This window comes from Ruegeria sp. CH8 (assembly GCF_056536985.1).
Genome location: NZ_JBQFQR010000007.1, coordinates 168,981 through 226,651 on the forward strand (window position 1 = coordinate 168,981; position 57,671 = coordinate 226,651).

Below are 57,671 nucleotides of genomic sequence, written 5' to 3' on the forward strand. Positions count from 1 at the left end.
ACCACAACCAATGGGACATCCGTTAGCCGCCGAATCAAGCACTAGGAACCAGAGTCGCGGGGAAATTCCCGGTGCTGGACGCCGCGGCCCGCTTGTCAAAATCGTTGCCTCTCTGTAACCCAAACGGCACAAATCGCGCGAAACCACACGAGGGGCTCATGACCGCACGTTTCCAAGGCACCGCAGAGTATGTTGCCACTGATGACCTGACCATTGCGGTGAACGCTGCCGTGACCCTGGAACGACCCCTTTTGGTCAAAGGCGAACCGGGCACCGGTAAGACCGAACTGGCCAAACAGGTGGCCGGCGCGCTGGGTCTTACGATGATCGAGTGGAATGTAAAATCCACCACCCGTGCCCAACAGGGCCTGTATGAATATGACGCGGTCAGCCGCTTGCGCGACAGCCAACTGGGCGACGAGCGCGTGCATGACGTTTCGAACTACATCCGAAAGGGCAAGCTCTGGCAGGCATTTGATGCCGACGAGAAAGTCGTTCTGCTGATCGACGAAATCGACAAGGCCGATATCGAGTTTCCCAATGACCTGTTGCAGGAACTCGATAAGATGGAGTTTCACGTCTACGAAACAGGTGAAACGATCCGCGCCAAGCACCGCCCTATCGTGATCATAACATCAAACAACGAAAAGGAACTGCCCGACGCCTTCCTGCGCCGCTGTTTCTTCCACTATATCCGTTTCCCGGACGAGGCGACCATGCGCCGGATCGTCGAGGTGCACCATCCCGGCATCAAGGATGCACTGCTGACCACTGCGCTGACCCAGTTCTATGAAATCCGCGAAACGCAGGGGCTGAAGAAGAAACCTTCAACCTCGGAAGTGCTGGACTGGCTGAAACTTCTGCTGGCTGAGGACCTGACATCCGAGGACCTGAAGCGGGATGGAGCCAATGCCCTGCCCAAACTGCACGGGGCGCTGCTGAAGAACGAGCAGGATGTGCATTTGTTCGAACGTCTAGCGTTCATGGCGCGGGCCAAACGTTGATCCTGTTGAACCTCCGGTGATCGCCGCTTGCCTTGGGCTGGCCGGGCTGTCAGCATTGCAGGTGGCGGTCCGGTGCATCCGGGCTATCTGAGGCCGGACAAGACGGGGAAATTTGATTGGCTGATACTCTGACCATCCGCGCATTGCGGCACGAAGACCGTACTGAATGGTCCGACATGTGGCGAGACTATCTGGCTTTCTATGAAACGACGGTTCCGGATGAAATTTATGGCACCACCTTTGCCCGCCTGCTGGGCGATGATCCACATGATTTCTCGTGCTTTGTTGCCGAAAAAGACGGGCAACTGGTTGGGTTGACCCATTACCTGTTTCACCGGCATGCCTGGAAGGTTGAGAACGTTTGCTACCTGCAGGACCTTTTCGCCCGGCCTGAGGAGCGCGGCACCGGGGTCGGACGCGCTCTGATTCAAGCCGTTTATGACGAAGCTGACCGGCAAGGTGCCCCATCTGTCTATTGGTTGACGCAGGATTTTAACCACACCGCCCGCAAGCTGTATGACCGTATCGGCAAGAAGACGCCGTTCATCCGGTATCAGCGCCCATGATGCAATGGGCCGTGATCCTTGCGGGCTTGGCGCTGACAGGCTGCGCGACTGTTGAGACAAGCGAAGTCCCGACCCGCGTGCATGTCATCGAAGAAAAACTGCCACCAACCAAGTCATTCTCTCGTTCTTCCCCCACACCTGCCAGCCGGTCGAATGCCAATATCGCGGATGATTTCGTGTCTTTGCATTTCGCGCTGGAGGGCGGTGCGCAATTGCCGGTGTTCACGCGGTTCGAAACTCCGATCACTGTGCGCCTGACCGGCGCGCCCACGCCTTCGATGCAGCGGGACCTGACCCGTTTGCTGAACCGTTTTCGCAACGAGGCCGGGATCAACATCAGCCAGATTTCGGAAGGTTCGGCAAACATCACCATAGAGGCGGTCAGTCAGGAACAGATCCACGAAGTCCTGCCACAGGCGGCCTGTTTCGTTGTTCCCAATTCTTCCAGTTTTGAAGAATACCGCCGCGACCGGCGCAAACAGAAAAGCAGTTGGTCCCGGCTACACAGCCGCGAACGTCTTGGGATCTTTATCCCTTACGACGTCAGCCCGCAAGAAAAGCGCGACTGCCTGCACGAAGAGATCGCACAAGCGCTTGGGCCGTTGAACGACCTCTATCATCTGCCGGATTCGGTGTTCAACGATGACAACATTCACACCGTTCTGACCGGTTTCGACATGCTGATCCTGCGCACGGCCTATTCTCCCGAACTGCGCAGCGGCATGACCCGTGAGCAGGTCGAAGCCGCCCTGCCCGGCATTCTCAGCCGCCTGAACCCTCGCGGAGACACCTTGCCCGCGCAGCAGGTATCTGAAACACCTCGTGAATGGATTAACGCAATTCAAAGATCTTTGCGCCCAACTCGTGGGACGCAGAGACGTCAGAGAGACGCCCAACTGGCCGCGCGTATCGGAAAGGAACAAGGCTGGACTGATCACCGCCGCGCCTATCCCTACTACGTGATGGGCCGGATGGGCCAGTTTGACAATCCGCAGGAGGCTTTCCGCAACTACCAAATCGCACTGCAGTACCTGCGCGCCACCCCGGGCACCGAGGTCCATCAGGCCTATATTACCACGCAAACCGCCGCCTTTGCGCTGGCTCAGGGTAAGGGGCCCGAAGTTCTGCCAGAACTGAACAAGGCCATCGACGTGATGACGCGGGCCGAAAATGCCTCACAACTCGCCACGTTGCTGCTGCTCAAATCCGAGGCTCTCAATCAAGCGGGCCAGACTGCACAGGCACGTTCCGTCAGGCTGGACAGTCTGGCATGGGCGCGTTACGGCTTCGGCTCGGAAACGGTGGTCCGGTCGCTGATGCAGGACGTTGCGGAAGGACCCCCCAACAATAACAGGGGCGGATAACGCATGGTCGTGGTTTTGGGAATGGCGATACTGGGGGCAATCCTAGGGGCCCTGGCGGCACGCAAACGAAATGGCAGCGGTGCCGACATGGCGCAATACGCCGCCGGGTACGGCATCGCCTTTGCGCTGGTCGGACTGATACTGTCCCTGATCCTTGTAAGATTTGTGGTATAAGCAATGTTCCTGCCCTTTTTTGAAAACCTCCGCAAAGCTGGCATTCCCGTTTCCTTGCGCGAATACCTGACCTTTCTGGAGGGTATGAAAAAGGGTCTGGCCACCTATGATGTCGAGGCGTTCTACTACCTCGCTCGTGTCTCGATGGTGAAAGACGAACGCAATATCGACAAGTTCGACCGCGCCTTTGCCGCCAGTTTCGAGGGTTTGAACGAGATCAGCTTTGATCAGGTACTTGAGGCTGTCGATATCCCTGCCGACTGGCTGGCCAAAATGGCCGAAAAACACCTTTCCGAAGAAGAAAAGGCCGAGATCGAAGCCCTTGGCGGCTTTGACAAGCTGATGGAAACGCTGCGCGAGCGTTTGAAAGAACAGCAAGGTCGCCATCAGGGCGGCAACAAATGGATCGGTACTGCAGGGACATCTCCGTTCGGAGCTTATGGGTATAATCCCGAGGGCGTGCGGATCGGTCAGAAGGAAAGCCGCCATCAACGCGCCGTCAAGGTCTGGGACAAGCGTGAATTCAAGAACTTGGACGACACAGTTGAACTAGGCACCCGCAACATCAAGGTTGCGCTGAAACGCCTGCGCCGCTGGGCACGTGAGGGGGCTGCCGAGGAACTGGATCTGGACGGCACCATCCGCGCCACCGCCGAGCATGGCTATCTGGATGTCAAAACGCGCCCCGAACGTCACAACGCGGTCAAGGTGCTGTTGTTTCTGGACGTGGGTGGCTCGATGGACCCGCATATCAAGGTGGTGGAAGAGCTGTTCTCGGCCGCCCGGACCGAATTCAAGCATCTGGAATACTACTACTTCCACAACTGCCTTTATGAAGGCGTCTGGCGCGATAACCGCCGCCGTTGGGACCAGCAAACGCCCACGCATGAGGTGCTGCGGACCTATGGTTCGGACTACAAATGTATCTTCGTCGGCGACGCCTCGATGAGCCCCTACGAGATCGCCTATCCCGGCGGTGCCAATGAACACTGGAACCAAGAGGCCGGTCAGGTCTGGTTACAGCGCGCACGAGACCAGTGGCAGTCAAACCTGTGGATCAACCCGGTGCCCGAGAAATACTGGGGCTACACCCACTCAATCGGCATGATTCAGGAGATATTCGAGGACCGCATGGTCCCGATGACGCTGGCCGGGCTTGAACAGGGGATGCGGGAGCTGACGCGTTAGTTTTCCTTCGCTCGATCAATGAGCAGGTAATTGCAGTGCAGTGCGAAAGCCAAAATACTAAAAACCTTTTATTTCCAACTCGCTGACCCGTCATCCGGCAGCAAGTGACCAGATTTCTCAACCACATCCCATTTTTGTGATATGTTCGGCAAAGGTTGAGTGCTGGGGGGCTAAAATGACCAGGTTCAAACTTCGCGCATTTCTTATTTCGACTTTGGCATCGGTATCGCTGGTTTTTGCTTCCGTAACGGTTGCCACAATTGTTCTGACGCCTGACTCTGCGTTTGCTAAAGGTGACAAGGGCAAGGGTGGTGGTAATGGCAAAGGTGGCGGAAAAGGCAAAGGTGGTGGAAAAGGCAAAGGTGGCGACAAAGGCAAAGATGGCGGAAAAGGCAAAGGTGGCGGACATGGAAAGGGGGACGGAAAGGGCAAAGGGAACGGCAAGGGCGGCAATGACAAGGCTGGAAAAGGGGCCGACGCCGGGAAATCCAAGTCCCGAATTGGGAAAACTCGCAAAGAGCACAAGTTCACTCAAAAAAACAAAACGTTACGGAACTCAAAAACGAACAAGGGCAATAAAGAAAAGCTTCAGAGAACATCGTTGGCCGACTTTGGACGCGAGTTCAAACGAGATGTTGAAGAATTGTTTGGCAAACGTTCAGGGACCAATCGTTCAGGAACAAAGTCAAAGCGAAATTCGGTCAAGACAACTCAAAGGACCTACAGGAAAATTACGAGCGCGCCGATCGAAGAATCCCTTCGTCCAGTTACCCGCAGAGACAAACGCCACTCTTCCTATGACGGAAAGAAACCGGGCAAGCGGTACTACCGCGACCCACTTGTAGAAGCTATCACTGATCCCTACGGGTCGGACAAACTGCGCAATCTGAATGCCTCAAACGCAGCTGCTTCGGCGTTCAGGAATGCTTCGGCCAACAGTAATGTTGGAAAAATCGCAACATATCAGGCAGCCGCAGACAATTATTACGATCTACAGTCAGAGCTGTATGACACCCGACGCGACTTGCGGGACCTGAATAAAAGCTACGACGGACGCAGCAGTCACGAGATTGCCGACGATATTGCTGATCTCGATCCAAATGATCCAAACTATGATGACAATCTGGACTCGCTGGAGAATGAACTCCGGGATGCAGAAAGATACGAAGAAACCCGTGATGATCTGCGCGGAGATATCAAGGATCTAAGGGCTGAAACCGGTGATGCCTTGCACGACGCAGAAGCCGCTTTTTTTGATGCATCCAAAGGGCGCACTTTGACACGCAGTACCCTTGGCGACTTCCATTCGAACTTGAATTTGCCACAACCAAAAGATCGCTACCGGTACGACGCGGAAATACAGCCCGAACCCTATGGCATAGACGATCCCCGCTATTCCAAAGAACGTGAGTATCAGCCTGATGAAACCGATTACCAACTTGGTCACGATCAAGCCCACTATGGCGATCATAAACGGGAAAAACACCGCTACCGCGATCCTCTAGCGACGGCAATTAGCGATCCCTATGGCTCGGATAAACTGCGCAATCTAAATGCTTCGAACGCAGCTGCTCCGGCTTTCAGGAATGCTGCTCCCAACAGCAATGTAGGAAAAATCGCAACTTATCAGCAGGCAGCGGCCGACTATTATGACTTGCGCTCGGACCTGTACGATGCCCGGCGCGAACTTCGGGACCTGAACAACCGCTATGACGGTCGCAGCAGCGATGAAATTGCAGATGACATCGCTGATCTCGATCCAGGTGATCCAGATTATGATGACAATCTCGACACGTTGGAAAAGGAACTACGCGTGGCGGAGGCCTACGAAGAAACCCGTGATGATCTTCGTTCTGAGGTAAAAGACTTACGCGTCGATACGACGGTCGCGCAAAAACAAGCTGAGCGCGCCTTTTTTGATGCGTCAAAAGGCTCGACGTTGACCCCGGATACACTTACCGAACTACACGGGAATTTGGATCTGCCGACAACAACCGATCGATAGCAACGGACCAAACCCCGCCTTCACGGGCAGCAAATCGGCAAGCCTTTAGGTTTACGGCTTGCCTCACCTCTCTGCGTTGCCCATATCTAAGCTATGCTTCGCCTAACCCCGATCCTTCTGGCCATTGCCTATGCCATTGTCATGTACCGGATATCCGTATGGCGTACGCACAGGGAACTGGACGCGAAATCGACCGAATTGGCCGATCCGGCGCTGAAACGTATGACCGACCGGCTGGCGGCAGCGTTGGAGATCGACCGGGTGCCCGTCTATATCTATGAGATCGACCCGGTGAACGGGCTGGCCGCACCTGATGGCCGGATATTCATCACTCGCGGGTTTTATCGCAAATTTCGGAACGGAGAGGTCTCGGCCGAGGAAATGGCCAGCGTTATCGCGCATGAGTTGGGGCATGTGGCGCTGGGGCACGCACGGCGGCGGATGATCGATTTCTCCGGTCAGAACGCGTTGCGGGCCGCGTTGATGATGCTGTTTGCCCGGTTTATTCCGTTCATCGGCGCGTGGATTGCCAATATGCTGACGCACCTGCTGGCCTCACGCCTGTCGCGCGGGGATGAGTATGAGGCAGATGAATACGCCGCTGCTTTGCTGACCAAGGCCGGGATTGGGATCGGGCCGCAGAAATCCCTGTTTCACAAGCTGGAAGGCCTGACCCAGCAACGCGCCGGGGTTGTGCCCGCATGGCTGATGAGTCACCCCAACACGGATGAGCGTATTGCAGCGTTGGAAGCGCTTGAGCAGCGTTGGGGCGCTAGCAAATAGGTTCGGACGCGTAGGGCCAGCTCTACAAGCCCTCCCAGGTTTTTTACCAGTTGAAGATGGACCAGCTTTAGGCAGTGAGGGCTTTGCCCAAACGCGGCAGACGAGCTTTTTTCATGAGCGCCCGCAGGGTCCATTGGTCGCCGGACAGGCGATTGGCCTCGGCCAGAACGCGGTTGGCTGTGTCAGCCATGCCATCAGGGTCAGTTTGCCAGAAACCTTGCAGCAGACTATCAGGGTCGCGGCGCTCAAGCCCTTCTTCCGACAGGATATTTCTTGGGAAGTCCTTGGCGTTGACGGTGACTATGACGTCTGCCGAGGCTGTGACAGCCGTGGCAAGAACGTGAATATCGGCGCTGTCAGGCAACCAGAGCCGCTGTTCAACACTCGGCCGGGCCGCGCGTTCTGCGTCTGGCCAAAACGTCTTTGTCAGGGCGATTTCGGCGCGGGCCTGTGCCTCGCCATCCGGGCCTAGTTTTCGGGCGGCGCGGGCCCATTCTTCGAGGATGCGGGCCGACCAAATGGGTTGAAAGTGGCCACGCTTGGCCGCGCCCAGCAGCATCTCTCGCATCACGGTGGGGTAGATGACGCAGGTATCCAGAACCGCCTTCACAGCCGGTAGAACACGGCTTTGAGGTAGCCGCTTTCAGCCAGTTGTGGCAGTTGCGGGTGGTCAGGTCCGGCAAAGCCAGTGTGGATCAGTTGGGCCTGCCGTCCGGCCCGGCCAATGCCGCGCGACGAAGCATCGCGGAAACGGCCCAGATCGGCAGCGTGGGAACAGGAGCACAGGCCAAGGTAACCGCCGGATTTCACCAGTGGGGCCGCCAGCCGTGCGATACGTTCATAGGCGCGAAGCCCCGCATCCAGCGCCTGTTTCGAAGGCGCAAAGGCGGGCGGGTCGCAAATGACCACGTCGAATTGCGCACCTTCCTCGCCCAGTTGCGTCAGTACGTCAAAGGCATCGCCCTGCCGGGTTTGGAAGCGGTCAGCGCAGCCTGAAGCGTTCGCGCCCTGTGCGGCCAGTTCAAGCGCTGTAGCTGAGCCGTCAACGCACAACGCCTGAGCGGCTCCTCCGGCCAGCATCGCCAGACCGAACCCGCCCACATGGCTGAATATGTCCAGCACCTGCGCGCCCGGTTGGACTAGTCGCGCGGCGAAGGCATGGTTGGGCCGTTGGTCGTAGAACAGGCCGGTTTTCTGACCGCCGGTCAGGTCTGCCATATAGGTGGCCCCATTCATCGGCACCGGCAGCGGTGCATCGGGCGCGGTGCCGCGTAATGTTTGGTTCTCGTCATCCAGCCCCTCCAACCTCCGTGTGCGGCCCGAGGCGTTTTTCAACACCGTCGTCACCCCGGTGACACGGACCAGAGCATCGGTCAGCGTGTCCAGATGCGCCTCGGCCCAGGCCGCGTTGGGCTGTATGACACAGGCGTCTCCGAACCGGTCAATGATCACGCCGGGAAATCCGTCCGCTTCGGCGTGGATCAGGCGGTAATACGGCGCGTCGAACAGGCGTTCGCGCATGTCCAGTGCGCGGCGCAGGCGGGTTTCGAACCACTCGGCGTTCAGTTCGGCGCCCAGATCGCGATCCAGAACACGGCACATAATCTTGGACTCGGGATTCACCGCGACCAAAGCGATGGGCGCGCGTTTCTCGTCCTCGAGCACGGCCAGCGCTCCAGCTGAAATTTTGCGGGTCCGGCGGTCGGTGACGATGTCATTGGCGTAGACCCACGGGAAGCCATGGCGCAGGCCGCGCGCATTGGCTTTGGGTTTCAGGCGGATACGGGGGCGGTCAGTGGCTTGGGTCATGACGCCCTATTAGAGGCGAACGCGCCGGGGGGAAAGCCCTAGCGGGGCCGGGATCGCCAGCCACCGCGCCGTTTCGGCGCCTGCGCGGATTGCAGCCCTTCAGCCAGAACTTGCGTCATCGGGTGATCGGCCTCTTGCGCGGCGTAGACGGCGTGCAACTCGGTCAGGGCCTGTTTTTGGTCGCGTTCCGCCGGCAGGCTCAGCGCCCAGTCCAGAAAAATGCTACGGCATTCGGGCAGAGTGATGCCGTCGATGCGATAGGCCTCGCGGATCAGGCCCTTGTGATCATTCGGATCGTCATTGCGCGGCATCTTTCCCCTCCTCGATCACGCTGCCGATAATCCCGGCGGCGGTGGTATAGCTGTCCTGCAAGGCGGCCTGAAGCTGTTCGACCTGTTCGAACCCGGTAGCACGGCACAGAAAGGCCGCGCCGCCCTCGCCGATCTTGTCGGCCTCGATCACCTTGCCCGACAGCAACCGGGCCGCGCATTGCACCAACCAGCATAGATCGTAGCAGTCCTTGAGCGTCTGCGCCTGAGCGACGTCCAGCAATTCGGCAGCGACAGCGCCGTCCAGCCCGGACTGCACGTCGCGATGCACAACGCCTGACAAGAGCGCCCCGGTTTCGGCCACCAATTCGATGTCCATCATCCGACCGGCACCGTTCTTGGCGTCCCAGATGCCCGCAGGGGATTTGGCCGCCGCCAAACGAACGCGCATCTCGGCTACTTCGCGCAGGACTTTTTCCCGGTCTTCGGGCTGTTTCAGGAAATCAGCACGGAAGCTTTCGATGTCCTTTGCCAGCCCAGCGTCGCCCGCCACCACGCGGGCGCGGGTCAGGGCCAGGTGCTCCCACACCCAGGCCTCGTTCTGCTGATAGTTGGTGAAGCTGGCCCAACTGGTCGCCACCGGCCCCTGATTGCCTGAGGGGCGCAGACGCATATCGACCTCGTATAGCCTCCCCTGTGACATTGGTGCTGACAGCGCGGTGATCAGCGCCTGCGTGAACCGGGCGTAATAGGTGCGCGTTGCCAGGGGGCGCGGACCGTCCGACATATCCTGATCCTGCGGGTCATAGATCACGATCATATCCAAATCGGATTGCGAGTTGATCCGCCCTGCCCCGATCGACCCCATGCCCAGCACCGCCGCGCCGCGCCCCGGCGCGGGCCCGTGTTTCTTGGCGAATTGTTCGACTACACAAGGCAGGATCGCGGCGATCACCGCACTGGCCAGTTCAGCGTATTGCTGTCCGGCCTGTGCCCCGTCGATCAACCCTCGCAGGTGATGGACACCTATGCGGAAGTGCCATTCCTTGCACCAGCGGCGAGCGTAATCCAGCTGCGTTTCATAGTCCGCCTCCTGCTCCAGCGCCTGTGAAAGCTCGGCCTGCAACACCGCCTGCCCCGGCCAGTCGTCAAAGAAACTACCACCGATCACGGCGTCAAATACGGCGGCATTGCGTGACAGATGCCCGGCCAACGCGTGTGAGGTCCCCACGATATCCACCAGCAGATCGATCAGATGCGGGTTGGCTTCGAACAGAGAAAACAGCTGCACCCCAGCAGGCAGGCCAGACAGGAATCCGTCCAGCGCTAGCAGCGCCTCATCCGGCTTTGCGGTTTTTGACAGGCGTGAGAGCAGTTCGGGCTTGAGCCGCTCGAAAATCCGCGCGCCCCGCTGCGAGCGCAACGCCGGATAGGTAGGCCAACGCGCCAGAACGCTTTGATCGAACTCAGCCTCTTTGACCGGTGCTGAAGTTGAGGAGCCGGGGGCAAAGAACCCTTCGGTCAGCTCATGCACCTCGGTCAGGCGGCGGGTCAGGTCGGCGGTCAGTTCCGCGCTGTCGATACCCATCAGACAGGCCACGCGCTCGATGCCGTCCTGCGATTGCGGCACCTTGTGGGTTTGCGAGTCGTGAACCATCTGGATGCGGTGTTCGACCTCACGATGGGCGCGGTAATGGTCGGTCAGCTTGTCGGCAACCCCCTGCGGCACCCAGCCTTTTTCAGCCAACGCAGCCAGACCGGGCACCGTGCCCCGCACTCGTAAATCGGGGTCGCGGCCCCCGGCAATCAACTGGCGGGTCTGGGTAAAGAACTCGATCTCGCGAATGCCACCCTGCCCCAGCTTCATGTCATGGCCCGGAATAGCCAGCGTACCGCCGGTGCCCTTATTCTCTCGAATACGCAGACGCATGTCGTGGGCGTCCTGAATGGCGGCAAAATCCAGATGCCGTCGCCAGACGAAGGGACGCATCGTATCAAGGAAACGCTGCCCCGCAGCAAGATCACCAGCGCAAGGCCGCGCCTTGATATAGGCCGCGCGTTCCCACGTACGGCCGAGGCTTTCGTAATAACGCTCAGCCGCCTCAGCCGCCATGCAGACCGGCGTCACGGCAGGATCGGGGCGCAGGCGCAAGTCGGTTCGGAACACATAACCATCCGCAGTCTTATCGCTGAGCGTAGCGCAGAAGTTGCGGGTTGCCCGCACCATGCCGTGCCGTGCGTCGTAGAAATCGTCAGGGTCAAAACGTGTTTCATCGAACAGCACGATCAGGTCGATATCCGAGCTGTAGTTTAGCTCATGCGCACCCATCTTGCCCATCGCCAGAATGATCATCCCGGCGGCGGTTTCGACGTCATCAGGCCCCATTCCGGGCAGTTTTCCGCGCCGGATCAACGCCGCGATCTCGGCCTTGGCCGCCACATCCGCCGCCAGCGCGCCGAAATCGGTCAGCGCCGCCGTCACCTTCTCTAGCGGCCACGCACCGGCCAGATCGGCCAGCGCGGTTAGCAGCGCCAACTGTCGTTTCGCCCGTCGCAGGCCCGGCTTCAACTGATCGGATGGCAAAGATTTGGCCGCGTCCATGACCTCGGACAGCGCCTGATCCGGCTGCTGCAGAGCCTGCGGCAACCAATCACGTTCATACTCGATCAGGCCTTTAAGATAAGGGCTGGACCCTGCCGCCCCCGCAATCAGTTCGCCCTGTTCGGGCGTGACGTCGGGCACCAAATTCAGCGCCTCACCGCCCAAAGAGGCATCAAAGGCGCGCGGGACTCGGTGGATGGTCAGCGGTCCGGTCATTGCACCTCCAACGGGGTGTCTTGGTTGAAACTGTTGACCCAGACGTCCAGGCGGCGCTCCCACAGGGAGGAGATCAACATCGCCTCCCACGACTCGGCTTCGGGGCGCTGATAGCCCGCACGGTAGGTCAGCAACACGATGTCCGGGGTTAATACACGCAGTTTTGTCTCGCTCAATTCATACCGTGCCATGGTCGGCGCATCGGCAAACTGCCCGACATGATCGTCGCGATTGGCAAAACCGGTGGGATACACACCCAAGAAATCTGCGCTCAGAAGCGCCCGATCAGCCGAGGCATTGCCATCAACCAGCGCAGCCCAGACCTGCTTTTCCAAAGTGAGAATATCGTCCAGCGCCGGAGGGGTCGTGTTGTCAGTATTTTGCATGTGCGAAACTTGTGTAGGGTGGCACATTAATCTGCAGTAAGACCGGAAGAGGCCGGAAGGATCCGGAAGCGCCAATAAACAAGGTGTATGAGGCCATTTAAAAGGTCCTTCCTGCCTGATCGGCTGTTGTCTTTCAAAAACCGTGTATACGGCGTTTAAGCCCAATTGCCGAGATATTGCGACACATATATTTGCAAACTCGGTAAACGCGCTGATCGCTTTTTAATAAAGGGCTTAGACCGCCGCAAAGGTGTGTTTCTTGCTGCTAACAACGGGGAAAACTGGCCCAGGAATAGGGAAGAGTGCTTCCCATTTTGGTCCGCAGCTCCCAGAAAGGGTGTACCCTTGCAAAAACATATAGTTAGCCGATTGACACCCTAAAAATTGAGGTACGAACCGGAAAGCGGTTTTAGTCTTTTGACACTGTAGCCTGACTAGGAGGTTTCTGAAGATCGCCCTTGTTGCACTCAGTTCCACCCAACGCCCAATACTCGAGCTAGGATCGATGAAAACTTTGCGAAATTTGCGCGGTAAGGTGCCTTTACTGAGACTTTTGTATTTGGACCTGCCCTCTCCATTTTGACCATATCAAAGGTAATTGGGCTGACGCCGGATATCCCATGGTAAATTTCACCATATCCGAGGTCGGTATAGAGTTGCGCATCGAACGTTTTTCCTGAGGTGGGCGACGCAACATAGACGGTTCCAGGGCGAACACAGATTCTCATCGTCTGTCAGGTTCGTGTGTATGTAGCCTGATATCCGTCAGAAACAAAAAAGCGCTTGTAAAAAGGTGAAAAAGCAACCTGCTGTTGGTTCTGGCATGCGGTTAATGCGGCTAGTGAAAGTACACTCAGAAAATTGAAATTCTGCATACCAACATTAGTCAAAAAACTAGGGACTTACTTGGCACCTACGATCCCGGACATAACTTCTGCAATTCGCTATAGGTTCATTCGTACGTTGAACATGAAATCACTTAAGTCGTGACCTTCGCGCGACCTAAGAACCACTCGGTCGGAGCTTTGCCTCTCGCCGATTGTCTTAGCTAAAAATACGGGCGCATTGCCCACGTATAAACGACTAAGCGCCCATAACTCAGACGGGTCAGCGCACATTGCCATCTGCGCGGTTAAGTACCGAATTTACGGAGGTGAGTTGGATGAATGATGCGACTGGTTTTTCGGTCTGGCATAGGGCGTTGAGCGTAGTAGCGCACGGCTAACAAATAAACGAACAGCGGCACCTTGTGGCGTAAACCGACGCCGGGTGTATAAGATGAGATGCCAAACACAATATGGCAAATCAAAATAGCTGAGATCGCCACAAACAATGGCGCCAGCCTTAGCTTCCAGCACAAAATGACGCACAACACGGAGAAGAGAGCACTGATCGCACCTATGGCTAGCGAAATCGCTCCCGTGTTGGGCGCAAAAAAAGGGAACGTGAATTGTAGTATGGACAGAGCCACACCTGTCGGATGATATGGAAAACCAACATAGAACAGCCATCCAGCGTAGGACGTATCACCCCTCTCCGTGGCAATTCTGAGCTTTGATTCTACAGCTGACAACGCGGCGTCAGGCCCTGAAAAAATGTAGGCCTTGGAAACTGACGCAGCGAACAAGTCCCAATACACGAAGAACAGCAAAGCAGCCGAAAGAAGCGCTATCAAAACCAGCTTGAGATTGCGTAAAAATACCGAGGCTACAAATAGGTTACCTGGGTGCGCCAACACGAGTGTAAAGAATGCGGATACCGCAAGCACAGACGATCGAACCGATTTTGCGGGCGACCGCAGGAATGATGGCGGGTTCATGGAAATGAAAGCAACATAGATCGCCAAAATGCAATAGGTCCACTCGCCCATTCCACTGGCTGTCTGATAAGCGGTATAAGTCAGCGCGATCACGAAAAAGATGTTCTTCCTAAACATCCCGGCCATATCAAAGCACTGCTTATGTAGCTTAAAAGCAAGCCATCCGAACAAGACAGGCCACAACGGCCCCAAAACTGTGCTCATTAAGCCTAAAACGTATGTGTGAATACGATCACCACACAGCGATAGGCTGAATTGACACGAATTAGCTGTTTCGACATAGGCAATTGTGTCAGCCACAGGACCAATAAAAACCCCAGCTGCCGCCAGCAACTGGACCAAGAGTGCGGCGAGGACAATCAGGATGAGTCTTGCACTCACAACAAAGTTCTGAGCTGCCAGATAGGTCATGAAGGCGGACACATATCCGAAAGCCATTAATCCGAAAGACAACCGCCCAACCTATCCTGAATTGTTTGCTGTTGACGAATGAAATGATCCGCCAAGTCATTAGTGGCAATGATCTCGATTGGCAAATCCATTATGATGCTCGTGGAGATTGCCGCCTAGGTCCTGCTGGTGCTGCCGTAACTGTCCGATCCCAGGGGAGCCCCGCGCATAAAACGATCGCTTAAAACGCCTCGAGGCGGCGCGATTTAAACACTGGATACGCTCACAATTGGGGAATCTGCCTAGATGCCGGTCTGGCTCAATAACATCCCTCTCGACCTACAGTGCGAAATGCGGGCTCGCGACGCGGAGGATAGGGAATCCACCGTGCGCACCTAGGCCAAGACTCACAAGTTGCGTCTCAAGGTGCATTGGCATGTGGATCTGAGACGGGCGATAGCAACGCTGGACAGCTTTCGTTCTACGGCAGGATAGCAGGACAGTTGGATTCGGATCAAAGAATGGATGGAAAGTTACGGTGTCCCGGCGGCCTCAAAACTATCGACCCGGCCGGAGCTCACCAGTTTCAGATATTAGGCCTTCAGGTCAAAAAAACCGGTTGCTACAAACATCTATGTCAAACTCTGCAAAAGTCTTGTCACACTAAAACCTGCGCCTGATCCGGGATGAGGTCAATCAAAGAACGCGCCAAAATACCCAATGTAAATCTTTTTCACATCGCCCCCTTGCAACCGGCTGCGCGCTCCCCATCTTAACAATGTGAAAAAGATTTACATAACCCCCGGAGACCAACAATGACTGCACTATCCGACCCCGCCGTCCCAGAAAATCCGGGATGGCTGCACCGTATCGAAGCCTGGCTTGACGACAAGGGCAAAGGCGCCTGGATCGTCGTCATGGTCCTTGGGTTCATATTCTTCTGGCCCGTCGGCCTCGCTCTTCTGGCCTATATGATCTGGAGCAAACGCATGTTCAGCAAATCCTGCAGCCGTCGCAAATCCTGGCACAGCCACATGAGCGCCATGAAGCCCTCGGGCAACAGCGCGTTTGACGCCTATAAGTCCGATACGCTGGCACGGCTGGAGCGTGAGCAGCAGGACTTCGAGGCCTTCCTGCGTCGCCTGCGCGAAGCGAAGGACAAGGCTGAATTCGACCAGTTCATGGACGAACGCGCCCGTGAAAACCGCGATGAGGCCGAAAACGGCGAACGCGCCTGATCCAACCTTGCCCTGTCCCGCCTTTCGGGACAGGGTAAACCCATTCAACGACGTGGAATATTCTGAATGACCCACCTGCCCGATCCAGACAGCCAACCCGAGTTTTACCAATCGGTGGCAACCAAACGCTTTGTCGCATGGCTCTTTGACATCGCCTTTATCTCGCTGCTGTGCATCGTGCCGGTATTTCTGACATTTGGCGCGGGGCTGTTCTTTCTGCCACTGATCTATGGCGTCATCAGTTTCGTCTACCGCGTCGTCACGATAAGCAACGGATCGGCAACGCTGGGCATGCGCTTCATGGGAATCGAACTGCGCGACGCCTTTGGTGCCCGCATGGACATGGGCAAGGCCGTGGCTCACACCGCCGGGTATTTTATCAGCATGGCGTTTTTTGTGGTCCAGATTATCTCGGTCATCATGATGCTGAACAGCGCGCGTTGCCAGGGTCTTACCGATGCGTTCCTTGGTACGGTGATGATCAACCAGCGGGCATAATAATCAACCAATTGAATCACTTGGCTGCATGGGGAACCGTTGCTATCATCGGTTCCCAGGAGACGCGGAAACTTCATGCGACACACGCTGCCAATTGCGCCGCAGTTCTATGTGACGGCCCCCCAGCCTTGCCCTTATCTTGAGGGCAGGATGGAACGCAAGCTGTTCACGGCACTGCAGGGTGAAGGGGCCGATCAGTTGAACAACTCACTGTCGCAACAAGGGTTTCGCAGGTCTCAGAACGTACTCTACCGCCCGTCTTGCACTGATTGCGCTGCCTGTCTGTCCGCACGCATAGATGTCTCGGCCTTTCGTCCCAGCAAAAGTCAAAAACGCGCCGCGAAGCGGAATTCCTATCTGCAGCGCCGGGCGAACTCGCCCTGGGCGACAGATGAGCAGTATGAGCTGTTCCGCCGCTATCTTGATACCCGTCACGCCGATGGCGGGATGGCCGATATGGATGTGTTCGAATTCGCTGCGATGATTGAGGAAACACCAATCCGCAGCCGCGTTGTCGAATATGCCGACCCCAAGACCGGAGAACTGATTGCTGTCAGCCTGACCGACGTACTGGATGACGGACTAAGCATGGTCTATTCATTCTACGATCCGGAACAGCCTCAGAACTCACTGGGCACGTATATGATCCTCGACCATATCGACATCGCGCGCGAGGCAGGCTTGCCTTACGTCTATCTCGGCTACTGGGTGCCCGGTAGCCCAAAGATGGGTTACAAGGCTCGGTTTTCGGGTCTTGAGGCCTACATGCAGGGCAACTGGACCCGTGTCGACAATCCGGCCGCATTGGCCGAGGCCAGCCATCACCCCCTGTCAACAGCGCCGATCGCCGAGCAGGTCGCGGGCATCCAGCTGCCCGACCGTCACCCGACCAAGGGCTGAACCCCATGCGCCAGAGCCTCTTTGCCGTCACTCTTGTGGTGCCGGACTACGACGCCGCCATCGCGTTCTACACCCGGACACTGGACTTCACGCTGACGCAAGACATCGATCTGGGCGACGATAAGCGTTGGGTGCTTGTGACACCCCCGGGTGCGGCTAGTGGATCCCTGTTGCTGGCTAGGGCTGACGGCCCGAACCAGATCGCTGCCGTCGGCAACCAGACCGGAGGCCGCGTCGGCTTTTTCCTGCAAACGGATGACTTCGACCGCGACCACGCTGCAATGCGCGCCAAAGGTGTCCACTTCGAAGAAGACCCGAGACAAGAACCCTACGGCACAGTCGCCGTCTGGCGCGACCCGTTCGGAAATCGCTGGGATTTGATCCAGTTCACCTGATCCGTCCTTCATCTGGCCAAAAATATCTCGGGGATGAATTGGCCGCAGGTCAAGAAGGGGCTGGCCCTTCCCCATAGCACCAAAGCAAAGGGGGCCAAAAGGCCCCCTTTTCCATTGGATTACAGCAAGATATCAGTTCGGGATCAGATCCGGCACAATGGTCACGATCGACGGGAAGAACCACAGGATCGCAATCCCCACGACCTGAATGATCACAAAGGGTACGATGCCGCGATAGATATGTCCTGTCGTGACCTCTTTCGGCGCGACCCCACGCAAGTAGAACAGCGCGAACCCAAACGGTGGCGTCAGGAACGAGGTCTGCAGGTTCACCGCCACCATGATCGTCACCCATTTTGGATCGAACGACCCGCCATAGATCACCGGGCCTACGATGGGGATCACGATGTAGATGATCTCGAGGAAATCCAGCACGAACCCAAGAATGAACAGCACCAGCATCACGATCAGAAAGACAGTGAACTCATTGTCAAAGCTCTTGAGGAACTGCTGGATATAGTGCTCACCACCGAACGAGATCACCACCAGGTTCAACAGCTGCGAGCCGATCAGAATGGTAAACACCATCGAGGTCACCTTGGCCGTCTCGCGCACCACCGGGGTCAGAACCCCGCTGGAGAACAGAACCCAGCAGGCGTAGATCAGGCCGAACAACGCATACAGATACGCTGCATAGGACAGAATAAAGGCGATCCAGGTCTCGACCGAGACGTTGCCCTGATTGACGCGCAGGTCAAAGTTCACACCCAGCACCAGACAGATGATGACGGCAAAGGTCGACCAGATGATCACCTTGCCCGAACGTTCCTGATCCTGCAGCTTGCGATACGCCGCCAGCATGATCGCTCCGCCTGCCCCTAGCGCCGCCGCCGGTGTTGGGTTGGTAACCCCACCAAGGATCGAACCAAGCACTGCGATGATCAGGACCAGCGGTGGGAAGACCACCCGGATCAGATCGTTGCTCGAACACCGTATCGCCGCCTCTTTGGCCCCATAGATAGCCAACGCAAACGGCAGCGCCAGCAACAGGAACGTGGCCCCTGACGAAGTTGTCGGCGCGATCAATACCAAATCCACCAGCAACATCAGCAACAGGCCGATTGTCCCAAGGATAAGTGGCTGTGGCGATTTCGACGGTGCGATACCACGCCCCATCAGCAACGTCAGACCCAGCAGCACTACGACCACCGCAACACCATTGCCGATCGGAGCAGCCGCCGCAATCTTGGCTTCTTGTGCTGCGGCCAACTCTTCCTCACTCAGGCGCGTGGACGCGGCAGTTCCACCAGCAGCGTCGATGGCCTCTTGCTCGGCTACGGCCTGATCCCACGCGGACTGACCATGCAATTCGATCATCGACGCTTTGCACTCTGCAGACACGTTGGTGCGCAACGAGGCGCCGGCACCAATATCCGAGAAGGCGGACACGTTAATGTTCTGGCTACCAATCACACCCGCACTGCCCAGCATGACCGCACCCACGATCAGCGCAACCGGCGCACCCAGCAGCCAGGTCAGACCTTCGGCGCGGGTGATCGGCTCACCACTGCCGCCCGACATCTCGACCGCCGGAGCTTTTTCGGGGTTCAGCAACGCATAGCCAAAGGCATACAGCGCATAGAGCAATGCCAGCATAATCCCCGGCAGCAGCGCCGCCTGAAACAGCGTGCCGACCGAGACCACCGCAGGCTCACCCAGATAGGTCAGCGCGTCGGTACATCCGGCCTCAACCGCGCGGGTTTCCTGCGCGGTCGAATACAGATCGCCTGCAAGCGTCCCCAGCAGAACGATCACGATCGAGGGCGGGATGATCTGCCCTAGCGTGCCCGAGGCCGCGATCACACCGGTCGCCAGTTCCGGCGAATAGTTGTTTCGCAGCATGGTCGGCAGCGCCAGCAATCCCATGGTCACAACGGTCGCGCCCACAATCCCGGTCGAGGCCGCCAAGAACGCGCCCACTACCACAATCGACACCGCCAAACCACCGGGCAGCGGGCCAAAGACGCGCGCCATCGTGGTCAGCAGATCATTGGCGATCTTGGAACGTTCCAGCGTGATGCCCATCAATACGAACATCAGCACGGCCAGCAGGGTTTCGATGGATTGGCCAGCCAGAACACGCTCATTGATACGGTTCACGATGAACGAGACGTTGCGGTCCAGCGCGGTTTCCCAGCCCTGTACAAAGACCGGCTCGGCGATCCTGGGCAAGTCCGGGTATCGGAACGTGGACACAGTGTCAGGTTTGACCCCTGAATTGACCAGATCCCGATAGGCTTGTGACCCGGTATCAATCGCCTGATGGATCAGCAGCCCGGCACTGTCCAGTGCGGCGATAATCCCGAAGGAAATGATACCGGCGCCACCGATGGCAAAGGCCACCGGGAAGCCGGAAAGGATGCCTCCGAAAAGGCAGAAGAATACGATAATGAGGCCTATCTCGACGCCATCAAGTCCGAATAACATAGTCTGGGTCTCCGTCCCTAATGTGCGCCTTCGTAGGCTTCTTCGCCCTCGCCAAGGGTGTCCTTGTCGAGGTATTTTCCAATGCTGTCCGGTCCTTCCACGTATTCCAGATACGACCGGTACAGGAAGGCAATCGCGTGCAGGAACACCATGGCCGCAAAGCAGATCAGCAGGATTTTGAACAGGAAGTAGGCGTTGAACCCGTTGGGACTGAACCCGATGGTCTCCACGTTCCAGCGCAGGGCGCGCGATTTCATCACCAACCGATCCAGCGCGTCACTGGCCGAGGGTTTCGGCACGATCAGGTGGCGCCACATGAAATACCAGCCATACATCCATGTCAGCACGGCGATGGGCATCATGAACAACAACGATCCCAGCATATCGACGACGCGCTTGGCCCGGTGACTGATCCCGGCATAGACCAAGTCGACCCGCACGTGGCCGCCTTGAACGAAGGTGTAGGTGCAGCACAGGCAGACAACCATCGCATTGTACAGCTTTAGCTCTTCCGCGTACCAGCTGATGTCCTGACTGAACGGGATGCCCAGACCAAAAGACATGTCCGGCCGCGCAAACACCCGCTGCATGAAGACGATAACGATTTGCTGGATCACCATTAGCAGGCCCGCCCAGGCAAAGAAGCGCCCGGTCGTGTTGGCGAACCCCTCAAGGACGCGCACCATCCCCCACATGAAGCTGCGGTAATACAGCCCGATGGCAGTTAGCACCAGAAACAGGGTGAAAACCACAAAGAAGAACTCGACCGATCCGCCGTAATAGACAAAGCGCATGATGGCTTCTTTGTCCGACCAGTTCAGCCAGAGTTGCGGATGCGTGATGGCGTATCCGAAATTATAGAAGGCTTCGGCAATGTTCTGAACGAACCACACAAGTCCGTTCCACAGGGCGCCGAAGAACGAGATACCGTTATCGTCCTGCATGTTGTCCCCAGGTCGTATCGGTTGCACTGCTGTTATTTGCGGCTTTGTCCGAACCGCGCATGTGCAACGGGAAAGGTTTCCCCACTATTGCGGGGAAACCAGTCTAGCATAGTTTCTGCGATTAGCCGCGTACGCGGTTACGCTGCGTGGTGTAGACACCCGATGACAGGTCCTGCCACCCAGCCGACGACGTCGAGGATGCCACTGCGCTGTCGTGGATCTTCTTGAACAGCTCGTCGCTCATGTTCTCGTCCAGAACTTCCTGGCTGGCCGCACCGAAGGCGTCCCAGACGCTGTCCGGGAATTCCATGACCTTAACGCCACCCGACTGCAAACGCTGCAGCGCGGCGCCGTTGTTGGCCAGGAATTGCGCCAGGTTCCACTGGTGCGCTTCACCTGCGGCGATTTCGATGATCTTCTGCTGAGCAGGTGTCAGGCTGTCAAACACGTCGCGGTTGGTCGCCAGCGACAGACCCGCGTTCGGCTCGTGGAAACCGGCGGTGTAGTAAACCTTGGTGATTTCCTGGAAACCAGCCTTTTCGTCCGCCCACGGACCGATCCACTCGGTGCCGTCAATCGCGCCCGAGGACAGCGCCTGATACACTTCCGAGCCCGGAATGTTCTGAACCGATGCGCCCAGTTTACCCAGAGCTTTACCGCCCAGACCCGGCATGCGGAACTTCAGGCCGTTGAAGTCATCGGGGCTGTTGATCTCTTTCGAGTACCAGCCGCCCGCCTGCGCGCCAGTGTTACCGGCCAGGAACGACTTCAGGCCAAAGATCTGGCCCAGCTCGTCATGCAGCTCCATGCCGCCATCCTGGTAGTACCAGTTGACCATTTCCTGCGCGGTCATGCCGAAGGGAACGGCAGTGAAGAAGGCATAGCCCGGGTGCTGACCGACAAAGTAGTAGTCGGCCGCGTGATACATGTCGGCCTGACCCGACGATACGGCGTCAAAAACCTCAAACGCGCCAACCAGTTCGCCGGCGGCCTTGATGTCAACGGTCAGGTTGCCATCCGACATTGCGGTGATGCTGTCGGCGCAACGCTGCGCGCTGTCGAAAACACCGGCCAGGCCACGACCCCACGAGGTCACCATGGTCAGCGTGCGCTTGCCCTGCGCATAAGCCGGAGCCGCCAGCGTGGTGGCTGCAGCTGCCGAGCCGCCCAGAGCAGATGTTTTCAGAAATGAACGACGATCCATATGAGTGTTCCTCCCCTACATATTCAAAACCCGGACATGGTCCGGGCGCGGTCGTTGTCAATGAGCGCCAGCTTAATCAGCGGATTTTGAATGTGAATACCAATAACTACGTAGAGGGGCGGGTTTTTGAAAGCGTAATGAGTCATTTCCGTTGGAAATCTCGTCAGCGCAGCGCATCTCAGGCTGCATCTGCACCAGAATGTCCAAAATTTTTGCATTTTACCGCACTCTTGCGTATCGATTCGACCATGAGGGGATTTCGGAACCTGATTTCACTGACGTACGGCCAGAAACTGTCGCTGGTTGCTGCCATTCCTCTGGTCGTGGCGGTGGCGGCAATTGCAGTGCTGGTCACCCATGAATCCCGCGCCACAGCTGAACGTGAGATTCAGGCGTTGGAACGTCGTCTGATCGAGGCCAAGAAAGAGGAATTGAAAAACTACGTCACGCAGGCGCGGAATGGGTTTGCCTATATCTATGGGCGTGCGTCCCCGGACGACGCGATTGCAAAGAACCTCGTGACGCAAATCCTGTCGGCCATGATCTACGGAAAAGACGGGTTCTTTTTCGTCTATGACTATGACGGCAACAATCTGGTTAGCCCGCGCCAGACCCAGTTCATCAACCGCAACTGGGAAGGCCTGACGGACAGCGACGGCACGCCTGTCGTGGACGAATTCATCAGCCTCGCCCGGCAAGGCGCCGGGTGGCACAGTTTCATGTGGCAAAAACCCTCGACTGGGGAAGAGGCGCAGATGATCGCCTATGTCGTCGGTTTGCAGGACTGGCAATGGGCCGTCGGCACCGGCGTGTTCATCGACGACATCTCGGCTACCGTTGCTAACGCCCGCGCCGAGGTTGAAGCCCGCGTACAGCGCACATTCATGTATATCGGGGGTATCGTTCTGGCCGCCGTGCTGATCGTTTTTGCCTCGGGCATGTTGCTGAATGTCCGCGAACGGCGGTTGGCGGATGCCAAGTTAAAGGAACTGACCCAGCGGGTGTTCGACGCACAAGAGGAAGAGCGAGGTCGTGTTGCACGCGAGTTGCATGACGGGATCAGCCAGATCCTCGTGGGCGTGCGCTACGCGCTGGACAACACACGGCGACGGCTGGATCGCGGCGACGACGACAGTGCCCGCGCCCCACTGGACAAAGGCATCGAGCACCTCGGCACCGCCATCGCCGAGGTCCGCCGTATCAGTCGTGACCTCCGCCCCGGCGTTCTGGACGATTTGGGCCTCGGCCCTGCCCTGAAAACGCTAACAGACGATTTCCGCGAACGCACCGGGATCGAGACCGAGTTCACGACGGTGGTGTTTCGAAACCGTCTGGATCAGGACAGCAAGATCGCCCTCTACCGCATCGCGCAAGAGGCCCTGACAAACATCGAGCGCCACTCTGGCGCAACCCATGTTAATATCGACCTGCGAGGCCACAAGAAAGGTGCAACCATGCGCATCACCGATAACGGTCGCGGTTTACCCAACGGACAGGATCAGGCCAGCACAGGGATCGGGTTGCGCAATATGCAGGAACGCATCGAACAGCTTGACGGCTCCCTGCGCATTCTGTCATCACGCGGCCCGCATGGTGGTACTGTGATCGAGGCCAGCCTGCCGCTCAGTCACCTACTTCCGCCGCAGGAAGAGTCCTCTCCGAACCGAAAGGCCGGTACATGACAATCCGAGTTCTCATCGTAGACGATCACCCGATGGTGGCCGAGGGGATTCAATCGATCCTTGAAAGCTATGATGAAATTGAGGTGGTCGGCACGCTCGGCACCGGTCAGGAGGCTGTCGATCAGGCCGCCGATCTGTCCCCCGATGTCATCCTGATGGACCTTAACATGCCCGGCCTGGGTGGCCTCAGCGCGACCGAATTGATCCTTGAGCGCCTGCCCGACACCAGAATCCTGATCCTGTCGATGCATGACAGCCCTGAATATATCTCGACCGCGCTCAGCCATGGTGCCAAAGGCTATGTGCTGAAAGATGTCCCAACCGATGAGATCAAACAGGCCATCGACGCGGTGATGCGCGACGAGCAATACCTGTGCACCGGGGCAAGCGGATCGCTGGAACCCAAGAAAGACAGCGCACGCGAAGCGCTGACAGGTCGCGAACAAACGATCCTGCTGGAATTGGCACAGGGCAAATCGAACAAAGAGGTCGCTATCGCGCTCGATATTTCCGTAAGAACGGTTGAGACCCACCGCAAGAACATCAAACGCAAGCTGGGAATTTCATCCACCGCTGGTCTGACCCGCTATGCGCTTGAACACGGAGTGCTGCAGGGCACCAGCCCCGGCTTCTAGGCGCACCCGCAGCGCGGCACGCGCTGCCCGGCCCAACCGGCGGAGATGTGCCGCAGGCGCATCGCCAACGGGCGGGAGGGCCTATCCTCTCGGGCGGATGTCCTGACCAAAAAACACCAGTGTTCCATCCTCATCGATGACATGAAACTCGCGCTGTTGGTAAGGCTGGTCGAACGGCGGACGAACACGACCTTTGGGCAGGTCTGCCAACCTTGGACCCAGGCTTTCATACAGTTCGTCGATCCCATCCACATCGATGTAAAACGATTGATCATCCCCCAACGGCAAACCATCATCGCGGGGCGGGCATTCCAACAGCCGGATGGCCACAGTGCCCAAAGACAGGAATGCGTAATTGTCCTGCCGGAACCCGCAGGAAAACCCCAGACGGTCACAATAAAAATCAATCTGCTTTTGTAAGGAAGAACACAGAACAAAAGGCGTAAGCTGCAAAATATCTGGCACCAGAACCTCCGGTTTTCAAACAATATGGCCGCAGCCTATCACATCTTAATCCAGCAACTGATCCTTTCTCAGCCCTTCACGTTCATGATGACGCGGTAAAACCCGCCCATAGAGTTGCTGCGTGCGTTCAACGCTGCCGCACATCCCTTCGGCCTCGACAAACGAGAAAATTCCGACATAGCGACTGCGCGTACCCTCCACCGGAGCCACCCTGTGTAGCGCGTAGCGCCCCTTGAAGATCTGCAGGTCGCCCGGCTGCAACTCCAGTTCACGAACGCGCGTCATGTCTCCGTCCAGAATGGTCGCCACTTCCCTGAAATTCTCGTCCTCGGCGGTTCTAAGGTTCGGGACATATTCAAAGGTGCCCCCGGTTTCTCCGTTTTGAATGGCCAATGTGACGGTGTAGTTGTTCGTGTCGAAGTGCCATGGAAACCCCTGCCCCTCTTCCACCACGTTGATGATCACATCGGCCAGCGGATCGTCATATCGAAAGAAACGGTCCTCGGTCTCATTCAAAGCATCCCGTATAAACGGCATAAAGCCCTCGAACTCATAGATGCGACGCAGCGGGCCGGTTCGGGGAAAGTTATCCGCCGGAACAAATGCGTTTGAGCGGTCGTAGAAGCGGCGTATCGGGTGGCCGATCCCGAAACTCGGGTCATCCTTGGTGAAATAGGCGTTTGTCCTGTTGAAGGACCGGTGCGCTTGCGGCGCGGCGGCGTCGGCCTCCTCAACCAAAACCTCAAGCCCGGCCTCATGGACAAACCCCGGCAGAACTGCGCACCCGTCCTCATCCAGTTCCCGCCGCAAATCCGTAATCATCTGGTCATACGCCCGCGATCCCGGGCAATCGATGGGGTACCGACCAAGATCCACCAAATCCGCCAACATCAACCACCTCCGTGAACGCAACCTATGGGATCAGCGTGCCTCAGCCGCCAGAGGCCCTCATGTCAGTTTAAGACATCGTCCTGACGCAAACTGACCAGTTCAAATTCAGATTCTCAGCCCTTCGATCGGGCGCAATTGGCGGAAATTCCCGACCTGCGGCAATCTGCGCAATAAAATGTCGCAAAATCGGCCCTTCGGGTTACAAAATTGGTACGATTGCCTGTTGACGCCCCGTCGCACCGCTCATAATGTCCCTCCACGCAAAAAAGGAGCCTCTGGCGATGAAAACGCTAGTCGTAATCGTAGGAACCACGCGCATGGGCCGGTAACGGTAAACCATAATCGAACCCATGCGCCTCCGAAAATCTCGGGGGCTTTTTTTTGGCAAAACGCAAGACACATGTCGCGAACGGAGCAAAGCAGATGACACGTGAGATGACCGGCGCAAAGATGGTGGTTCAGGCCCTCAAGGATCAGGGCGTGGACACGGTATTCGGATACCCCGGTGGCGCCGTGCTACCCATCTATGATGAGATCTTTCTGCAAAACGACATCCGTCACATTCTGGTGCGGCATGAACAGGGCGCGATCCACGCCGCCGAAGGTTATGCGCGGTCGACAGGCAAGCCCGGCGTTGCGCTGGTGACATCTGGCCCCGGAGCCACCAATGCGGTGACCGGTCTGACGGATGCATTGCTGGACTCGATCCCAATCGTCGTTTTGACCGGGCAGGTTCCGACATTCATGATCGGCTCGGACGCGTTCCAAGAGGCCGACACCGTTGGCATCACCCGCCCCTGCACCAAGCATAACTGGTTGGTGAAAGACACGGACTCGCTGGCCGACACGCTGCACGAAGCGTTCCACGTCGCCACCTCGGGCCGCCCCGGTCCGGTGCTGATCGATATTCCAAAGGACGTTCAGTTTGCCTCGGGCGACTACAACGCACCTAAACCGTCGACCTCGCATTACCAGCCGGTTCTGAAAGGCGATCTGGAGGAGATCACCGAACTGGTCGCAGCCATAGAGACAGCGAAAAAACCCGTCTTCTACACCGGTGGCGGCGTCATCAACTCTGGCCCTGCGGCCAGCCAGTTGCTGCGCGAACTGGTTGATGCGACCGGGTTCCCGATCACTTCGACTCTGATGGGCCTGGGTGCTTATCCGGCATCGGGTGAGAACTGGTTGGGTATGTTGGGGATGCACGGTCTTTATGAAGCAAACCTCGCGATGCACGACTGCGACCTGATGATCAACATTGGTGCGCGGTTCGACGACCGGATCACCGGACGGATCGATGCCTTCTCGCCGAACTCGAAAAAGGCGCATATCGACATTGATCCTTCGTCGATCAACAAGGTGATCCGCGTTGATATCCCGATTGTTGGCGACGTAGGCCACGTGCTTGAGGATATCCTCAAGGTCTGGAAAGCACGCGGTCGCAAGACCGATGCCGCGGCCGTCAAGCAGTGGCAGGCGCAGATCAGCGATTGGCGTAAGGTCAATTGCCTCGCTTACACCAACAGCGAGAAGACCATCAAACCGCAATACGCGCTGCAACGTCTTGAAGAGCTGACCAAAAACCACGACCGCTATATCACCACCGAGGTCGGCCAGCACCAGATGTGGGCCGCGCAATACCTTGGCTTCGAAGACCCCAACCGCTGGATGACTTCGGGTGGCCTGGGCACGATGGGATACGGCACTCCGGCCTCGATCGGCGTGCAGATGGCGCATCCGGATGCGCTGGTGATCAACGTGGCTGGTGAGGCCTCGTGGTTGATGAACATGCAGGAAATGGGCACCGCGGTTCAGTACCGCCTGCCCGTAAAACAGTTCATCCTGAACAACGAACGTCTGGGCATGGTGCGCCAGTGGCAGGAATTGCTGCACGGCGAGCGGTATTCGCATTCCTGGTCCGAGGCCCTGCCCGATTTCGTCAAGCTCGCCGAGGCGTTTGGCGCCAAGGGTATCCTGTGTTCCGACCCCGCCGATCTGGATGACGCGATCATGGAGATGATCAACTATGACGGTCCGGTGATCTTTGACTGCCTGGTTGAAAAGCACGAGAATTGCTTCCCCATGATCCCATCAGGCAAGGCGCATAACGAAATGCTGCTGGGCGAGGCCGAAACGCAGGGCGTGATCGACTCCAAAGGTTCAGTGTTAGTATAATGAACTTTGGCTCATTAGTATTACTTTGCAACACAAACAGTTGGCTTTACGGAGAAAAATGAAACAGGCAGAGAGTCAAGACCTCGGAAGTTCCGATGATGTGCGTCGACGGCTGGCGGCATTTTCCGGTCGGCGCAGTTGGCAGGCCGGGATCCTCGTGCCTGCACTTGTGCTCATATTTTGTACGCTCTTCATCATCCGCAACTATCTCGAAGTCACGGCCGCTGGCGAACTCGTGGCCCAAAACGACTTTCGCGTGTTCTGGGCCGCCGCCCGGCTTGCGCTTGAGGGGTCGCCACTGGATGCCTTCGACGAACGCAATCTGATCGCGGTTCACGGCTTTGAAGAAGAATTAGGAATGCGCTGGCTCTACCCGCCCAGCTTCCTGGCGCTTTTGTCGCCGCTGGGGGCACTGTCGTATTTCCCAGCCTGGATCGTTTTTAACTGCCTGTCTGTTCTGGCCATACTTATTGCGATCCGGCCATTTGCAGCGGGGATAACGCCGGTCTGGCTTAGCTTTGGGCTCGCGCCGGCCTATCTGCCGTCCCTGCTGTCCGGCCAAACCAGCTTGATCTGGGCCGCCGGACTTTTGGTGGCACTGGCAGCACATCAGCGGAACCAACCAATTCTGGCCGGCATCGTGATTGGCATTCTGACGCTGAAACCACAACTTGGCATTATGATCCCCTTTGCTTTGCTGGCCAGCGGTGCCTGGCGTACGATCATCGCCGCCACAGCAACAACTCTTGTTATCGCAGGTATTGGGACGTTGATTTATGGCGTGGAATACTGGTCCGCCCTGACCGCCAATATCGAGCTTCACTATGACAGCCTTCGGCTTGACATGGCAGACACGGGGCTGATGGCAAGCACCTATAGCGCGCTGATAGGGCTGGGGATCCCGGAACCCATTGCAATGAATGTGCAATGGGTGGTGACGGGTCTGTCAGCACTGGCCGTGTTTATTGCTTGGCGCAGCCCAAATGTGGGGTTTGATCTGCGGGCCGCGACCTTGGTTATGGCGATTTGCATGTCCAGCGCCTATTTCTGGTTCTACGAAACAGCATTGTTGGCACCTGCCGCCTTGTTTTTAATGCGCTCGGGGGTTGTTTCGAAGCGACATTGGGGTGTGGGCCTGTTGTTTTTGATGTGGCTGGGGATTGGCCCGGCGACGCTGTCGCCAGAGCTTATGAACAATGGCCCAATTCGCCTGATCGTTACCCCGGTCATGGTTGCTGGATTTGCGGTTTGCCTGTTTGCGGTATTCAAACGCGCGATCGCGACGCCCCCTCCCCAAGATGTAATCGAGGATCACTGATGACACCGCTCAAAATCACCAAGGGCTCCACCCGCCATTCGGCCTATAACCTACGGCCTACCTTCTCGGACGTGCAGGAACGTCACACAATTGCGGTTCTGGTCGAAAACGAACCGGGTGTACTGGCCCGCGTGATCGGGTTGTTTTCGGGCCGGGGCTACAACATCGAGAGCCTGACCGTGGCCGAGGTGGACCACACTGGCCACCTCAGCCGCATCACCATCGTCACCGCAGGCACCCCGCAGGTCATCGAGCAGATCAAAGCTCAGCTGGGTCGAATCGTCCCGGTCCATGAGGTCCACGACCTGACCGTCGAAGGCCCCGCCGTTGAACGCGAATTGGCCATCATCAAAGTTGTCGGTGCCGGCGATAAGCGGGTCGAAGCCCTGCGCCTTGCCGATATCTTCCGCGCCAACGTTGTCGACAGCACGCTGAACTCGTTTATCTTTGAAATCACGGGCGCTCCGGACAAGATCGACGCTTTTGCCGATCTAATGCGCCCGTTGGGACTGGTCGAAGTGGCCCGCACCGGCGTCGCGGCCCTGCTTCGCGGCGAGTAAATTATTCCCCACCCTGTCAACAAATCGAAACAGGGTGGGGAAATCCGGCTTACCAAGCCAAGCCATTTTCCGAATTTTTCACTGTGACTGTTCACCGTGCAAAAAGCCCGAAAAGATCACGCAAAATAAAATATAGCCTATTGCGTTTATGGCAATCAACGTTAGCCTCAGAGGGTAACGTGGCGATGGGATGCGCCCGTTTAGTTTATCTGTACGATTTTTCTACGTAGTGGCGGCCTGGAGGTCGAATGCACAGCGTATTAGAAAACAAGTCGTGAGAACCTGGGACGCCTATGACCGAAGACATCCGTAACCCGGACGAATTGCGCAAAATGTTCGGCGCCAATCTCAGGCGTCTTGCGCGGCAATATACTTCGATATCCGAGCTTTGCCGGCAACTTGGCATCAACCGCACGCAGTTCAACCGATATCTGGGTGGTGAGAGCTTTCCCCGGCCGGACGTGTTGGACCGAATCTGCCGTTTTTTTGAGGTCGATGCGCGTATTCTGCTGCGTCCACTGGACGAGATCGACCGCCTGCCTACGCACCCTGCGGCCTCGGCTCTGACCGACTTTCTGGGCTCTGGTCCGACAACACTGACCGAGAGCCTGTTTCCAGCCGGGTTCTATTATGCCACCGAAACCGAATTGGATGACACGCGGCCATCACGGCATAGGTTGTTTCACGCACGCCGCTTGCCGCAGTGCACGCTGGTGCGCGGATACGAGCCGCGCCCCGGAATGCCCGGAGCCACCCCAATTGATCGCGAAGTTCAGGGGATTGCCGCCTGCGCCGGGCGGCAGATCTATATCCTGATGTCCAGCCGGGAATCGCAAAACAGCCGGATTTATCTGGTAACGCGCGGATCGGACGAAAACTCGGACCGCTGGCGCGGGGTTGCGATCTGCCTGTCGAAAACCACTGCCAGCGCAACAACGATGCGCCGGATCCTGTTGCGCCATCTGGGCGAGAACCCTTCGGCAATACTCGCAGCAGCGCGCACCGCACGCCGTTCGGAACACCCTGTTCCGCAAGCCGTGGGTTGAACTACCCCGCGCTTTCGTTCGATGCCTGAGTGATCTGCCGGTACAGGTGCCAGCTTGCATGCCCAAGCAGTGGCAACACAATTAGCAAGCCCAGAAACCAGGGGATCATAGCCACGAAAGTAAGGATCGCGATAAACGCGCCCCAAACCAGCATCACGCCCAGATGATCACGAACATAGGCGAAGCTGGAGATCATAGCGGTCACGAAGTCCAGCTCACGGTCCAGCAGCATCGGGATCGAAAGTACGGTGATCATATACAGGATCGTCGCGAACACCGCGCCCACGGCGGTTCCCACGGCCAGCATCGTCAACCCGTTGGCCGTAAAATACACCTCCATCGAGGTCGAGACATTGGTCATGGTCGAAAGCCCCATGAACAGGGCAAATATCATATGGCCCAGAAAGAACCAGAACAAAAACATCACCACGATGATTGCGCAGATGGAAGGCAACTGACGCCGCCCCTGCTGTACGACAACACCAAAGATCGAGCCGAAATCCAAAGGTTCGCCCTGCTCCAGCCGGTGAGACACCTCATACATTCCCACTGCCGCAAACGGCCCCAGCAGAGGGAAACCGATGGCAGCGAGTACCAACCAGTATGAGGTTCCGGTCTTCACCGTAACCCAAGCGATCGCCCATCCGGCCACAACATAGAAACCGGCGAATAACAAGCCGAAGACAGGCGCGCGCCGGAAATCAACCCAGGCCCTGCGCAGCGCTTCGCGCAGCATCTCCATGTTAACCGGTCCCATGTCCGGTACGCCGAAAGGTTTATCCATAGTGTCTCTCCTCCCTTGCCGGCCGTGAAATCAGGCCGGTCGTTTTTGTGGCCACCCCGTAGCGGCATGATAAGCTGCGCCGATAGACAGGATACGAGTGTCCGATCCCATCGGGCCAAAGACCTGCATCCCCATCGGCAACCCCTCGGCCCCGAAGCCGACCGGAACCGACAGGCATGGCAGTCCGATCAGACTGACCGGTACCATGACCTCCATCCACCGATGATAGGTATCCATCGCTGTTCCGGCGATCTCTGTCGGGTACGGCGTTTCGATCTCGAACGGCCAGACCTGTACAGACGGCAAGATCAGGGCGTCATAGTCCTGAAACAGCGTGGCCGCGCACCGGAACCATTCTGACCGCGCGACGCTGGCCTCATGCACCTGCATGGCAGTCAGAGCCAGCCCCCGGTCCAGCTCCCATTGTGCTGTGTCCTTCAAAGCCGTCCGCTGGCCGGTCAGTGGCGCTAGACCGGCGGCCACGCTCCACGCGCGCAACGTGACCCAGCTGTCCCAAATCCGGTCGGCCGCAAAAGGTGCTGCAACCGGAACAACTTCGGCCCCAAGTTGCGTAAACTCATCCAGCGCGCCGCGACACAATTCGCGAATGCCGTCCTGAAACGGATAGATCCCACCCCAATCGTCCAGCCAGCCGATCCGCAAGCCACGCATATCAGCGGCCTGAACCGGCGACACCGTCGGGCTGGCCGCTCCATAAGGCTGCCGTGGATCCGGCCCCGAGATCACGTCCAGCAACACACCCAGATCCTCGGGGCTGCGCGCCATGGGGCCAAGCGTAGACAGTTGATGCAGATACCCGTCGCCCAAAGGTTCGGACGGCACTCTCCCCCAACTGGGCCGGAACCCGTAGACATTGTTCCACGCGGCAGGGTTGCGCAGACTGCCCATCATGTCGGACCCGTCCGCCAGAGCAACCATCCCAGTCGCCAACGCCACGGCCGCACCACCCGACGACCCGCCGCTTGTCCGCGTAGGGTCATACGGGTTGCGCGTGGCCCCATAGACCGGATTGTAGGTATGAGACCCCAGCCCGAATTCCGGTACATTGGTCTTGCCAATCAGGATCGCCCCCGCTGCCCGCATCCGAGCGGCAATCAAATCGTCCCGCTCGGGCACATGATCCCGAAAAATCGGTGAACCCTGAGAGGACACGATCCCGACAACATTGACCAGATCCTTGACCGCTATCGGCAGCCCATGCAGCGGTCCGCGGTTCGGCCCGGCATCCAGCGCACGTGCCTCGGCCAGTAGCTCATCCGGATCGCGCAAGGCCACAATTGCGTTTGCCGATCCGTTGAAAGTGGCGATCCGGTCCAAAGTCGCCCGCATAACCTCGACTGCCGACAACCGCCCTTCGGCGATTGTGTTCAACAGGTCGATTGCAGTTGTTTGGCTCAGATCCATCCCGGGCTCATCCCTCCTCGGAGATCAGCCTAGCCGGGGCATCTCTTCATTTAAACCCACTGTTTAAATGTATCTTTTTCGGTTCCGCATAAATCCGGAATCCGCTTCATTTTGCGCTAAATACTCCGTGGGAGGTGCCGTCGGCGCAGATAGGGCAGAATCCCTTGCCTACCTTAGTCGCCCTGCGCCTCGGACCGGCTTTTGCCCGCCACATTCAACGCCAGCGTCGCCGCCATGAATCCATCGAGATCACCATCCAGCACCCCTTTGGTATCCGAGGTCTCATGGTTGGTGCGCAAATCTTTGACCATCTGATAGGGCTGCAACACGTAGGAACGGATCTGGTTACCCCAGCCCGCATCGCCCTTGGCCTCATGCGCGGCGTTGATGTCGGCGTTCCGGCGGTCCAGCTCTTGCTGATACAGGCGCGACTTCAGAGCCTTCATCGCAATATCCCTGTTCTGGTGCTGCGATTTCTCGGAACTCGTCACCACAATCCCGGTCGGAATGTGCGTGATCCGCACCGCCGAGTCCGTTGTGTTCACGTGCTGACCACCCGCGCCCGAGGATCGATAAGTGTCGATACGAATATCAGACGGGTTCACTTCAATCTCGATATTGTCATCGACCACCGGATAGACCCAGACCGAGCTGAACGAGGTATGGCGCTTGGCCGCCGAGTCATACGGCGATATCCGCACCAGCCGGTGCACACCGCTTTCCGACTTCAGCCAGCCATAGGCGTTATGGCCGGAAATTTTGTAGGCGGCGGATTTGATCCCCGCCTCTTCCCCCGCGGTTTCGGACTGCAACTCGACCGTGTAGCCCTTCTTCTCGGCCCAGCGGACATACATCCGCGCCAGCATCGAGGCCCAGTCGCAGCTTTCCGTGCCACCGGCACCCGAGTTGATCTCGAGGAAGGTGTCATTGCCGTCCGCCTCGCCGTCCAGCAGCGCCTCAAGCTCTTTCTTGGCGGCCTTGGCCTTCAGTTTCTTGATTGCGTCTTCGGCATCGGTAACAACCTCTTCGTCCTCTTCCATCTCACCCAGTTCGATCAGCTCGATATTGTCGCTCAGATCGGTCTTGATGGACTCGTAGGTCTCAATGGCGTCTACCAGCAGCTGACGCTCGCGCATCAGTTTCTGCGCGTTTTCGGGATTGTCCCACAGGTTGGGGTCCTCAACCCGCGCATTGAATTCCTCAAGGCGATGAGGGGCGGTTTCATAGTCCATACGCTGCGCCAGCAGCTCCAGCGACTTTTCAATTTCCGCCACGGTGTTCTGGGTTTCGGCGCGCATGGTCTTGTCCCAACTTGCTCAATCAGGCCTGCGTGATAGCAAGAGGTTCGGGGCACCACAAGACAGCTGAGGCGCGAATGACCCTTGTACCGCTCGAGTTTCCTGAAAGTTGGCGGCTGACCATCATTGAACCGGTCGCTGACACCGGCTTGGCAAAGGTGTGGAAGGCTAAGATGCCCGACGGAACGCCGGTTGCACTGAAACTGTATCACAAATCGGATCGCGGGAATGAAGCACCGGGCGCGCGACTTTTAGCCCGCTGGCAGGGTTATGGCGCCGTGTCGATAATTGCAGAGCAAGGGAAGGCCGTTCTGATGGAGTGGCTTGATGGCCCTTCACTGGGCGATATCGCGCGCGGCGGCAGCCCGGGCAAAGCTAGTGAATTGCTGGCAGAGGTCGCGCAAAGCCTGCACGCCAAGCCACAGGTTGAACCAACGGGCCTAATGGACCTTAGCGCTGTTTTCGCCTCTTTGTTCAATTGCGGATTTTCGCAGGATTGTCCTGAAACACTTAAGCGTGACATGGTCCAGGCGATCAGTACCGCGCGATTTCTTCTGGACACACAGAACGGGCCGGCTCCCTTACACGGTGATTTGCATCATGACAACGTTATCCAAACCTCGGATGGGCTGCGGGTTATCGACGCCAAAGGATACTACGGCGATCCGGCTTTCGAATTGGCCAATGCACTTCGCCACCCAAAAGGCCTGCCCCATCTTGTACGGCAACCTGAGCAATTGAACCGCTGCGTCGCGCTTTATTCGGCGGCTATGGATGTGCGGTCGAAACGCCTTCTGCAATGGGCCGCTGCGAAATGTGCGCTGTCCATCGTTTGGCGGTCTAATGGAGAGATAGTGCAGGACCCCGAGGCGGACCTGCTCAACCAGTTTCTAAGAGCGGCCGATCAGTAAAGACCGCCGCCCTGAAGATCGCCCTGGCTGGCGTTGGGGCCGACAGTGATCGTGTTCCCGGTCGACGTAGTGACCTGACGACCTGAGCTGGCTTCTTCGAACAGAGGCAGGTCAGACCCCATCGCAAAGCCACCGTCATAGACGCGGTCGATAAAGCCATCGACACCATCGCGGAAGTATTCAGCTACGACATAGTCACCTGTCGCATCCTCGGGCAGGCGCGCACCGCTGAAACGGTCGATTTTTATGAAATGCCCACCGGGTGGCACTTCGAACGGGCCGCCGCCATACTTTTCAACAGCTTTCTCCATGAAGCTCTGGAAAACGGGACCACACATGGTGCCCCCATATGCCCCCCGCCCCATCGGACGCGGACGGTCATAGCCGATATAGCAGCCTGCCACGATGTTCGAGGTGAAGCCGATAAACCACGCGTCCTTGGATTCGTTGGTTGTGCCAGTCTTACCTGCGGTCGGCACCGGCAGGTTCACTACGCGCGACGCAGTACCACGATCCACAACGCCCTTCATCATCGACGTCAGCTGATATGCGGTAATCGCGTCCATGACCTGCGAGCGGTTGGTCTCGATGGTCGGAGATTCATCCGGCTCAAGCCAGGCTGAATTACAGTCCAAACACTGACGGTCATCGTGGCGATAGATCGTCTTACCAAAGCGGTCTTGGATACGGTCAACCAGAGTGGGTTCAACCCGCTCACCGCCATTGGCGAACATCGCATAAGCTGCAACCATTTTGTATAGCGTCGTCTCTTCAGACCCCAACGAGTTCGCAAGGAACGCGCCCATGCGGTCGTAAACGCCGAACCGTTCCGCATAGCCTGCCACCACCGGCATCGTGACCTCTTGGGCGAGGCGGATAGTCATCAGGTTCCGAGACTGTTCGATCCCTGTGCGTAGCGGCGTCGGACCATAGAATTTGTTTGTAGAGTTTTTGGGACGCCACAAGCCCTGCGGCGTATTCACCTCAATCGGTGCGTCCACAACAATGGTGGCGGGGCTGTACCCACTATCCAACGCGGCCGCATAGACGAAGGGCTTAAAGCTCGAACCCGGCTGGCGCTGTGCCTGCGTGGCCCGGTTGAACACCGAATCCTGATACGAGAACCCGCCCTGCATTGCCAGAACACGGCCCGAATTCACGTCCATCGCTACAAAACCGCCCTGCACCTCGGGCACCTGACGGGCGGACCATTGGCCCTCTTCGCCTTCTATGACCAGAATGACGTCGCCGCGTTTGAAGTTGCCGGCGAAATCGCCCTGCATCCATTTGATATCCGAACGCGGAACGATTCCCTCTGCTGGGCCGTTTTCAATGCCCACGGTCAGTGACTGTTCGGCCACGTTCAAAACCACCGCCGGGTACCACTGCGTCGGCAGCACCACGTCGCGCGGGATTTCCATGATCGACAACGCGTCGCGCCACTGGGCCTCATCAGCCAGTTTTTCCTCAGGGATCACCTCCCCCGTACCGCGCCATTTGCCGCGCGACCGGTCGTATTTCTGCAAGGCGGTGCGCAGAGCTTCGGCTGCCTCAACCTGCATTTCCTCATCAACCGAGGCGCGGACAGTGAAGCCGCCGGTAAAGAACTCACCCTCACCGAAGTCTTCGCTCAGCTGGCGGCGAATTTCGTCGGTGAAGTAATCACGCGGCGGCAGCGCGGTGCGGAAGCTCTCAAAGTCACCGTTCTGGACCGAGCGCAGAGGCATATTCACCTCGGCGTCATAGGTCGCCTGATCGATATAGCCGTTCTGTCGCATCTCGCGCAGCACATAGTTGCGGCGGTTCAGCAGGCGTTCTTTTTGCCGGACCGGGTGGTAGTCCGACGGTGCCTTGGGCATCGCGGCCAAGGTCGCGGCCTCATGCGGTTCCAGTTCCTGCAGTGTCTTGTTGAAATAGGTCTGGGCGGCGGCGGTCACGCCGTATGAATTCTGACCCAGAAAGATCTCGTTCATATACAGCTCGAGGATCTGTTCCTTGTTCAGCGTATCCTCAAGCCTAGTGGCAAGGATGATCTCTTTGATCTTACGCTCGGCCCGACGGTCCCCGGACAGCAGGAAGTTCTTCATCACCTGCTGCGTGATGGTCGAAGCACCGCGCACGTTCTCACCCTTGGATTTCACCGCCTCGACCCCGGCGGCGATGATACCGCGCGGGTCATAGCCCTGGTGGGTGTAGAAGTTCTTATCTTCCGCTGAGATAAAGGCCTGTTTCACCAGATCGGGAATCTCCTCAGACGGCGTGAACAGGCGGCGTTCCTGTGCGAATTCGTCGATGAGCTGGCCTTCGCCCGAGTAAATTCGGCTGATCGTCGGCGGCTTGTACTGCGCCAAAGACTCATGGCTGGGCAGGTCGCGGCCGTACATCCAGAAGATCGCGCCAACGACCAGCGCGGCCATAAAGATACCCAAGGTGACGAGGCTGAAAATCGCCCCGAAAACGGAAAGAATGAAACGGATCACGTTGCTGCCTTTTACTCGCGCTGCCGCCTATATAGGGATGGCCCGGCGCCGGGTCAAAACACGATGGCCAATATTAGCCGGTTTGTGCCGCAGGGTCACTGGCCAATCAGAGACCGTTTGACCAGATCATCCTGCCGCCATTGGTTCAACCCGTTCAGGATACCGACTGCCATACCTTTGCGCCATTCAGGATTTTGTATGTTTTTCAGGTCTCTGGGGCTGGACAGAAATCCAAGCTCGATCAGAACAGACGGAATATCCGCAGCCTTAAGAACCGAAAAAGAAGCCGAGCGGATCGGGCGGCTATTCATGGGTCCGCCCTGTTGTGCCATTCCATCTGCCAGCGACACCGCCAACGCGTTCGTGCGCGGTTTTGTTTCTTGTCTCGCGATGTCCAGCAAGATGTCAGTCACCTGATCGTCTGCGCCGTTCAGATCAACACCCGAGATCAAGTCGCCCCGATCATGGCGCTCGGCCAGCTTTTGGCTCGCCACGTCCGAGGCTTCTTCAGACAAAGTATACACCGCAGCCCCATGCGCGCGCCCTTCTAACAGGATGTCCGCGTGCAAGGAAATAAACACATCTGCCCCCGCCCGATGCGCCAGAGCGATGCGACGTTCAAGGCTGACAAAATGGTCATCCACACGCGTCAACACCACGTGATAACCCTCTGCACGCAATAGCGTTTCTCGCAGTTCGCGTGCGAAGGTCAACATCAGGGTTTTCTCATTCGTGCCGCCAGCCTCGGCCCCCGGATCAATACCGCCATGACCGGGGTCCAGCATCACCACCAAGGGGCGCGTGCCATCGCGGCCGGGCTTGACTGGTGTCACCGCCGGTTCCGGCAGGTCCCAGCCCGGTTGGCGCGGCGCACCGGCACCAGCGGCGAAACTGTCGAAATCGGTACCGCGCAGGCTTAACGCCAGATGCGCAGCCCCTGTGTTCTCATCCACCCTCAGGTCCGCGGTATCGACGGCCAGAGGCGCGCCAAGCTCCAGCACCATGCGCGACCAGCCCGGAACATAGGCTCCGAACTGCACAGCGCTGATCCGGTCAGTCTGCAGGAAGGTCTCTGTTTCCAGTCCGGTCCAATCGACCTCCTGAAAATCCAGTACCATGCGATAAGGATCACGCAGAGTGAAGACCCGGTACGGCACTCCCTGGCTGAGGCCAAGTTCAACCCGTACGCCCGCGCGGCCGTCATCGGCGATGCGGCTATCCTCTGGCAGAACGCGGGCAAGCGCGTTGAAGTCCTGCGCGTACGCAGCACAAGTCAGCGCCCAGATCAGCGCGATGGCGTAGAAAATCCTGCTCATGGCCTCAAGTTTTCCCGAGATCGTTTGACCGCCAGCCTACCCGACCCGCTTGGTTTTGTGAACGCCCTAGGCCTGCTCGGTGATCGCACCGCGTTCGGCCATGAAACGGCGCAGCCGCAGCAGGCCTTCCTCGATATCCTCTGACGACCGCGCGTAAGAGAACCGCAGAGTATGGTGCCCGCGCGCAAGGTCGAAATCCAACCCCGGCGTGACAGCGACCCCGGCCTTGTCCAGAATCTCAGCCGCAAAAGCGCGGCTGTCATCAGTCAGGTCGGACACATCCGCATAGACATAAAAGGCCCCATCGGGCGGCGCGATATTGGTGAACCCGGCTTTGGGCAGCCCGTCCAGCATCAGAGCGCGGTTGCGGCGATAGACGTCCAGATTACCCTGCAACTCTTCCTCGCAATCCATTGCCGCCAGCGCAGCTACTTGGCTGGCATGAGGGGCGCAGATGAACATGTTCTGCGCAATTCGCTCGACCACGCGCACCTGATCTTCAGGGACGACCATCCAGCCGACGCGCCAGCCGGTCATCGAGAAGTACTTCGAGAACGAGTTGATCACATAGCACTCATCCGTCAGTTCCAGTGCGGTGACAGCTTTGGCCTCATATTCCAGACCGTGGTAAATCTCATCACTGATGAACGAGGCGCCCTGCCCGTGCGCAGCCTCGATCAACGACCCCATGGCGGCGTGGTTCAGCATGGTGCCGGTAGGATTGGCAGGGGATGCCACCATCAGCCCCTGTAGGTCCAGCCCGGCGCAATCCGCAGGCACCGGCTGCAAGCGGTTTTCCGGCGCGGTGGGCAGGTCGACCGGCACCAGACCCAGCGCCTTAAGTATCTGCCGATACGACGGATAGCCCGGCGCACCGATGCCCACCCGATCTCCGCTGTCGAACAAAGCTGTGAAGGTCAGCAGAAACCCGCCGGACGAGCCCGGCGTGATCACCACGCGGTCGGGATTCAGATCGACATTGTACCACTCACCATACAATCGTGCGATCCGTTGACGCAGTGCGGGCAAACCCAAAGCGACCGTGTAGCCAAGTGGGGCTTGCTCCATCGCTTTTGCCAGCGCGGCAGTAGCCCCTTTAGGTGCACCGGTTCCGGGCTGTCCGACCTCCATATGGATGATGTGGCGCCCGGCCTCTTCAGCCTTGCGCGCAGCCTCCATCACATCCATCACGATGAAGGGATCGACCCCGGATCGGGTTGAGTTTCTCATGCCCATCTCCCATGTTGCAGCCATGGCTTTTGAACGCTTATCCAGGGTGGCGTCAATCCCGACCCTGTTGCTGGTTACGGCGACATGGATGGCAAGTGCTGTGCCATCAACCGCGCAAAGCCTGATCCGGGACCCCGATATCGAACACGGGCTGCGTGAACTGGCCTTTCCCGTTCTGCGTGCCGCCGGATTGAACACCAACCGGGTCCGGATATTGGTGGTCAATGACAGTACGTTTAATGCCTTTGTGATCGACTACGGTGCGATCTATGTGAACTACGGGCTGATTCTGACGGTTGAGAGCCCCGAGATGCTGCAGGCCGTCATCGCCCACGAAGCCGCCCATATCGCCAACGGCCATCTGGCGCGGAGGGTGGAAAACCTGCGCGCGGCTCAGCGAAATGCGGGGTTTGGCACTGCACTCGCCCTAATTGTAGCAGCAGCAGGCGGTGGCGAGGCTGCGGCGGGCATTGCGGCAGGCACCCAAAGTTCCGCACTGCGCAGTTTTCTGGGGCATACACGGGCCGAGGAATCCTCAGCCGACCGAAGCGCTGCCAGCTATCTTAGATGGGCCGGTATTTCGCCCAGCGGCATGGTCGCACTGCACCGAAAATTCGCAGGGCAGGAATTGTTGAGCACTGTGAATCAAGACCCTTACATGCGGTCTCACCCAACCAGCCGAGACCGCTTGCGCGCCGCTGAGCAATTTTTGGAACAATTCGGAGACAAGGCGAAACCGAACCCGGAAGCAGATTATTGGTTTGCTAGGGTGAAAGGGAAGTTATCGGCTTTCCTGCGGTCACCGGGCTGGACGCTACGCCGGGCCAAAGAAGAAAGCGCGCAGGATATCCGCCTGATGCGCGAAGCTGCAGCCCATCACCAAAACCGCGATCTGGCCAAGGCCCGCGCTGCGATAGACGCTGCGCTGGCCATTCGTCCCGACGATCCGTTCTACTATGAACTCAAAGGCCAGATTTTGCTGGAAAATCAACAAGTGCCTGAGGCGGTTTTAGCCTATCGTCAAGCAGTCGATATGGCACCGAATGACGCCCTAATTCTTGCTGGCTACGGTCGGTCCCTTCTCGTTCAGGGGCAGACGAAGAACGCCCTGCAAGTGCTTGAAAAAGCAAGACAGAGAGACTACCGAAACGCCCGCCTGATGCAAGACCTCGGGGTGGCATACGCGAAAGTCGGGAACAATGGCATGGCCTCGGCTGTGACCGCAGAACGATATGCTTTGCAGGGTCGGTTGGCCGATGCAGGCATCCACGCAAAACGCGCTGTCAGGCAACTGCCCGAAGGGTCACCGGGTTGGCAACGGGCACAGGATGTGCTGATTGCCTCGGAGCGCGCTCAAAAAGCAAAAAGGAAACGGAAATGATCCTCAGACATGCAGCCCCAGCCCTTCTGGGGCTTTCCATGATCACTGGCCCGGCTCAGGCGCTGGACCTGAACGCGCTCAGCGATGCCGAGAAGGCAAAATTTGGCGCACAAGTACGCGAATACCTTCTGGAAAACCCCGAGGTTATCATCGAGGCCATCGATATCCTCGAACAACGCAACGCTGCTGCCGAAGCCGCAGCAGACAAGGATTTGGTTCAGGCCAACGCTGATGAGTTGTTCAATGACGGTTACAGCTGGGTCGGCGGCAATCCGGAAGGTGACATCACTTTGGTCGAGTTCATGGACTACCGCTGTGGCTACTGCCGCCGCGCCGTGCCCGAAGTGGCCAGCCTGTTGGCGTCGGACGGAAATATCCGACTGGTGATCAAAGAGCTTCCTATTCTGGGCGAAGCCTCGGTTATGTCCGCGCGCTTTGCTGTCGCCACCAAACAGGTCGCCGGTGACAACGCATACAAGCAAGTTCACGATGCGTTGCTGGAATTTAGCGGAGAACCGACCGAAGTCACCCTGCGCCGCATCTCGGATGGTCTGGGCCTGGACAGCGACGCTATCATCACTGCGATGGACAGCGATGAAGTGACCGCCGAGATCGCTCAGACCCGCGAATTGGCACAACGGATGAAAATCTCCGGAACGCCGTCTTTCGTGCTGGGTACCGAAATGCTGCGCGGCTTCCTGCCCGCCGCACAAATGCAGCAAATTGCGGATGGCGTGCGCGCCGAGCAAGGCTGAGCACTCGGGGCGGCCGAGCCGCCCCACACCTCACATCTGCTTTTCAACTTTAACCAACGTATTCGAATTGCCCAAAGGCATTGTGCCTGTAAAATCCTTCGAATTCATTTTTACAACCCCGTCCAGACAGACCATAAACAAACTTCTCAATAGCAGTGTATTTCGCTAAGAATTCTACCAAAGCGCGATTTTCTGAACCAATTTAAAGCAGCTATAAAATGAAGAAAAAGGGTGTTTTCCTTTACCGCGTGACGGCAGTATGGGCCTTACTGACGGCCGCAACTGGACTGTATTTTCTGTTTTCCAGCACGAGACCAACAGCTGATGTCGTAGCTTACTACAAAAACAGTCCAGGCACTGTCCAAGTTAAAAGCTGGGCCCCCGGCGATGCGCGACTCCTCAACATTAAAGGTAGGCCGGTTTTAATATGGCGCCGTAACCTTGCAGAGATGGCGACAGCCATGCATCAATTCGACCCTAGTATCGCTTTGGAAGAATGGTCAGAGGTTTTGAGCAACGACGCGCTTGAGCAGGAACTTGGTCCTGAACGCTTTGCGCGCCTTGTGTGGTTCGTCGTCAGCCCGATAAGCACTGCGGGGCTTGGGTGCATTGTGCACACAAAGGCCGGAGACTTCGATGGATACTTCGATCCGTGCCGAGGTGCGCATTACGATATGTGGGGCCGTTCCCGAAAAGGCCCAACCAACGAAAATTTGAAGGTGCCACCTTATAAGATTGACGAACAAGGGCAAATTATTGTCATTGATGTATCAAGACTGCCATCGCCGAGATAGGTGAGCCCCCCACCCTACTCAGCAGCTTCCGCCGCCGCATCCAGTTCAGCAGCCTTCTTCTCAACCTCTTCGACGATGTGGTCGATCATCTGATCGTTGGACATTTTGTGGCTGGCCTTGCCCGCCAGATAGACCATGCCCGAACCGGCACCACCGCCGGTAAAGCCGACATCGGTCATCAGTGCCTCACCCGGTCCGTTCACGACGCAGCCGATGATCGACAGGCTCATCGGCGTCTTGATATGCTCAAGCCGTTGTTCCAGTGCCTCGACTGTCTTGATCACGTCGAAACCCTGCCGCGCGCAGGACGGGCATGAGATGATGTTCACGCCGCGATGGCGCAGGCCCAGAGATTTCAGGATCTCATAGCCGACTTTGACCTCTTCAACTGGGTCGGCGGACAGGCTGACGCGGATCGTGTCACCTATCCCCATCCACAATAGGTTACCCAGACCAATGGCCGACTTGATGGTGCCGGACACCAACCCACCGGCCTCGGTAATACCCAGATGGATGGGTGCATCGGTGGCTTCAGCAATGCCCTGATAGGCGGCAGCGGACAGGAACACGTCGCTGGCCTTCACGCTGATCTTGAAGTTGTGAAAGTCGTTGTCTTCCAAAATGCGGATATGTTCCAACCCGCTTTCGACCATCGCCTCGGGGCACGGCTCGCCGTATTTCTCAAGCAGGTGCTTTTCCAGACTGCCCGCATTCACCCCAATCCGGATCGAGCAATCGTGGTCGCGCGCGGCCTTGATTACCTCTTTGACGCGCTTTTCGTCACCGATATTGCCGGGGTTGATGCGCAGACAGGCGGCGCCAGCCTCGGCGGCCTCGATCCCGCGTTTGTAGTGGAAATGTATGTCGGCCACGATCGGCACCGGGCTTTCGCGGACGATCTCTTTCAAGGCTTTGGACGATGCCTCATCCGGGACAGAAACCCGCACGATATCCGCCCCCGCCTCAGACGCCGCCTGAACCTGTGCAACGGTCGCCGCCACATCGGTCGTCAGAGTATTCGTCATAGTCTGGACCGCAATCGGGGCATCACCTCCGACAGCAACATTCCCGACCATGACCTGACGGGATTTGCGGCGATAAATATTGCGCCACGGACGAACGTGATTGAGCGACATGGGGACGGGTCCAAGACAGCCTGAGTTGGGTCTTTAAATAGTCCGCCTAAAGGGGCACCGCAATGGCTAGATCACTCGGCGGTGTCTTCGGTGCCCTGCGCCTGAAACTCAGCTACCAACTGCGTGATTGTGCTGTTCTGATCGGCCGGAAGATCTGCAACGGTATAGCTCTCGGCAACCGCGTCCTTGGACAGAACCACGCCTTTGGCGACAGTCCCCGGCGCGCCGGCTGGCCCATAATGCTCGCCATTCATCGAGAAGAACACGGATCCAGACGCGCCCGCGCGCAACAGCGGTGGTTCTTCGGTCAGGGGGACCTCGAAAACACTGCCCTGTTCGACCGTGCCCAAAGTACCCTCGAAAATCACGCTGCCATCGGCAGAAGTGACCCGCATCCAAGCCGGATTGACCGCAACGATCTTGAGCCTTGTGTCAATCTGCTCGACGACCTGAGGCAAGGTGTCTGGACGTTCAACGGTGTGAACTTCGGCCACTTCAACCTTGGGTAGTTCCTGCGGCTGGAAGGCACCAACCGTGCGCGGATCAAGCGTGGAAATCGGTGCGTCGCGCGCGACCAGAACCGGAACATCCAGGGCCTGAGGGCGATACAGACGGTCCAGCGCCTCGACGCTGGGGGTATCAGCAACGACATCTTCGGTCGCGGCAGTTCCAGCTACATCCAGCGGATCAAGGTCGGACAGCACCACAGGGGCTTGCTCAACCGGGCTGACCTGCACCTGCTGGATCTTGTTCAGAACCGACCAACCGCCATAGCCGATGCCGCAGATAACGGCCACCAGAACCAGAGACGATCCAATAGCTCGCGGCTCAATCTGGCTGACAAGGGATTCCCTGCCGGGAGTGAAAGGCGTGTTGGGCGAGATGAAGGGATCGCGGCCCATTGGCCCCCGTGCAGGCAGGCCACCGGCAGGCTTGCGGACAACTGACGCCTCAGCCGACATGCCATGCGCAACTTCGAACCCGCTTTCCTTGCAGAAAGCTGCAAAGGTTTCGTCCGGGTTCATCCCAAGATAACGGGCATAAGAACGCACATACCCGGCGATGAAGCCGGGTGTGTCGAACGCTTCGGGATTGGCGTCTTCGATAGCAGCAATGTAGTTGGCCTTAATCCGCAATTCCCGCTGCACATCCAGAAGAGACTTGCCCATGGTGGCGCGTTCACCGCGCATCATGTCGCCAAGCCGTACCTCGTAATCGTCATAGCCCTTTGGCCTGACGTCGGTATCTTCTTCGGAATCGCGCTGAGATCTGCGCCCAATCATCCCTGCTGCCCCATTCTGCCTGCGCGCGTTTCGCGCTAACGGCGAATCATCCCATTAACGATTCGTCCGTTGATTTTGTTAGCCTAAGCTTAACACGCAGCAAACACGTTGCACACTTTGCTGTGAGGTTATCCGGCAAGTTCGGCGCGATTTAGCGCACAATGTGACCAAAGTTCGTCCATAGCCACCACCAAACGGTTCATTTCGTCCGGTCCATGCACAGGCGACGGGGTAAAGCGCAGGCGCTCGGTTCCGCGGGGAACGGTCGGGAAATTGATCGGCTGGACGTAAATACCGAAATCATCCAGCAGCCGATCGCTGAGGATTTTCGTGTGTACCGGATTGCCCACGATCACCGGCACAATATGGCTGCCATGATCGATCAGCGGCAGGCCCAACCCCTTAAGCCGCAGCTTGAGGATTTTGGCTTGCGTCTGGTGCTGCTCGCGCAGCTCAGGCGCGGTCTTGAGATGGGCAACAGACGCCGCCGCCCCTGCAGCAACCGCAGGCGGCAGCGAGGTGGTAAAGATGAAGCCCGGCGCGTAAGAGCGCACGGCGTCACACATTTTCTCACTGGCCGCGATATAGCCGCCCATCACGCCATAAGCCTTGGCAAGCGTGCCGTTGATGATGTCGATGCGATGCGCAAGACGATCACGTTCGGTCACGCCACCTCCGCGCGGGCCGTACATGCCAACGGCGTGGACCTCGTCGATATAGGTCAGAGCGCCGAATTCGTCTGCCAGATCGCAAATCGCCTTGATAGGGCCGAAGTCTCCATCCATCGAATAGACGGATTCAAACGCGATCAACTTGGGTGCTTTGGGATCGTCCGCCTCCAGCAACTCACGCAGGTGCTCAACGTCGTTGTGACGGAAAATACGCTTGGCCCCGCCGTTGCGGCGCACGCCTTCGATCATCGAGGCGTGGTTCAGCGCGTCAGAATAAATGATCAATCCGGGGAACAGTTTCGGCAACGTGCTCAGCGTCGCGTCATTGGCGATATAGGCGCTGGTGAACAGCAGCGCGGCCTCTTTGCCGTGCAGATCCGCCAGTTCAGCCTCAAGTTGTTTGTGATAGACCGTGGTGCCCGAGATGTTACGCGTCCCGCCCGATCCTGCACCGGCTGCGTCAACTGCATCATGCATCGCGTTCAGAACAACGGGGTTTTGCCCCATGCCCAAATAGTCGTTGCCACACCATACGGTGATGTTCTGCTGCGACCCGTCCGGGCGTGTTCGCACCGCATGTGGAAAATGGCCATTCCGGCGTTCGATATCGATGAAAGTCCGGTAGCGTCCTTCATCATGCAGCCTGGCAATCGCTGTATCGAGCTGAGCAGTATAGTCCACCGGTGTCTCCTTACGTGCCCGACCAGAGCTTTGAACGGCCGGACGTTATTTCTGACGCGTGGGCCGGACGAATCCAGATTTGCGCCGATGCGTTCCCTTGTGCCCATCACGTATAAACGACATTGGGATCACATATTTGATTTGCATCAAATATCCCGTCCCACTCGTTCCGACAAGTAAAGTTACGGCTATAGGACGCGAGGAAACGACGCAGGCACCCGTGCTGTTTCCAATAATATACCACATTCCCGGCAAAGCACACTGGACTGCGCCGGTGGCGCTGATAGGGTTCCGGCAAATCTCAAAAAGCAGGAGACACCCATGTCGCTGGACGCTGTTCTGAACCGCATCGACACTGATCTGCAAACCTCGATCGACCGCCTGATGGAACTGCTGCGCATTCCGTCAATTTCCACCGATCCGGCCTACGACACGCAGGTGGATCAGGCCGCCGACTGGTTGGTCGCCGACCTGCAAAGCATTGGCGTTGCGGCCGAAAAGCGCGGAACACCCGGCCACCCGATGGTTGTTGGTCATGTCGGAGAAGACAGCGACGCGCCGCATGTCCTGTTCTACGGGCACTATGACGTACAACCGGTCGACCCGTTGGAGCTGTGGAACCGCGACCCGTTCGACCCGGCCATTGAAGACACCGACAACGGCCCGGTTATTCGCGGTCGTGGCTCATCCGATGATAAAGGCCAGTTGATGACCTTTGTCGAAGCCTGCAGGGCGTGGAAAGCGGTGCACGGCACCCTGCCCTGCCGCATCACCTTTTTCTTCGAAGGCGAAGAGGAATCAGGATCTCCATCTCTCGTGCCGTTCCTGCGCGAGAATGCAGCCGAGTTGAAAGCCGACCTGGCACTGGTCTGCGATACTTCGATGGTGTCGCGCGGCGTGCCGTCGATTGCCTCGCAATTGCGCGGGATGCTCAAAGACGAATTCACTATCATTGGTCCCCGCATTGACCTGCACTCGGGCCATTACGGCGGCCCCGGTCTCAACCCGCTGCGCGAACTGTCGAAGATCGTCGCCTCGTTCTATGACGACGAAACCGGGCGTGTAGCGGTCGAGGGCTTCTATGAAGGTGTCCACGAAGTCCCCTCCGACCAGTTGCGCCAATGGGAAAACTGCGGGTTCGACGAGGCTGAGTACCTGAACTCGGTCGGCTATTCTCAGCCGCACGGCGAAAAGGGCTATTCGACGCTGGAACAGCAATGGGCCCGCCCAACGCTTGAAGTCAACGGCCTGTGGGGCGGCTATAACGGCGCCGGCTCGAAAACGGTGATCCCATCGCAGGCGCATTGCAAGATCACCTGCCGCCTTGTTGGCGACATGGAGCCGGACGCACTGCGCAACAAGATCCGCAAACATGTGGAAGAGCGTCTGTCGCCGGATGCCAAGGTCGAGTGGGACAATGACCTCGACGGCGCGCCCGCCTCGGTCATGAACCTCGACCGCCCTGAATTCGAAGCCGCCCGAGGCGCGCTGTCCGATGAATGGGGGCGTGAGGCCGTTTTCACCGGTATGGGCGGATCAATCCCGGTTGTGGGCTACTTCAACACCGAACTCGGGCTGGATTCGATGCTGGTCGGCTTTGCCAATGACGACGACGCCATCCATTCACCGAACGAGAAGTACGACGTTAAAAGCTTTCACAAAGGCATCCGGTCGTGGGCTCGGATTCTGGACGCACTGACCCGTTAAACAAAAAAAGGCACCGCCGAATGGGCGGTGCCTCTGACGCTGGGGTGTTTCCCCAGATCACATATGGATGACCTTCCCGTAAGCATCCAGAACGCTTTCGTGCATCATCTCTGACAGCGTTGGATGCGGGAAGACCGTGTTCATCAGGTCTTCTTCTGTGGTCTCCAGCTGACGCCCGACCACGTACCCCTGAATCAATTCCGTCACTTCCGCGCCAATCATATGAGCGCCCAGCAATTCGCCGGTTTTGGCATCGAAAACCGTCTTGATCAGACCTTCGGGCTCGCCCAGAGCAATCGCCTTACCGTTACCGATGAAGGGGAAGCGGCCAACTTTGATGTCATAACCCAGCTCTTTGGCTTTCGCCTCAGAGTATCCGACCGAGGCCACCTGCGGCTGACAATAGGTGCAGCCTGCGATGCTTTCGGGTTTCACCGGATGCGCGTGTTTGCCTGCAATCAACTCGGCGACCATGACACCTTCGTGGCTTGCTTTGTGCGCCAGCCACGGCGCGCCTGCGATATCGCCAATCGCATAAAGACCTTCAACACCGGTTCGGCAGAATTCGTCGGTGACCACATGGGTACGATCGATTTTCACACCCAAAGCTTCCAGCCCCAGGTTCTCGACATTACCCACGATGCCTACGGCCGAGATAACTGTATCAAAGTCATGTTTCTCGACCTTGCCTTTCACTTCGATATGCGCGGTGACTTTACCCTTGGCGCGATCCAACTGCTTGACCATCGCCTTTTCCATGATGGTCATGCCCTGTTTGGTGAACGCCTTTTTAGCCAGACCGCTGATCTCGGCGTCTTCAACCGGCAGTACGCGGTCCATGACCTCGACCACGGTCGTATCCGCGCCCAGCGTGTTGTAGAAGCTGGCGAATTCGATCCCGATCGCGCCCGAACCGATAACCAGCAGTTTCTTGGGCATCCGCGGCGGTTGCAGGGCGTGTTTGTAGGTCCAGACTAGATCGCCATCGGCCTCAAGCCCCGGTAGTTCGCGCGCTCGCGCGCCGGTGGCCAGAACGATGTTCTTCGCGGCCAGTTCCTCGGTCCCTTTGTCGGTCTTGACCGAGACCTTGCCCTTGGCGGGGATTGTGGCCTCACCCATCACCACGGTGACTTTGTTTTTCTTCAGCAGGTGGCCGATACCGCCCGAAAGCTGCGCCGCAACCCCGCGCGAGCGCTTGACGACAGCGTCCAGATCATAGCCGACCTTGTCCGCCTTCAGGCCGAAATCCTTGGCGCGTTCCATCAGGTGGAACACTTCGGATGACCGCAGCAGCGCCTTTGTCGGGATACACCCCCAGTTCAGGCAGATACCGCCCAGATGTTCACGCTCAACCACGGCTGTTTTCAGGCCCAGCTGTGCGGCACGGATAGCCGCCACATAGCCGCCCGGACCGGCGCCGATTACGATCAGATCAAAAGATTGTGCAGCCATAGTTTCCTCTCGGCACAGGTCGAATGAAAATTAGTTTACCATTAAACTAATTTTTGCAACGCATCAACACACCTTCCCCGCGACAAAAGCGACGCAGGGTCAACGGCACAAGATTCTGCAGTTTTCAGCCTATACCGGGCACCTCTCAATGGCTAGAACATAGGGATCGGGTCCGCCCATTCATTCCTTATCACAAGTCATTCGAAAGGGTTGCCATGGCCAAAACGCTCAAGGATCTGCTTCTTGCTCTGCTCAACGCCACCCTCATTCTGGTGGCGCTCTGCCTGTTTCTGGGCTGGAGACTGGCATCGACCGTAGAAGACATCACCAAGGCCTTTGAAGAAAAAATTCAGGTCGTCGCGCCGCTCAAGGATGAAATTCGCGGCGTTCGGGGCGAGCTTGCCGCCCTGCGTAGCGATCTTACCAACATTCAAACAAGTGGTAACGTAACCGATATTGCCGAAAAAGTTCGGATCTCCACGGCGTTGGTAAAGCTGGATAATCTGGAAGAGAGGATGCAAAGCTCGCAAGCCCGCATCGCGGAGATCACCGAATCCCCGGACTCGCTGATCAACACCGCCATAGAAAAATCGGCCGACGTAATTGCCGACCGAATTATTGCTGTTCGGGGATGTGTGCCGTCGTCCTAGCCGGCGGCTTGCAGTTCCCGCACCGTGGCACCGTACCCGCCCATATCAACATAGGCTGCTTCGTGCACGGTCATCGGACGTTCCAGCGCCTCGTTGCGATAAGGGAACCGTCCGAACTTGCGGATAACCTCGCGATGCGCCCGCGCGTGCAACAGATTGCTTTTGTCGCCGTCGGTCATGTTTTCACACATCAGACGGACACAGCGTTCCTGATCACACAGGTTTTCCGAATGCATCAAAGGCAGGTAGAAAAACTGCCGCGCAGGTTCGTCAATCTTTAGGTCCCAGCCCTTGTCCACGGCGCATTTTGCAGCCGATAGTGCCGCACGATCTGACGAGAACGCCTTTGCGCTACCGCGGAACATGTTACGCGGAAACTGATCCATCAGGATGATGTAAGCCAGTGCTCCGCTGGGATAGGTAAGCCAAAGTGAAAACTTGCCTTCATTCGCGGCTTCCCAGGTGGTCAAAAACCGTTCGCGAATGCCTGCGTCCAAGGCATCGTCTTGTAGATACCAACCCTTGGGACCAATCTCATCTAACCAATAACTCAATACTATTTCAGGACCAACCATTGCCCTAACTCCGTCGTGTTGCCCTCCCCAGGGACGTAAGTTCATTTAAGACCGTTTTACAGATTTGTAACAGTAAAAAATTGCAACACTTGCGTCATAATCTTGTGTCTTGGGCAATATCTTGCGTTTCCTGCTCGGCTTCGGCGGCCTCGATGGCCACTTCTTGGGCAACCTCAAGCGCGACAGGCGAGGCCGTCGGATAGAACGGCGACATGGTTCCGGTCTCATCAACAGGGATCGCGGCACGCTGTGTCGTGCGATAAAGCGCGTAGGTCGCCATGATGGCGAGCAACGCGGCAATGAACAGGAAAAAGCCCGGAGGACCAAAGACGGCGTCCCCCATGAGCCAACCGGTGATCAGCGGCCCGGCAATGGCTCCGAGACCGTTGATGAACAACAGACCACCAGATGCAGCGGCCATGTCTTCGTGGTCGAGAAAGTCGTTCGCGTGGGCTATCAGCAGCGAATAAAGCGGGTTCGACATGCCGCCGATCACAAACGCCGCCCCCAGCAGGATCGGGAACGTCAACCCGAACAGCATTCCCACCACAGCAGCGCAGGCCCCTACCCCCGCAACCAGCATGATCAGGAAACGGCGATCCATGCGGTCCGACATCCAGCCCAACGGATATTGAAGGACCAAGGCGCCGATATAGAAGGCCGCGACAAAGGTCGAAATCTCGACCAGAGACAACCCCGCCCGGGCTCCGTAAACCGATGCCATGCCGAACTGAGCCGAGAACACTCCGCCCAGAAGGAACATGCCAACGCAGCCCAGTGGAGAACTTTTGTACAATTCGCGCAGGGTCATCGGCTTGGTTGTGTCAAACGCCGGAGTTGGCGAAATCGACAAAAGAATTGGGGCAAAGGAGACCGAGACCAGAATGGACGCGATTACAAAGGTGTCAAACCCGGCCGGGTCGCCCAGCACCACCAACCCTTGGGCACTGATGATACCGGTCATCTGAAAGATCATATACAGCGACAGCGCCTGACCGCGGTTTTCGTTGCTGGCGGCATTGTTCAACCAACTTTCGGCGGTGACATACACGCCGGAGAAGCAGAACCCGATGACGAAGCGGCCCAGAACCCAGATAATCGGATTGGTCATCAGCGGGTAAAGGATCATGACCGCCGAGATAAAAGAGGCCAGCGCCGCAAACACCCGCACATGTCCGACCCGTCGGATCATCTCGGGCGCAAGGCGAGACCCGCCCAGAAATCCCATGAAATAGGCCGACATGACCAAGGACATCTCAAGCGTGGAGAACCCCTCAATCTCGCCCCGGACACCCAAGATCGTACCCTGCAGGCCGTTGCCGACCATCAGAAGCCCCATACCAAGAAGAAGCGCCCATGCGCTGGAAAGGACCTGAAGCATTGGGGTCTCCGTATTATTTGCCGACCGGACTTAAGGATTCGTTCTGATATGAAAAACTGCTCTGAACGCGCTTGTCTACGACATTGCGAAGGCGCGATCCCGACATAGCGCCCCTTACGGGATCAAAAGCGACGCGTCTCCGTATGAGAAGAAGCGGTACTTCTGTTCAATTGCATGGGCATACACGTTACGCATGCGATCTTGCCCCATCAAAGCCGAAACCAGCATCAACAATGTAGATTTTGGCAGGTGAAAATTGGTCATCAGTGCGTCGGTGACGTAGAATTGGAAGCCGGGATAGATGAAAATGTCGGTGTCACCCTCCCACGGTTCAATCTGCCCCGAGCGCGCCGCACTCTCGATCAGGCGCAGCGCCGTGGTGCCTACCGGGATGATCCGCCCGCCAGCGGACTTCGTGGAACGGATTTCCTCGGCAGCAGTGGCGCTGACCCTGCCCCATTCGGCATGCATCTTATGGGTTGTGACATCCTCGACCTTGACCGGCAGGAAAGTCCCCGCGCCAACATGCAGGGTCACATGGCTGAACGTCACACCGCGCGCCTGAAGTGCCTGCATCAACGCCTCATCGAAATGGAGCGAGGCAGTGGGCGCCGCAACCGCACCCGAGTTGCGCGCCCAGATCGTTTGGTAATCGGTTTTGTCCTGCTCATCCGCCGGACGTTTGGCTGCGATGTAAGGCGGCAGCGGCATCGCACCCGCTTGTTCCAACGCGGCATCGAAGTCATCGCCCGTCAGGTTGAACCGCAAATAGGCCTGCCCGTCCTCTACCCGTTCCAGCGCGGCAGTCAGGTCAGCAGAGAACTGTATCTCTTCGCCCAGCCTGACCTTTTTAAGCGGCTTGATCAGCGCTGCCCATGTGCCATCGGCCTGCGGGTCCAGCAGGGTCGCTTCGATCGCCGCAGACACAGGACCATGTGCGCTATCGCGGTGACGACGCCCGTTCAAACGTGCAGGGATCACGCGCGTGTCGTTTAGCACCAACCGATCACCGGGTCGCAGCCAATCGGGCAGGTCGAACACATGCGCGTCCGTAACCGCATCGCCATTGGCCACCAGCAAACGTGCCGAGGATCGCGGGTTAGCAGGCCGCGTGGCAATCAGGTCTTCGGGCAGGTGGAAATCAAAATCGCTGAGTTTCATGGCCGCGCCATACAGCGCCCCCCATCCCGTTTCAACGGTCCTCTGCACTTGACCCAAAAGTTCGTTTTGGTTCTGCCGGTTTCACGGGCTGCGCGTTTGGTCCATCGGACACTGTAGGTGCAGGGGCTCTCAACAAATTGCGAAGAAACAGCGGTGCCAGACCGGACAGCGGGTTCACCGAGACTTTCGGCTGTCGCAACGGCCCCGTGAGAGTATAGTTGAACCCAATGACGCCCTCACCTTTTTTGGTAAAAACACTGCCAATCGCGTTGACCAGATAGATCGGAGAGATCGCACCCCGCAGATTCAGCATCCCGGAAACCGTGTCTATGGTGCCGTCAAACGACAGGCCCATCGACGGCCCGACGGCACTGCCGCTGAGAACCTTTACCTGAGTCGGGGTGATGCGCATGCGGCTTTCGATGGTGGCAAAATAGATGCCCTGCCCGGCCATTTCATCCAGCAAACCAACGAGGCTGATGGCGTTCAATAGCGCCGCCATAGCTGGTGCATCCTTGATGCGAGTATTTTTGATTTTCACATCGACATCGTAGTTGCCGGGCCCCGCGATCGGTTCAAGTTGCAAATCCAGGGACCCACCCCGCGCTTGTGTAATCATTCCGGCTGACCGCAAGACCGCCCCAGCGTCGCCCGAGGTTAGTGTTACCGCACTACGGCTTGCCCGAGGTGCGACCTGCCCCCGCACCAAAGCCCCTCCGTTGACGCCAGCAGTGAAGGAACCTTTGAAGCCTCCAGTTGTCTGAAAATCGCCTTTGAAACCAGTCAGCGCTATGGTTTCGGTGATTTGCAGGCGGTCCAATGTTACGTCCAACCGAGGACCAGCGCCGGAACCACCGCCACTACCGCCGCTGCCAAAGGTCGCCCGCCCCAGATTCATGACACCACCCAACACAAGAATGTCCGGCAACGCAGAGCCCCTGCTGACCAGTTCGGCCGGAACCGCCAACCAATTGCCCAAATCAAATGAGCTGAAACTCACACGGTCAAAATCTCCATCGCGAAACGAGATTGATGCGGTTGTACGCAGCCCGGCGGCGTTGAGCTTGAGTTCGTCCACGCGCAGGTTCTCTCCCAGCGTCGCCGCAACTGTCATAGTACCGGTTGTGCCCGGCCCCTTACGCCAGCCCAGTTCAGTAATGGACAACGTCACGCCTGCCAAATCAGAGGACGCCGTCAGTTTCGGTGGCGTTCCTGCACCAATGCCCAGCGCGATATCCGCAGTGCCCTGCCCTGTCAGCATCCCCTTCGGCAGTCCAGCTTTCAATTCGGTCATAAGGCGGGGGGACAGTTCTATCTGCCCCGTCAATTCGCTTCGCTGTGGTTCGGTGCCGCCGATGGGCTGCAGCCATGTAGCCCGAAGCGGAACATCTCCAAACAAACCATTGCCCGAAACAGCGACCTCAGTCTGATCGCCCACCAACTCAAGCCGAGCGGCACTGACTGAAAACCCAGGCACCAGCTTGTCACTTTGTACGTCATCAATCTCGCCAGCAAAGTGGAACTCGGCCTCTTCGAATTTAAGACCCTTTTTCAACGGCAGAGCCAACGTTCCGGTCAGGTCCACCTCACCTTCGGCCAAATCGACTGGCAGGTTTGCCTTGGTCAGCAACTCAAGCGGCGGTCGGTCGAGCAGCGACATTGCGGCTGTAACGCTACCTTTGGCGGCGATACGGGTAATCGACGGAGACACCCCTTTGATGCCGGTGTCAGGAATAATGAATGAGGTGCCCGTCGCATCAACCGCTCCACCCTTGTCAGCAACAACAACACCTTTTTCCGCCGTGGCCGTGAAACGATCGTTAATCAGACTGGCCTGCCCCTGTGCGTTCTCGAGTGGCGGCAAAGTCTTGGCAAAGCGGATCTTTGCTTTCTCGAACCCGAAGTCCAGATAGATGTCAGGTTTGTGCGCTGGCTGCAGCCGCAGGGCAAAATCCACGTCAGAAAATTGGCCCTCATACAGATTCTCGGCAACCCAAATCCGCGGCTTCGGCGCCAGACGGTCCGGCCAATAGTTCAACAACTGATCTGCATTCATATTGTCCAGATGCGCATCCACCTGTACCGCCCAACCATCTTCTTCGCCCGTCAGTTTACCCGAGCCCAGCAATCGGTAGTTGGCATCTGCAACCATGATTTGCCCTAATCGCAGCTCGAACGGGGCAAGTTTCATTTGCATGTCCAACTCGGCACGCGCCAGTTTCAGTGGTTCCGGGAAAAGGTTGGCCGGGTTGATGTTGATGCTGCTGAAGCTCAATTGTGAGGTCAGGCTTTCCAGAGTGCCGGTCTCGATACCGTCTAGAAAGGCCTTACCCTCACCCTGAAAAGATCCCCAAGCCGAAACCACCGATACTTCGTTGAAGTCCAATTCCTGACGGTTAGGGGTATAGGTGAAGTAAGTTCTGGCTGACTCGAACGGGATCGGACGTGTTTCCTGCGTCGGCTGAACCGCGCCTACGCCAAGGTTTAATGTCGCGAAGACCGGCCCCAGCGCCGAGTTGCTATCGACACTTCCACGCAACGCGCCCGAGATTGGTGCCTTGAGGACCTGCAGCCATGACAAAGCAAGACTCTGGCTGGCGATATCTTCGGCAGGCAGATCGGTGATCGCAACGCCAAAACTCGCCTGAGGAGTACCCAGGACACTGGTATAGTTTGCTTCAACAGAACTGGCATATTCGCGCCCGGTCAGAACCGAAAACCCGGTGGCCAGATGCATTTCATCGCCTGTTCGGGTGGCCGTAATGTGACCTCCGTCAAAAACCCAGGCGCGACCTAAGCGAAGGTCTTTGAAATCAATTGTGAGGGATTCCAAATCGACCGATCGAAGCCCCGATAGGATAGGTGAAAGAAACACCTCGTCCGATTGCTCAATCAGTTGCGCCAGATCAGGTGCTTCCTGTACCGGGGCGCTTCCTGACCCAACGGTCAGCGACAATGCCCCATCCAGCCCCCGGGTCAGATCGAATTGCGCATCCCGAACAGTGATACGGCGCGGGCGAATCTGTCCGCGAAGCAAACCACGCATGGATAGTCGGGTCTGCAATTCTGAAACCCGCGCGATCTGCTGTCCCGCCGCATCACTGATTGTCACATCTGTCAATTGCAGACGTGGGCGCCATTCTTCGTTGACGATAAAGCTGGCATCCCCAAAGCTGAACTTCAGGCCGCCCAGACTTTGTTCCAGTCTTTGTTCTACCTTGTGGCGCACCCATTCCGGCGCGTGTAGATTTTGGCCGAACAGAAAGAACCAGCCCGCAAAAACAAGCAGACCCAGCGACAAAACCGTCCAGCCAGAGAAATGCGCAGCTTTACGGCGACGCGAGCGGCGACGACGCGGAGGTTTCTCCGGCTGCGTCGCACTTTTTTCCTCGTGCTGCACCAATTTTCTATCCACGCCTTCCAACCCGCTTACGCCGCCCTATGATGACGGGCAGCCCTTAAAAAACTTTAGCGGAGTTTCCAATGCCCGACGTTTCAGACATCGCCCCTGATTTCACTTTGCCCCGCGACGGAGGTGGCGAGGTCACCTTGTCAGCCCTGCGCGGCGGCACCGTGGTTCTTTTTTT

General features: G+C 57.7%; 49 protein-coding genes (1 of these 49 only partly in view). 24 read left to right on the forward strand and 25 right to left on the reverse strand.

Annotated elements, in window-relative coordinates; genetic code table 11:
* Positions 1-158: 158 nt before the first annotated feature.
* The 7 genes from ACR0ER_RS10330 (at position 159) to ACR0ER_RS10360 (ending at position 7,084) form a co-directional block, all read left to right on the forward strand.
* Positions 159-1,004 (forward strand): AAA family ATPase, encoded by an 846-nt coding sequence (locus tag ACR0ER_RS10330; RefSeq protein WP_170329074.1) that lies wholly within the window; start codon positions 159-161, stop codon positions 1,002-1,004.
* A gap of 176 nt (positions 1,005-1,180) precedes the next feature.
* A complete protein-coding gene (locus ACR0ER_RS10335; RefSeq protein ID WP_480768895.1) occupies positions 1,181-1,570 on the forward strand; it encodes an N-acetyltransferase family protein in 390 nt (129 codons plus the stop codon).
* Entirely contained in the window at positions 1,567-2,934 is a 1,368-nt protein-coding gene (locus tag ACR0ER_RS10340; protein ID WP_480768843.1) for a DUF2927 domain-containing protein, read from the forward strand. Before ACR0ER_RS10335 ends, ACR0ER_RS10340 begins: the two co-directional genes overlap by 4 nt.
* Positions 2,935-2,937: 3 nt before the next feature.
* Positions 2,938-3,108, forward strand: a complete 171-nt coding sequence (locus tag ACR0ER_RS10345) for a hypothetical protein (RefSeq protein WP_170329078.1) — start codon at positions 2,938-2,940, stop codon at positions 3,106-3,108.
* A 3-nt stretch (positions 3,109-3,111) separates the two neighbouring features.
* Positions 3,112-4,296: a vWA domain-containing protein gene (locus ACR0ER_RS10350; RefSeq protein ID WP_480768844.1), complete on the forward strand. Its 1,185-nt coding sequence runs from the start codon at positions 3,112-3,114 to the stop codon at positions 4,294-4,296.
* Between the two features lie 175 nt (positions 4,297-4,471).
* Positions 4,472-6,301, forward strand: a complete 1,830-nt coding sequence (locus ACR0ER_RS10355; RefSeq protein ID WP_480768845.1) for a hypothetical protein — start codon at positions 4,472-4,474, stop codon at positions 6,299-6,301.
* Positions 6,302-6,394: 93 nt separating this feature from the next.
* The gene (locus ACR0ER_RS10360; protein WP_480768846.1) at positions 6,395-7,084 is read left to right on the forward strand and encodes a M48 family metallopeptidase; all 690 of its coding nucleotides are present in this window, start codon (positions 6,395-6,397) and stop codon (positions 7,082-7,084) included.
* A 67-nt stretch (positions 7,085-7,151) separates the two neighbouring features.
* Here ACR0ER_RS10360 and ACR0ER_RS10365 read toward each other — a convergent pair whose 3' ends face one another.
* The 6 genes from ACR0ER_RS10365 to ACR0ER_RS10390 form a co-directional block, all read right to left on the reverse strand.
* Entirely contained in the window at positions 7,152-7,694 is a 543-nt protein-coding gene (locus ACR0ER_RS10365) for an RSP_2648 family PIN domain-containing protein (protein ID WP_480768847.1), read from the reverse strand.
* Positions 7,691-8,893 carry an RSP_2647 family RNA methyltransferase gene (locus ACR0ER_RS10370; RefSeq protein WP_480768848.1) on the reverse strand — a complete coding sequence of 401 codons (1,203 nt, stop codon included), beginning with the start codon at positions 8,891-8,893 and terminating at the stop codon, positions 7,691-7,693. Before ACR0ER_RS10370 ends, ACR0ER_RS10365 begins: the two co-directional genes overlap by 4 nt.
* A 38-nt stretch (positions 8,894-8,931) precedes the next feature.
* Complete coding sequence (locus tag ACR0ER_RS10375; RefSeq protein ID WP_480768849.1) at positions 8,932-9,204, reverse strand: hypothetical protein; 273 nt, start codon at positions 9,202-9,204, stop codon at positions 8,932-8,934.
* A complete protein-coding gene (locus ACR0ER_RS10380) occupies positions 9,191-11,980 on the reverse strand; it encodes a [protein-PII] uridylyltransferase family protein (protein WP_480768850.1) in 2,790 nt (929 codons plus the stop codon). The genes ACR0ER_RS10375 and ACR0ER_RS10380 overlap by 14 nt, the downstream gene beginning before the upstream one ends.
* Entirely contained in the window at positions 11,977-12,366 is a 390-nt protein-coding gene (locus ACR0ER_RS10385) for a DUF4440 domain-containing protein (protein WP_480768851.1), read from the reverse strand. The genes ACR0ER_RS10380 and ACR0ER_RS10385 overlap by 4 nt, the downstream gene beginning before the upstream one ends.
* Before the next feature lie 1,132 nt (positions 12,367-13,498).
* Positions 13,499-14,596 (reverse strand): hypothetical protein, encoded by a 1,098-nt coding sequence (locus tag ACR0ER_RS10390; RefSeq protein WP_480768852.1) that lies wholly within the window; start codon positions 14,594-14,596, stop codon positions 13,499-13,501.
* A 794-nt stretch (positions 14,597-15,390) separates the two neighbouring features.
* Here ACR0ER_RS10390 and ACR0ER_RS10395 point away from each other — a divergent pair.
* The 4 genes from ACR0ER_RS10395 to ACR0ER_RS10410 all read left to right on the forward strand — a co-directional run bounded on the left by ACR0ER_RS10395 (position 15,391) and on the right by ACR0ER_RS10410 (position 17,606).
* The gene (locus ACR0ER_RS10395; RefSeq protein WP_480768853.1) at positions 15,391-15,813 is read left to right on the forward strand and encodes a DUF2852 domain-containing protein; all 423 of its coding nucleotides are present in this window, start codon (positions 15,391-15,393) and stop codon (positions 15,811-15,813) included.
* Between the two features lie 66 nt (positions 15,814-15,879).
* On the forward strand, positions 15,880-16,311 hold the full coding sequence (locus tag ACR0ER_RS10400) for an RDD family protein (RefSeq protein WP_480768854.1): 432 nt from the start codon (positions 15,880-15,882) through the stop codon (positions 16,309-16,311).
* A gap of 75 nt (positions 16,312-16,386) precedes the next feature.
* Complete coding sequence (locus ACR0ER_RS10405) at positions 16,387-17,211, forward strand: arginyltransferase (protein ID WP_170329105.1); 825 nt, start codon at positions 16,387-16,389, stop codon at positions 17,209-17,211.
* A gap of 5 nt (positions 17,212-17,216) precedes the next feature.
* Positions 17,217-17,606: a VOC family protein gene (locus ACR0ER_RS10410; protein WP_480768855.1), complete on the forward strand. Its 390-nt coding sequence runs from the start codon at positions 17,217-17,219 to the stop codon at positions 17,604-17,606.
* Between the two features lie 132 nt (positions 17,607-17,738).
* Here the strand turns inward: ACR0ER_RS10410 and ACR0ER_RS10415 are convergent, their stop codons facing one another.
* From ACR0ER_RS10415 to ACR0ER_RS10425, 3 genes are all read right to left on the reverse strand, one after another.
* Positions 17,739-20,093 (reverse strand): TRAP transporter large permease subunit, encoded by a 2,355-nt coding sequence (locus ACR0ER_RS10415; protein ID WP_480768856.1) that lies wholly within the window; start codon positions 20,091-20,093, stop codon positions 17,739-17,741.
* A gap of 17 nt (positions 20,094-20,110) precedes the next feature.
* Positions 20,111-21,037 (reverse strand): TRAP transporter small permease subunit, encoded by a 927-nt coding sequence (locus ACR0ER_RS10420; protein ID WP_480768857.1) that lies wholly within the window; start codon positions 21,035-21,037, stop codon positions 20,111-20,113.
* A gap of 121 nt (positions 21,038-21,158) precedes the next feature.
* Positions 21,159-22,241 (reverse strand): TRAP transporter substrate-binding protein, encoded by a 1,083-nt coding sequence (locus ACR0ER_RS10425; protein WP_170329115.1) that lies wholly within the window; start codon positions 22,239-22,241, stop codon positions 21,159-21,161.
* A 248-nt stretch (positions 22,242-22,489) separates the two neighbouring features.
* Here ACR0ER_RS10425 and ACR0ER_RS10430 point away from each other — a divergent pair, with 248 nt between their 5' ends.
* Both ACR0ER_RS10430 and ACR0ER_RS10435 read left to right on the forward strand, forming a co-directional pair.
* A complete protein-coding gene (locus ACR0ER_RS10430; protein ID WP_480768858.1) occupies positions 22,490-23,923 on the forward strand; it encodes a cache domain-containing protein in 1,434 nt (477 codons plus the stop codon).
* Positions 23,920-24,558, forward strand: coding sequence for a response regulator transcription factor (locus ACR0ER_RS10435; protein WP_480768859.1), 639 nt, complete (start codon positions 23,920-23,922; stop codon positions 24,556-24,558). Before ACR0ER_RS10430 ends, ACR0ER_RS10435 begins: the two co-directional genes overlap by 4 nt.
* A gap of 81 nt (positions 24,559-24,639) precedes the next feature.
* Here the strand turns inward: ACR0ER_RS10435 and ACR0ER_RS10440 are convergent, their stop codons facing one another.
* Both ACR0ER_RS10440 and ACR0ER_RS10445 read right to left on the reverse strand, forming a co-directional pair.
* Positions 24,640-25,023, reverse strand: a complete 384-nt coding sequence (locus ACR0ER_RS10440) for a bleomycin resistance protein (RefSeq protein WP_480768860.1) — start codon at positions 25,021-25,023, stop codon at positions 24,640-24,642.
* Between the two features lie 45 nt (positions 25,024-25,068).
* On the reverse strand, positions 25,069-25,914 hold the full coding sequence (locus tag ACR0ER_RS10445; RefSeq protein ID WP_480768861.1) for a HalD/BesD family halogenase: 846 nt from the start codon (positions 25,912-25,914) through the stop codon (positions 25,069-25,071).
* Between the two features lie 423 nt (positions 25,915-26,337).
* On the opposite strand from ACR0ER_RS10445, the gene ACR0ER_RS10450 reads away from it, so the two are divergent.
* From ACR0ER_RS10450 to ACR0ER_RS10465, 4 genes are all read left to right on the forward strand, one after another.
* A complete protein-coding gene (locus ACR0ER_RS10450; protein WP_480768862.1) occupies positions 26,338-28,089 on the forward strand; it encodes an acetolactate synthase 3 large subunit in 1,752 nt (583 codons plus the stop codon).
* 58 nt (positions 28,090-28,147) lie between these two features.
* Positions 28,148-29,407, forward strand: a complete 1,260-nt coding sequence (locus tag ACR0ER_RS10455; RefSeq protein WP_480768863.1) for a glycosyltransferase family 87 protein — start codon at positions 28,148-28,150, stop codon at positions 29,405-29,407.
* Positions 29,407-29,967, forward strand: coding sequence for an acetolactate synthase small subunit (gene ilvN / locus ACR0ER_RS10460; protein WP_170329132.1), 561 nt, complete (start codon positions 29,407-29,409; stop codon positions 29,965-29,967). The genes ACR0ER_RS10455 and ilvN overlap by 1 nt, the downstream gene beginning before the upstream one ends.
* Before the next feature lie 293 nt (positions 29,968-30,260).
* Positions 30,261-31,013: a helix-turn-helix domain-containing protein gene (locus tag ACR0ER_RS10465; RefSeq protein WP_480768864.1), complete on the forward strand. Its 753-nt coding sequence runs from the start codon at positions 30,261-30,263 to the stop codon at positions 31,011-31,013.
* A 1-nt stretch (position 31,014) separates the two neighbouring features.
* On the opposite strand, the gene ACR0ER_RS10470 is transcribed toward ACR0ER_RS10465, so the two are convergent.
* The 3 genes from ACR0ER_RS10470 to prfB form a co-directional block, all read right to left on the reverse strand.
* Positions 31,015-31,797, reverse strand: a complete 783-nt coding sequence (locus ACR0ER_RS10470; RefSeq protein ID WP_480768865.1) for a DUF2189 domain-containing protein — start codon at positions 31,795-31,797, stop codon at positions 31,015-31,017.
* Positions 31,798-31,827: 30 nt separating this feature from the next.
* Positions 31,828-33,222 carry an amidase gene (locus ACR0ER_RS10475; protein WP_480768866.1) on the reverse strand — a complete coding sequence of 465 codons (1,395 nt, stop codon included), beginning with the start codon at positions 33,220-33,222 and terminating at the stop codon, positions 31,828-31,830.
* A 173-nt stretch (positions 33,223-33,395) separates the two neighbouring features.
* Positions 33,396-34,520 carry a peptide chain release factor 2 gene (gene prfB, locus ACR0ER_RS10480; protein WP_480768867.1) on the reverse strand — a complete coding sequence of 375 codons (1,125 nt, stop codon included), beginning with the start codon at positions 34,518-34,520 and terminating at the stop codon, positions 33,396-33,398.
* A 77-nt stretch (positions 34,521-34,597) separates the two neighbouring features.
* Here prfB and ACR0ER_RS10485 point away from each other — a divergent pair, with 77 nt between their 5' ends.
* Entirely contained in the window at positions 34,598-35,431 is an 834-nt protein-coding gene (locus ACR0ER_RS10485) for an aminoglycoside phosphotransferase family protein (RefSeq protein ID WP_480768868.1), read from the forward strand.
* Here ACR0ER_RS10485 and ACR0ER_RS10490 read toward each other — a convergent pair.
* From ACR0ER_RS10490 to ACR0ER_RS10500, 3 genes are all read right to left on the reverse strand, one after another.
* Positions 35,425-37,911, reverse strand: coding sequence for a penicillin-binding protein 1A (locus tag ACR0ER_RS10490; protein WP_480768869.1), 2,487 nt, complete (start codon positions 37,909-37,911; stop codon positions 35,425-35,427). The two genes, ACR0ER_RS10485 and ACR0ER_RS10490, sit on opposite strands and share 7 nt — an antisense overlap.
* Before the next feature lie 95 nt (positions 37,912-38,006).
* Entirely contained in the window at positions 38,007-39,227 is a 1,221-nt protein-coding gene (locus ACR0ER_RS10495; RefSeq protein ID WP_480768870.1) for an N-acetylmuramoyl-L-alanine amidase, read from the reverse strand.
* 66 nt (positions 39,228-39,293) lie between these two features.
* A complete protein-coding gene (locus ACR0ER_RS10500; protein WP_480768871.1) occupies positions 39,294-40,457 on the reverse strand; it encodes a pyridoxal phosphate-dependent aminotransferase in 1,164 nt (387 codons plus the stop codon).
* Here ACR0ER_RS10500 and ACR0ER_RS10505 point away from each other — a divergent pair.
* The 3 genes from ACR0ER_RS10505 to ACR0ER_RS10515 all read left to right on the forward strand — a co-directional run bounded on the left by ACR0ER_RS10505 (position 40,456) and on the right by ACR0ER_RS10515 (position 43,387).
* Positions 40,456-41,838, forward strand: a complete 1,383-nt coding sequence (locus ACR0ER_RS10505; RefSeq protein ID WP_480768872.1) for a M48 family metalloprotease — start codon at positions 40,456-40,458, stop codon at positions 41,836-41,838. The two genes, ACR0ER_RS10500 and ACR0ER_RS10505, sit on opposite strands and share 2 nt — an antisense overlap.
* On the forward strand, positions 41,835-42,593 hold the full coding sequence (locus ACR0ER_RS10510) for a DsbA family protein (RefSeq protein ID WP_480768873.1): 759 nt from the start codon (positions 41,835-41,837) through the stop codon (positions 42,591-42,593). Before ACR0ER_RS10505 ends, ACR0ER_RS10510 begins: the two co-directional genes overlap by 4 nt.
* A 218-nt stretch (positions 42,594-42,811) precedes the next feature.
* Positions 42,812-43,387, forward strand: coding sequence for a Rieske (2Fe-2S) protein (locus ACR0ER_RS10515; protein WP_480768874.1), 576 nt, complete (start codon positions 42,812-42,814; stop codon positions 43,385-43,387).
* A 14-nt stretch (positions 43,388-43,401) separates the two neighbouring features.
* Here the strand turns inward: ACR0ER_RS10515 and ispG are convergent, their stop codons facing one another.
* From ispG to hemA, 3 genes are all read right to left on the reverse strand, one after another.
* A complete protein-coding gene (gene ispG, locus ACR0ER_RS10520) occupies positions 43,402-44,523 on the reverse strand; it encodes a flavodoxin-dependent (E)-4-hydroxy-3-methylbut-2-enyl-diphosphate synthase (protein ID WP_480768875.1) in 1,122 nt (373 codons plus the stop codon).
* A gap of 71 nt (positions 44,524-44,594) precedes the next feature.
* Complete coding sequence (locus ACR0ER_RS10525) at positions 44,595-45,806, reverse strand: helix-turn-helix domain-containing protein (protein ID WP_480768876.1); 1,212 nt, start codon at positions 45,804-45,806, stop codon at positions 44,595-44,597.
* A gap of 128 nt (positions 45,807-45,934) precedes the next feature.
* Positions 45,935-47,158 carry a 5-aminolevulinate synthase gene (gene hemA / locus ACR0ER_RS10530; RefSeq protein WP_480768877.1) on the reverse strand — a complete coding sequence of 408 codons (1,224 nt, stop codon included), beginning with the start codon at positions 47,156-47,158 and terminating at the stop codon, positions 45,935-45,937.
* 321 nt (positions 47,159-47,479) lie between these two features.
* Here hemA and ACR0ER_RS10535 point away from each other — a divergent pair, with 321 nt between their 5' ends.
* Positions 47,480-48,865 carry a M20/M25/M40 family metallo-hydrolase gene (locus ACR0ER_RS10535; RefSeq protein ID WP_480768878.1) on the forward strand — a complete coding sequence of 462 codons (1,386 nt, stop codon included), beginning with the start codon at positions 47,480-47,482 and terminating at the stop codon, positions 48,863-48,865.
* A gap of 57 nt (positions 48,866-48,922) precedes the next feature.
* Here the strand turns inward: ACR0ER_RS10535 and lpdA are convergent, their stop codons facing one another.
* Entirely contained in the window at positions 48,923-50,317 is a 1,395-nt protein-coding gene (gene lpdA / locus ACR0ER_RS10540; RefSeq protein WP_480768879.1) for a dihydrolipoyl dehydrogenase, read from the reverse strand.
* 215 nt (positions 50,318-50,532) lie between these two features.
* On the opposite strand from lpdA, the gene ACR0ER_RS10545 reads away from it, so the two are divergent.
* Positions 50,533-50,967, forward strand: a complete 435-nt coding sequence (locus tag ACR0ER_RS10545) for a hypothetical protein (protein WP_480768880.1) — start codon at positions 50,533-50,535, stop codon at positions 50,965-50,967.
* Here ACR0ER_RS10545 and ACR0ER_RS10550 read toward each other — a convergent pair.
* The 4 genes from ACR0ER_RS10550 to ACR0ER_RS10565 form a co-directional block, all read right to left on the reverse strand.
* Positions 50,964-51,542 (reverse strand): DUF924 family protein, encoded by a 579-nt coding sequence (locus tag ACR0ER_RS10550; RefSeq protein WP_480768881.1) that lies wholly within the window; start codon positions 51,540-51,542, stop codon positions 50,964-50,966. The genes ACR0ER_RS10545 and ACR0ER_RS10550 overlap by 4 nt on opposite strands.
* Positions 51,543-51,636: 94 nt before the next feature.
* Positions 51,637-52,923, reverse strand: coding sequence for an MFS transporter (locus tag ACR0ER_RS10555; RefSeq protein WP_480768882.1), 1,287 nt, complete (start codon positions 52,921-52,923; stop codon positions 51,637-51,639).
* A gap of 114 nt (positions 52,924-53,037) precedes the next feature.
* Positions 53,038-54,084, reverse strand: coding sequence for a tRNA preQ1(34) S-adenosylmethionine ribosyltransferase-isomerase QueA (gene queA, locus ACR0ER_RS10560; protein ID WP_480768883.1), 1,047 nt, complete (start codon positions 54,082-54,084; stop codon positions 53,038-53,040).
* Between the two features lie 31 nt (positions 54,085-54,115).
* The gene (locus ACR0ER_RS10565) at positions 54,116-57,499 is read right to left on the reverse strand and encodes a YhdP family protein (RefSeq protein WP_480768884.1); all 3,384 of its coding nucleotides are present in this window, start codon (positions 57,497-57,499) and stop codon (positions 54,116-54,118) included.
* A 68-nt stretch (positions 57,500-57,567) separates the two neighbouring features.
* On the opposite strand from ACR0ER_RS10565, the gene ACR0ER_RS10570 reads away from it, so the two are divergent.
* Positions 57,568-57,671, forward strand: the 5' portion of a protein-coding gene (locus ACR0ER_RS10570) for a peroxiredoxin (RefSeq protein ID WP_480768885.1). It continues 358 nt past the right edge of the window; 104 of the gene's 462 nt are visible here — the first part of the coding sequence; the start codon lies at positions 57,568-57,570; its stop codon lies beyond the right edge, outside the window.

What these genes read in the sequence shown, in the direction of transcription:
- ACR0ER_RS10330 (WP_170329074.1), top strand. Translation starts at nt 159, where the DNA reads ATGACCGCACGTTTCCAAGGCACCGCAGAGTATGTTGCCACTGATGAC.
- ACR0ER_RS10335 (WP_480768895.1), top strand. Translation starts at nt 1,181, where the DNA reads ATGTGGCGAGACTATCTGGCTTTCTATGAAACGACGGTTCCGGATGAA.
- ACR0ER_RS10340 (WP_480768843.1), top strand. Translation starts at nt 1,567, where the DNA reads ATGATGCAATGGGCCGTGATCCTTGCGGGCTTGGCGCTGACAGGCTGC.
- ACR0ER_RS10345 (WP_170329078.1), top strand. Translation starts at nt 2,938, where the DNA reads ATGGTCGTGGTTTTGGGAATGGCGATACTGGGGGCAATCCTAGGGGCC.
- ACR0ER_RS10350 (WP_480768844.1), top strand. Translation starts at nt 3,112, where the DNA reads ATGTTCCTGCCCTTTTTTGAAAACCTCCGCAAAGCTGGCATTCCCGTT.
- ACR0ER_RS10355 (WP_480768845.1), top strand. Translation starts at nt 4,472, where the DNA reads ATGACCAGGTTCAAACTTCGCGCATTTCTTATTTCGACTTTGGCATCG.
- ACR0ER_RS10360 (WP_480768846.1), top strand. Translation starts at nt 6,395, where the DNA reads ATGCTTCGCCTAACCCCGATCCTTCTGGCCATTGCCTATGCCATTGTC.
- ACR0ER_RS10370 (WP_480768848.1), bottom strand. Translation starts at nt 8,893, where the DNA reads ATGACCCAAGCCACTGACCGCCCCCGTATCCGCCTGAAACCCAAAGCC.
- ACR0ER_RS10375 (WP_480768849.1), bottom strand. Translation starts at nt 9,204, where the DNA reads ATGCCGCGCAATGACGATCCGAATGATCACAAGGGCCTGATCCGCGAG.
- ACR0ER_RS10380 (WP_480768850.1), bottom strand. Translation starts at nt 11,980, where the DNA reads ATGACCGGACCGCTGACCATCCACCGAGTCCCGCGCGCCTTTGATGCC.
- ACR0ER_RS10385 (WP_480768851.1), bottom strand. Translation starts at nt 12,366, where the DNA reads ATGCAAAATACTGACAACACGACCCCTCCGGCGCTGGACGATATTCTC.
- ACR0ER_RS10390 (WP_480768852.1), bottom strand. Translation starts at nt 14,596, where the DNA reads ATGACCTATCTGGCAGCTCAGAACTTTGTTGTGAGTGCAAGACTCATC.
- ACR0ER_RS10395 (WP_480768853.1), top strand. Translation starts at nt 15,391, where the DNA reads ATGACTGCACTATCCGACCCCGCCGTCCCAGAAAATCCGGGATGGCTG.
- ACR0ER_RS10400 (WP_480768854.1), top strand. Translation starts at nt 15,880, where the DNA reads ATGACCCACCTGCCCGATCCAGACAGCCAACCCGAGTTTTACCAATCG.
- ACR0ER_RS10405 (WP_170329105.1), top strand. Translation starts at nt 16,387, where the DNA reads ATGCGACACACGCTGCCAATTGCGCCGCAGTTCTATGTGACGGCCCCC.
- ACR0ER_RS10410 (WP_480768855.1), top strand. Translation starts at nt 17,217, where the DNA reads ATGCGCCAGAGCCTCTTTGCCGTCACTCTTGTGGTGCCGGACTACGAC.
- ACR0ER_RS10415 (WP_480768856.1), bottom strand. Translation starts at nt 20,093, where the DNA reads ATGTTATTCGGACTTGATGGCGTCGAGATAGGCCTCATTATCGTATTC.
- ACR0ER_RS10420 (WP_480768857.1), bottom strand. Translation starts at nt 21,037, where the DNA reads ATGCAGGACGATAACGGTATCTCGTTCTTCGGCGCCCTGTGGAACGGA.
- ACR0ER_RS10425 (WP_170329115.1), bottom strand. Translation starts at nt 22,241, where the DNA reads ATGGATCGTCGTTCATTTCTGAAAACATCTGCTCTGGGCGGCTCGGCA.
- ACR0ER_RS10430 (WP_480768858.1), top strand. Translation starts at nt 22,490, where the DNA reads ATGAGGGGATTTCGGAACCTGATTTCACTGACGTACGGCCAGAAACTG.
- ACR0ER_RS10435 (WP_480768859.1), top strand. Translation starts at nt 23,920, where the DNA reads ATGACAATCCGAGTTCTCATCGTAGACGATCACCCGATGGTGGCCGAG.
- ACR0ER_RS10445 (WP_480768861.1), bottom strand. Translation starts at nt 25,914, where the DNA reads ATGTTGGCGGATTTGGTGGATCTTGGTCGGTACCCCATCGATTGCCCG.
- ACR0ER_RS10450 (WP_480768862.1), top strand. Translation starts at nt 26,338, where the DNA reads ATGACACGTGAGATGACCGGCGCAAAGATGGTGGTTCAGGCCCTCAAG.
- ACR0ER_RS10455 (WP_480768863.1), top strand. Translation starts at nt 28,148, where the DNA reads ATGAAACAGGCAGAGAGTCAAGACCTCGGAAGTTCCGATGATGTGCGT.
- ilvN (WP_170329132.1), top strand. Translation starts at nt 29,407, where the DNA reads ATGACACCGCTCAAAATCACCAAGGGCTCCACCCGCCATTCGGCCTAT.
- ACR0ER_RS10465 (WP_480768864.1), top strand. Translation starts at nt 30,261, where the DNA reads ATGACCGAAGACATCCGTAACCCGGACGAATTGCGCAAAATGTTCGGC.
- ACR0ER_RS10470 (WP_480768865.1), bottom strand. Translation starts at nt 31,797, where the DNA reads ATGGATAAACCTTTCGGCGTACCGGACATGGGACCGGTTAACATGGAG.
- ACR0ER_RS10475 (WP_480768866.1), bottom strand. Translation starts at nt 33,222, where the DNA reads ATGGATCTGAGCCAAACAACTGCAATCGACCTGTTGAACACAATCGCC.
- prfB (WP_480768867.1), bottom strand. Translation starts at nt 34,520, where the DNA reads ATGCGCGCCGAAACCCAGAACACCGTGGCGGAAATTGAAAAGTCGCTG.
- ACR0ER_RS10485 (WP_480768868.1), top strand. Translation starts at nt 34,598, where the DNA reads ATGACCCTTGTACCGCTCGAGTTTCCTGAAAGTTGGCGGCTGACCATC.
- ACR0ER_RS10495 (WP_480768870.1), bottom strand. Translation starts at nt 39,227, where the DNA reads ATGAGCAGGATTTTCTACGCCATCGCGCTGATCTGGGCGCTGACTTGT.
- ACR0ER_RS10505 (WP_480768872.1), top strand. Translation starts at nt 40,456, where the DNA reads ATGCCCATCTCCCATGTTGCAGCCATGGCTTTTGAACGCTTATCCAGG.
- ACR0ER_RS10500 (WP_480768871.1), bottom strand. Translation starts at nt 40,457, where the DNA reads ATGAGAAACTCAACCCGATCCGGGGTCGATCCCTTCATCGTGATGGAT.
- ACR0ER_RS10510 (WP_480768873.1), top strand. Translation starts at nt 41,835, where the DNA reads ATGATCCTCAGACATGCAGCCCCAGCCCTTCTGGGGCTTTCCATGATC.
- ACR0ER_RS10515 (WP_480768874.1), top strand. Translation starts at nt 42,812, where the DNA reads ATGAAGAAAAAGGGTGTTTTCCTTTACCGCGTGACGGCAGTATGGGCC.
- ispG (WP_480768875.1), bottom strand. Translation starts at nt 44,523, where the DNA reads ATGTCGCTCAATCACGTTCGTCCGTGGCGCAATATTTATCGCCGCAAA.
- ACR0ER_RS10525 (WP_480768876.1), bottom strand. Translation starts at nt 45,806, where the DNA reads ATGATTGGGCGCAGATCTCAGCGCGATTCCGAAGAAGATACCGACGTC.
- ACR0ER_RS10535 (WP_480768878.1), top strand. Translation starts at nt 47,480, where the DNA reads ATGTCGCTGGACGCTGTTCTGAACCGCATCGACACTGATCTGCAAACC.
- lpdA (WP_480768879.1), bottom strand. Translation starts at nt 50,317, where the DNA reads ATGGCTGCACAATCTTTTGATCTGATCGTAATCGGCGCCGGTCCGGGC.
- ACR0ER_RS10545 (WP_480768880.1), top strand. Translation starts at nt 50,533, where the DNA reads ATGGCCAAAACGCTCAAGGATCTGCTTCTTGCTCTGCTCAACGCCACC.
- ACR0ER_RS10550 (WP_480768881.1), bottom strand. Translation starts at nt 51,542, where the DNA reads ATGGTTGGTCCTGAAATAGTATTGAGTTATTGGTTAGATGAGATTGGT.
- ACR0ER_RS10555 (WP_480768882.1), bottom strand. Translation starts at nt 52,923, where the DNA reads ATGCTTCAGGTCCTTTCCAGCGCATGGGCGCTTCTTCTTGGTATGGGG.
- queA (WP_480768883.1), bottom strand. Translation starts at nt 54,084, where the DNA reads ATGAAACTCAGCGATTTTGATTTCCACCTGCCCGAAGACCTGATTGCC.